This window comes from Candidatus Enterococcus willemsii (genome assembly GCF_009933335.1).
GTDB lineage: Bacteria > Bacillota > Bacilli > Lactobacillales > Enterococcaceae > Enterococcus_F > Enterococcus_F willemsii.
Genome location: NZ_MAEL01000031.1, coordinates 1 through 57671 on the forward strand (window position 1 = coordinate 1; position 57671 = coordinate 57671).

The window sequence follows — 57671 nt, forward strand, 5'->3', positions numbered from 1 at the left end:
AATGCCGCAATGACTTCTTTAGCGGTTTTCTTTCCAGAGACGGTAACACTGGCGCGATAAATTTCACGCCCCGCACCATCTTGTACAACAGTCGCAGTCAGTCCGTCAATGGCATTGACTTGATCGATGAACGGTGCTAAACGAGCCTTCATCGCCTCGCCATCTTCTGAGCCCTGTGCCAAATAATCTGCCACGGCTTGGGTAAAGCCTAAGATATTGTCTTTGCCTATTTTCATGGCGCGACCGATGCCTTTGCTTTGTAGGCGCACCCATTCAACATAGTTCTTCTTGCCAATGACCAAACCGGCACTGGGTCCTTCAATCGCTTTGGCTCCGGAATAAATCACGAGGTCGGCACCGTCGGTGATATATTTGAACAAATCTTCTTCGGCAGCCGCATCGACAATCAAGGGTACCCCCACTTTTTGGGCAACTTGTGCCGCTTCTGCGACCGTTAACATACTTTTTTGAACCGTGTGGTGACTTTTGATATACAAAATTGCGGCAGTTTGGGCCGTCACCATCATTTCGAGGTGTTCTGCGGTACACATATTGGCATAGCCGGCTTCAACCACTTGCCCGCCGCCTTGCGCCACCATCACTTCGACAGGGGTCCCGTAATCGACATTGTGTCCTTTGGGTAAAAGAATCTCACGTTTGGTGATCGTTGGATCATACGGATGATAGACATGATGCAGACTGCCTTGTCCAATGACCGCTGCCACCGATTGGGCAATCCCCGCGGAAGCCGAAGAGACGATTTGCGCGTCTTCGACGTGCAATAAGTTAGCCAAATACGCCCCTGTTTTTACAGCTAAATCGGCCATTTCAAAAAAGTGTTCGCCACCAAAGCGTTGTGCTTCTAAGACCCGTTCCGACACTTTGGAGACACCCAAAATCGTCATCCGCCCCGAGGCATTAATGACTTCTTTTAAACCAAAAGTCTCATAATTCATTGTCATAGATGGTTCCTCCAATCACCGTTTTTAACGGACGAATTTGTTCGGTGGCTGTCCGAGTAAAGCCATTGGAATCGACCAATTCTTTCTCGCCAGTGACCAATTCAAAAATCGTCAAATCCGCATCAAAGCCGACCGCTAGTTGGCCTTTATTGGCTAAATGGAAATTTTTGGCAGGGACAGCGGTCACTTTCTCTAAAATGTCGGACCAAGTATAGCCAACCACACGGAGTTTTTCCATCGTGGTTGCCAAGTCATAGACCGGACCATTGGTGCGATTGCGAATATAGATGTCGGTACTAATTGAAGTCGCATCCATCCCAGCTTGATGGGCCACTTCAGCTACATGGAAATTAAAGCTATCCGTGCCATGTCCAATATCAAAGATGACGCCGCGACGATACGCGTCCCACGCAATGTCTTTGATGTGATTATCGGCACCTAGAATCCCATTCGGTTTGCCGTTAAAGCAATGCGTCAAGACATCGCCCGCTTCCATCACAGCCAAAATTTCAGCAAGTTCTGGCGGTGCCGAGCCAACATGGACCATCAATGGTAAGTGATCATTTTCTGCTTGGATTTGTTTGGCTAATTCCAAAGGAGTAATGCCATTGTCGCCAATCACCGTTTTACTCATGCGGGCTTTGATGCCAACGATAAAATCTGGTAAATCCACTAATGCTTGTTTGACTAAGTCAGCTTTGACTTTTGATAAATCGGCCAATTCGTCTTGTTCGACAATCCCCCATTTGGAAATATTGACCAGTGCATAGACATTGGTTTTAGCTTGTTGGGTTAGTTCATAAAAGTCATGAATATTCTCTGCCCCAGTGGTCCCCGCATCAATCACGGTGGTAACACCTTTTTCGACCCCGATTTGATCCGGATAGTCGTAGTACAAATTCATTTTTTCAAAGCAATGCACATGGTCATCAATCCAACCAGCGGAGATATACATATCATCAGCTAACGTAAGTACTTCTTGTGTCTCTTCAGTTACGATAGGCGCAAGTTGTGTGATTTTCCCATCTTTTATGCCAATTTCAAAGACTTGTTTGTCAATTGTTCGGGCATTTTTAATTATTAAATCCAACATCCTACTTTTCCTACTTTCCTACTGTTCTACAAATTTAAATTTTGACCATGGGTGAATAAATGGAAGTAAAATATGCTCCGCTTCTACAATATGCCCCACTTTATTTTTTCGTGGATCACTATGCGGTTCTAAAACAACTTGTAACTCATTTTTATATTTTCCAAAGCTATCATTACCAATGACAATATCCCCTACTTGAAATTCTTGCGTATTGTCATGGGCTGGATTTGCTTCGTTTTTGTACACTTTGCGTACTTCTGTTGAACGAATCACTTGATGCGTGATATCACCACGACGATAATGTTGCGCATTTAAGACAATCGCTTTTTCGACTGGATTTGCCTCAGCTACAAATTCAATTGAAAATGCTGTTTGGTAACGATTGACCTTACTCAATGCCTCTAGTTCTTGTTCAGAAGCATAAGCATTTCCAATAATCACATCATCAATTAAATTCGTCGCAAATAGATGCTTGGCTGCTACTTCAACTGGCAAATGACGATGCATTTCTAATGTCGGCAAGCCATCATTGATATCCCAAGGACCAATATTTCCAGCTTGAGAAGTAATGAAAGCTGCTGTACGAATCCCTTTTTCTTTAAATCGTTTACTACATGATTCAAAGAAATCATAAGGTAAAGCAGTTCCTTCTTGTGGATAGAAATTATGACAGCCATATAAATAAGGTGTATTCGCTTGGTATGTCAAAATATTATCCAAATATGCGACATCATTACTCATATTTAATTCAATCGCTACACCAAAAGGATTATACGTGAGCATCGCTTCTTTATTTCCATCAAATCCTAAATCTAAGCGAATACCATCAGCGCCTAATTCGTGGAAAAATGTTAAATCATCATAGGAAATACCTAGTTCTTCGAAAATATTTGGAGCAACATCTAAAATTGTTTCAAATCCTAAATCTTTCGCAAAGAAAATTAGCTCTTTAAATTTTTGAGAGACCGCTTCTTTGCCCTCTGTTACTTCTAGCATACTCATAAAAATTCGACTAAATCCGTATTTATGCGCTAATGTCAAATATGCTTTATCTTGCTCAATATCACTGTGATCTGGATAGACCGAAACCCCTAATTGTCGTTTCATATTTTTCCTCGCTCCATTTCGTCATATTTTTGTTGAAAACGATACATAATAATTGAACTACATAGTACTGTCGCTGTTACAACGAAGAAACTACCTAAGCCAATTGCTTGCCCAATGACGGCTGCTAATAAAATAATCCCAACGGCCATCAGCAAAAAATAACGTAATTTAATATTTTTATACTTTTCTGGAATGTTCCCTTTTATAAGATAGATTTGACTTCCAAGAAAGAGCACTAATGCGTAAATAATTGTCATTTGTTCACCAAAGAGGATAGTTATTGGCTATCCTCTTGTCTCCTATTTTAATTATTTTCTTCCGCAAGTTCACGTTCTAATTGTTGTTTTTCAAAGACTTTAAAGAATGGGTAGTAAATCGCCAAAGCAATTAAGAAGTTGACAATAACTAATACTCCTGCGGCAATGCTCCAATTTGTACTCATCCATGCAGCAATTGGTGATGGAATTGTGAAACCTAATCGAACTGCCATCAATGGTACAATACCAGACGTTGTTAAGAAATAAGAGAGAGTTGTTGTTACTAAAGGTGCAACGATGAATGGAATCCCTAAAACGGGGTTCATGACAATCGGCGCGCCAAAGATCATTGGCTCATTGATATTAAAAATACCTGGTAAGAATGACAAACGACCTAATTGTTTTAAATATTTTGATTTCGAGAATAAGAACAATACAACTAATGATAACGTAGTACCAGCACCACCGATCCAAATAAACCATTGTAAGAATTGCTCCGTAAAAATATTTGGTAGTTCATGTGCATTCCCAGAAGCTGCAAAGGCATCAATATTTTCAGCAATTGAAATTTCCCAGAATGGACGGATAACTGGTCCCATGATTGCGGGTCCATGAATTCCCAGCACCCAGAAGAAACAAATTAAGAAGACTGTCAGTAAACCACCGAATAAACTGTTTCCTGCAAGTACATCTTTAAATGGCATTAAAATATTACTCAAGAATGCATTAATATCGAATCCAATTAAATGACGAACAACCCAGAAGAAAATCAAAATTGCGCCACCAGGAATCAGAGCCATAAATGAATTACTTACTTCAGGTGGGACACCATCAGGCATCTTAATCGTAATATTTTTAGCAATAAATAAATGATAAATTTCAACAGAAACAATAGCAGTAACAATCGCCCCAAATAACGAACCTGAACCTAAATGCGCGACATTAATAAAACGACCAGCCGTGATAACGCCTTCAACATCTTCAAAAACACGTAATGGTGGTGCAGCGGTAATCATAAATGCCATTGTTGCAAGAATTCCTGCAGTCAATGAGTCTAATTTATAATGCTTCGCTAGTGATGATGCAATCCCAAACGTTGAGTATAGCGCTAACAAACCAACCGTGTAACGAAAAGGAATATCTAAGACTTCACGATACGGTTCAATCATCGCAGCAATTGATGGAATTGGAAAGTTCAGCAAAATCGTAAAGAATGATCCCACAATAGTTAGTGGCAATGTGGCAATAATCCCTTTTCTAATCGCAACCATGTGTCGCTGCATACCAACCTTGTTGGCAACCGGCATCAATTTTTGTTCAATAAAATTAACAAACCCGTTCATTTCATAACCTCCATATTATATCATTATAATGTTTGCACTTAGAGAATAACATAGCTTGCACTTATTGTAAACGTTTTTCAATAAAATAATTTTCAACAATAGCCTTAAACTACTGTTGAAAATTATTACGCTTCATATTCAATATAATACGGATGTTTGGATGTGTTATAAATAGCTTCTGAATATTCAACAACTTTCCCGTTGCTGTCGACTGATTTTCGTGTACGTCGAATACCCAATTGTTCTGATGTTTGTAATTTTTCTTGTTGTTCGTTAGAAAGCAAAATGGCTTCAAAAGCATCTTCAAAAGAAGCTAAATCATATTCTTTTTGATTCATCAAACGATACAATGAAGTTCCTTTGAATTGCTCTTTTGAAATGTCTGCTAAATCTTCTGGCAAATAATGGACAAAATAAATATAGGGCTCATTGTCTAATAAATACAAACGTTCTAGACACACCGCTCGTCTGCCAATATACGGATACGCAGAATCTGACGGTTTTAACTCAACTTCTTTGACGTTCAACATAACCTTATCAACGTCAAAATTGGAATTTTTCAGAATTTGGGTAAAACTCACTGCCCGAGATAATTTATTGTAAGGCCGATTGCTTAAAACAGTCGTACCACGTCCGCTCTTCTTTTGAACATATTCATCTGCTGCTAGCAGTTCAATTGCTTTACGAACGGTAATTTTGCTCACACCAAATAATTCTTCTAATTCATTCTCAGTTGGAAGCATTGTTCCGACAGGATATTTTCCACTAAAAATATCCTTCTTAATTTTATCCGCTACTTCTAAGTACAACACCTTATTTCTTTTCATCGCGCCACCTTCATTATTCTTTATATTTCAAGAATACCATTCAGAGAAAAGGTTTGCAAAGCCTTTCTTACCGCCCTCGCTGAAAGAGTTGTAAAAATCGCTTCTGTAGCATTGTACAGGTAACGAGTAAAGCAATCATAATCGGATAAAATGTATTTAATTCCACGCTAACGATAAATATAATAACTAGACCAATGCAACTAATCAATAGTAATTTCCAAAAGGCAAATTGATGAAGTGTTTGATTATTTCTTAAGAAATAATGCGTACCAAAAATCAATAAAAAACTTAAAATAATGATAAACATCCCAATTCCTCCTATGCCTCTTCGACTTGTGCTTGTTCTTCTTGGGTTACTTGTATTTTCTCAAATGCTTTGAAGAACGGATAATAGATAGCTAGTGATACAAAGAAGCAGACAAAGACCATCACAAAAGCAACCCAATTCCAATTAGAGGTAATCAATGCTCCCAATGGTGCTGGAATTGAGAATGGTGGTTTCACCATCATTTTAGGAACCCAATTCAAAGCAGTCACAATATACACTAGAATAGTATTCGCAATCGGCACTAAAATAAACGGAATGGCTAAGAGTGGATTCATCACAATCGGTGTCCCAAAAATAATTGGTTCATTAATATTAAAAATACCTGGTAAGATAGATAAACGACCTAACTGTTTCAGATATTTTGATTTTGAAAACATAAAGAGTACCACTAATGCTAAAGTTGCTCCAGTCCCACCCATTTGGGCATACCATTGGTAAAATTGTTCGGTAAAGACATTTGGTAAGTCAAAGGCACTCATTCCACCTTGAAATAACTCAGCATTTTCTAAAATTGCCTGATCCCAAAATGGACGAATAATCGGACCTAACACCGCATGTCCATGAATCCCTAACACCCAAAAGACACAAATAACAAATTGAGTGATTACTCCACCTAATAAATTATTCCCCGTTAAAAATCCTTTTAGTGGTGAAATAGCAATTGTCAGTAGACCATTCAAATCAAATCCAAAGAAATGGCGTGGAATCCAAAAAAGTAAAATTACTAATAATGTTGGTAGCAACGCCCCAAAAGACTCCCCGACAACTGGTGGTACCCCATCAGGCATTTTAATTTCTAAATTTTTTGCCTTGGTAAAATGATAGAGTTCTACAGCAACCAAAGCCGCAATAATTGCACCAAACAATCCTTGAGATCCTAGAGAAGCAATCGGTAAATAGCGTCCGGCAGCAACTGCTTCACCCGATTGATTCACGCCTTCTGCCAAATTAATTGGCACCACCATTAACACAGTCGCTAACATTGCTAAAAAGCCACTTGTAATTTTATCTAACTTATAGCTTCCACCTAAATTAGCCCCTATCGTAAACGAAGCATATAAGGACATTAGTCCCACGGTAAAACGGAACGGAACATCTAAAGCAGCTAAATACGGCGCAACCCACTCAGAATAACCAGGTATCGGTAAATTTAAAACAATCGTGAAGAAAGAACCAACAATTGTTAAAGGTAAAATAGAAATTAATCCATTACGAATCGATTGTAAATGACGTTGATTCCCAATAGCATTGGCAATCGGCAATAATTTCATAGCAACTGTATCTAAAAAGCTCATTTTTTTCATCTCCTTATTCTATTTCAAACCCTTGATTTTCAACTAGTTGTTTAAACCATAAACCAGATTTTTTCACTGTTTTCTCGCCTGTTTCTAAATCCATTCGATAAAATCCATAGCGGTTTTTAAATGCGTTAATCCAAGACCAACAATCTACAAATGTCCACATGTGATAACCTAAGCAGTTACTACCTTCTGCAATTGCTTGATGTAACCAAGCAAGATGCTCCTGTAAAAATTCAATTCGGTAATCATCTTGTACCATACCGTTCTCAATAAACGCTTCTTCTCCTTGAATTCCGATACCATTTTCCGAGACAAACCAATCAATATTTCCATATTCATTTTGAATTTTTTTAGCAATATCATACAAGCCTTTGGGATAAATTTCGATCCCTCGTGACGTATTCATCCGTCGTCCGGGCATTTCATAATTGTCATAAAACCATTCTGGAGAAAATACACCTTCAGGATTAGGCACACTTTCCCTTGCCTTTACCCGACGTGGACGATAATAATTAATGCCTAACAAATCAATTTTTGTTTTTGCTAGTAGAAGCTTATCCGCTTCGGTCACTTCAGGTAATTGATTATATTTTTTTAATACATCAATAATCTCTTGTGGGTATTGTCCTTTCAAAATGACATCATTTAAACTTTTTGTATAAAACAAGTCTGCCATTTTTGCTGCATATAAATCTGCAGGATGCTCACTTCTTGGATACACAGGAATTACATCCATAATAATCCCGATTTTACCTAGGTAATTCCCTGCTCTAAATGATTCGATAGCTTCACAATGGCATAGCACAATGTGATGTAATACTTGAGCCGCTCGTTTAAAATCAACCACATATGGATAATGGCGATCGTGTAAATAACCGGCTTCCGCTGGAATCATCGGTTCGTTAAAAGTAAACCAATAGGCTACTTTGTCACCAAATAGCTCAAAACAAGTTTCCGCATATTTTTTATATGCTTGGATGACTTCTCGATTCTCAAAGCCACCAATCTCTTGTAATTTCATCGGCATATCAAAATGATACAAGTTAATGAATGGCTGAATCCCTTTTGCGTTCAATTCATCTAACATATTATTGTAAAATGTCACAGCTTCTGCATTCACTTCTCCTACACCATCTGGAATCAGTCGCGACCATGAAATAGATGTTCGAAACGAGTTAAATGAAATATCAGCCATTTTTTGAATATCTTGTTGATAGTCTTCATAAAATTTTGCTGTTGTTTCTGTCGTTACACCATCAAAAAAACGATGATTGTATTCTTTTGATGCATAGTCCCAAATATTTTCTCCCTTACAATCGCCAGGTACACGTCCTTCTGATTGGGTAGCACTGGATGCTGCTCCCCAGAAAAAATCACGCGCAAATGTGTACTTCATAGAATCCCTCCAATTTTAGTATCCGCTTTCAAAACTCAATGTGAGTATAGCATGATTTCAAATCAATATAATGATATAATTCATTTTAGTTCCTAGTAACAAGAAATGTTTCTTGTTACTACAATGTCACAACTCGTTACGGAGGTTCTTATTATGCTATTTTTAGATTATATTCCTGAGTTAACGCCACTAGAAATGGACATCTATCATTTTATTGCCCATCATTTAGAGCGTACCGCTACGATGAAAATCAAAGAATTAGCTATGCTTACCCACACCAGCCCAACTAGTATCACTCGTTTTTGCAAGAAATTTGAATGCGCTTCATTTTCGGAATTTAAAATTAAACTACGCATGTATACTGATTCCTTAAAAAAATCCAAAATTGCTGATGCGGATGAAACTTCTTATATTGACTTTTTACAAAGGGTTAATCAAGAGTTTTTAAAAAATAAAATTGAGCAAGCAGTTCATTTATTACAGCAAAAATCGCTAGTTTTGTTTCTTGGTTCCGGTTCTTCAGAAACAATTGCGGAATATGGCTCTCTGTATTTTTCTAATTTATCTAAAACTGCTCTAAAAATTTCTGATCCTTCTAATTACCCTATTGAATGGTTTCCTGAGGATATTGCTGCGAAAACTTGTGTCATTGTCCTGTCTATTTCTGGTGAAACGGAGGAAATGATTCGTTACCTGCAACGTTTGAATCAAAAAGATTGCACAATTATTGCCATTACCAATACTGAAAACTCTCCAATTAGTAAATTGTCCCATATAACCATTCCTTATTTTATTGAACGCGAGACTATTTATAAAACCAGTGGTAATCAGGATAAAACAATTGAATTGACCTCACAACTACCAGCATTATTTCTCATCGAAAAAATTGCTAAGCGCTTACGATTGTCACAAGAAATTCAATAACACAGTGTATCATCTCTGTCACAAGTGACGATTTCTCTGACCTGTGTCTGATTTACGACGAATCGCCAATCACGAGTTGATTTTCGATATACTGAAAATAATAAATGATTGGAGGTATTTTCATGGACAAAGGAATTAAAATCGTTACAATTGGTGGCGGCTCAAGTTACACACCTGAATTAATTGAGGGCTTCATTAAGCGACATCAACATTTACCAGTCAAAGAAATTTGGTTGGTTGACATTGAAGCCGGCAAAGAAAAACTTGAGATTGTCGGTGCCATGGCGCAACGGATGGTCAAAACTTCAGGTATTGATTGTACGGTACATTTAACTTTAGATCGTCGTAAAGCTTTGGAAAATGCTGATTTTGTGACAACACAATTGCGTGTAGGGTTGTTAGACGCTCGCATTTTAGATGAACGAATCCCTCTCAGTCATGGCATGATTGGCCAAGAAACGAATGGTGCTGGTGGTATTTTTAAAGCATTGCGTACGATTCCGGTTATTTTAGAGATTGTAGAAGAAATGAAAGAACTTTGTCCGAATGCTTGGTTAATTAATTTTACAAACCCTGCTGGGATGGTCACTGAAGCAGTCTTACGTTATGGTAAGTGGTCAAAAGTTGTTGGTTTGTGTAACATACCGGTTAATGCGATTTTTGAAGAAGCTGATCTGCTACAAGAAAAGCCCGAGAATTTATTTTTCCAATTTGCAGGAATCAATCATTTACACTGGCATACTGTCAAAGACTCTACTGGTAATGACCGGACAGCTGAATTAATTGAACAAATGTATGGCACCAGTGAAGCCAAAAGTATTGTTGCAAATATTGCTAATAATAATTTATTAATTGATCAAGTCCGAAACTTGGGTATGATTCCTTGCCCGTACCATCGCTACTATTACTTGACGGATGCCATGCTAGAAGAAGAACTAGCTGCTTTTCGAGAAAATGGCACACGTGCCGAAAAAGTCAAAAAAATTGAGAGTGAACTTTTTACACTCTATAAAGACCCTGAATTAGATTACAAACCTCAACAATTAGCAGAACGTGGTGGTGCACGTTATAGCGATGCTGCTTGCGAAATTATTCACGGTATTTATAATGATACCGGACAATTAATGACGGTCAGTACTAAAAATAATGGAACTATTGCTGATTTACCTGACGATTGCGCGGTTGAGGTAACTAGTCTCATCACCCGTCAAGGCCCTGTCCCACTCAATTTTGGACATTTTTCAGCCAAACAACGAGGATTATTACAAGTCATGAAAGCAATGGAAGAGTTAACCATTGAAGCGGCAGTTACTGGCAATTATGGGACTCTCCTCCAAGCTTTCACCATGAATCCCTTAATTCCTAGTGGACATCTTGCTAAATTAGTCATGGACGAACTACTAGTTGCACACAACACTTATTTACCAGCATTTCATTAAAAAATACAAATACGCCTTCATTGTTTAATCACAACGAAGGCGTATTTTTTAGTTTTTGAACTTCTTTAGCTAGGTATTCAATCGTATATAACGCAGGAACTTGCGAAGTAATATCGGTTGTGCCTTTGCGTTCTGTGGAGATATAGTAAGCTAAATTGATGTCTGATAATTTGGCAATTGTTGAATTTGCACTATTCGTAATCGAAATAATTGCACTTTTATGTGCAATAAAATGATTCAGATAATTTATGATGTCACTAGATTCCCCACCAACTGACAAGGCAATAATACACGCTTTTTCAGCAATCGCTGAACGAAAGAATTCAATCGGGTGGTTCGATGGGTCTTCAATATGAAAAGCCATCTGGAAGATAGAAGAAAAATACATCGCCCCATAAGAAGCAATAATATTTGATGAGCCTGCTCCAATAAATAGGACCATCTCTTTCTCTGCCAAAATTTTCGCTGCTTCATGCAAAGTATCTTGAAAGCGTTCCTCACTTGTTCGGTGAATAAAATTAATAAACGCACTTTCATCTACCGCACGTACTTTTTGCGATTGATTAATGGTTTCATTGTACATCTGCAATTTGATTTTAAATTCAGAGAATCCTTCGCACTCAAATTTCTTGCAAAAGCGGAGAATGCTCGCTGTACTGGTATGCGTTTTTTCTGCTAATTCACGGATTCTCATATATATCACTTGATCAATATGAGTCGCTATATACTTATAAATTTCCAAATCAATTTGACTTAATTCCGGCGTATAGTTTAAAAAAAGCATCCTGCCACTCCCTTATTCAACCCATTGCTCATACATTTTTTCGACTAGTTCAATGGTTTGTAGCGTTAAATCTTTCGTCATGATTGGACTTTCGGTTAAGCCTTTTGCTAAACATTCATTCACATGGTTGACTTCAAAGACAAATTCGCTTTGATGAGGAAGATGAATGTGCTCACTCTCGCCATTAATCGTGACCGTTGCTTCTTGGGTTTTCCAAAATTTTGGAATCACAACCTGTCCTTGATTTCCAAAAATCGTTAATTGACTATCACTACCAAAGTTGGTTGTCACAAACACATTGCCTTGAATATTGTTTGTTAGCAAGACACTTACGTCACATTGTGAGTCTGTTTTTCCGGGTTCGATTAATGCGGTTCCTGCAGCTTCTTCGATTTCTGTCCCTGTGACATACAGCATATATTGCAGGCCATAACTTCCTGAACCATGGAGTGCGCCTCCCCCGGCATCCAGTGAATCAAACCACGAAATATGATCAACATTAGGATAAGCTGTAAATGAACGTAAGTAGCGAACATCCCCCAGTTGTTTTTCTTGAATTAATTTTTTTACGTATTGTGTAATGGGTAGAAAAACAGCTTTTTGAGCTTCCATTAGAAAACAATTTTGTTGTTTTGCTAGTTCGAACAATTCATCTGCTTCATCCCACGACAAGGTAAAAGGTTTTTCTACGAGGACATGTTTGCCGGCTAGTAAGGCATTTTTTGCGGCTTCATAATGCCCTTTATTATAAGTTGCTACATACACAATATCGACATTGTCATCTTCATACAATTCTTGGTAACTGCCATATGCCGTTGGAATAGCTAATTCTTGTGCGACTTGTTGGGCTTTTTCTAAGTTTCTTGATGCAATGGCGGTAACAACGCCGTCTTCACTTTCATTTACTCCTGCAACAAAGCGTGGCACAATTTGCGCTGTACTAATAATTCCGTATCTAATTGACATCGTTTTCCCTCCTTAAACTGACTATAGTTATTGTACTACACTTCGTTCCTACTTTTGAAGAAAACAACAAAGGTACCAAAAAAGACCAGTGAAATTCACTGGTCACATCGCTATCTCAAAAAGCTCTCATAACTGATTTGTTCCTGTTGTACTGCATTTACAAGTACCTGAGGTTCCGCAATGATGCGATTCAACACATTCAATAGCATTTTTAATTTTTGACGGTCTTCTTTGATAGATACACCAATTTGTAAAGTAAAAACAGTTGGTGTCTCTTCAAAAATCGTAAATTCTTGCTTAGTTGCTGTTAATTTAAGATAGATTTTTAGTTGAATCTCTTTATCCACTACTAATACGTCATCGGTCTTTTTGATTAAACCATTCTTCTTACCGGATACTTTTTGAAAATCAATCGGAGGTAATTTACTTTCATAAGCAAAGGCACTGAAAAAAATAGTACGCAAGGAGTCAATGTATTCAAATTCTGACAACTCATCTTTTACATAGTAAATCGGTTGGTGCGTAATATTTAAGTTTTTACCGTACGTCGAACATAAATAATAATCGTATTCCTGCGTGTCTCCAGAGTTTAATTCATACAATACTTTGGTTTCAATCCGTTCAATATATTCTGAAAAATTATGCTGCAGATTAAACTTTAATTGCTGGGTTGAAAGACGTCCATCAATAGCAATAATCGCTAAACGCAGTTTACGATGTTCTAAGACGATTCGATTCAACATCCCACAAAACGTCAAGAAAATTAAATGAATTTCACGTTTGGAAAATTCGTACTGATACGTCATTGCGAACGTCTTTTTTATTTTCTTCATATACATTCGTAGCAACGGTTGGTCACCAGTATCATGAAAATCTTTGTAGCGTAAATCGACACTGTCAGAAACATTTAACATGATTTTCAAACTAATCGGTATCATAATTTTCAATAAGTCTTTCAAGCAAGTATAATCATCAAACGCATCAATTTGTAAATATTCGGATATCTCTCTTAATAAAAAGTTGCGCGTTTCTTCAGCTAGTTGAATTAAGTGATTATAATTTTCTTTGCTGCAATCCACGAAACGATACAAATCCGTACTGAAAATCGCAATGTAGGTTAAAAATTGAATGACTTCTATCGAAAAATCGAAACCTGTAAATTTGTTGCGTAATTTTTGTACTAACTCAACGACAAGCTCGTATTCATCCGTTGGCTTATAATCAAAGTTAATTTTAGGTAAATCTAAGAGCTCTTCCTCCCCATTAAGAACCTGATTTCGAAAATACAATAAGTAGATAATGAAACGCTCTGCATTAATATCTGAGAACACAATGCGCGAGTTGGTAATCGTTTTAAAAAAGGTGTTGTGTATTTTTTCTTTTTCTGCTCGGTCACAATAAAAAAATGCATTGTATTCTGGAATGCCAAAATCATTGCTCGTATTTTTATCAAAGTAGCGGTACATTCGAATCGTCAGCATGATTTTTTTGAATACCGGACCTTCAATAACCATTCCATGATGAGGACGAACATTTAAAGAGAGACCGTATTTTGCTAACATCTCTTTTACTTTCTGTAATTCTCTACTAATTGAATAATTAATAATTAATTCTTGCTGAATTTCTTCGACTTTCACTGGTTGATCTGCAGACAAGAAGCGTCGCAAAATATAGCGAACACGATGATCGAATTCACTATCCAGAGATAATGAGGAATACATTTGAAAAAACTCTCTGATAGCTGCTTCATCTTCTTGGTTTTCAATCATTAATTTGTATCCTAATGAACGTTTTGAAACAATTTGGATTTCTTTATTTGTTGCAACACTTTCTTTTAGCTGCTTCATATCTGATTTAACGGTCCGTGACGTCACATTCAATCGTTCACCAAGCTTTTCACTAGTTAAAAAGTCATCTGCACGAAAAAGAAGAAGAAATAGCGCTTTTAATCTAGGTTGACTATCTAAGAATTCTAATTTCTTGGATATCCCTAAAGCCATATCTCTTCACCTCTTTTTTTATTCTTCTAAATAAAGTTCTTTCATCGTATCAATTATTTCTTGTGAGATACCTAATTCTTGTTTGACATAATTCTCAATCGAATTATAGTTATCGATAATCGCATCAATCGACGCTTCAATAAACTCTGATTTTGTATCAATAAATGAATACAAATGGTCAAGTACACTTGGATCATCGGTCAATTTGCGATAACCTGCCATTTTTACAGCGTTTCTTTCTTCACGATTTTTTGCGGTCAACAAGTAATCTGCTAGTAACTCTTCTTTCGGTACTCCAAGAACACCTAAGACTAACATCGCCCCATAGCCAGTACGGTCTTTACCGCCACGGCAATGTTGCACAATGGCAGCTGCCTCGGGTTTAGCAACTTCACGTAGCATTTTTGCAAAAGCTTCTTTCGATTCTTTTTTATTTGCAAAGGTACGATATTGTTCTAACACAACATCTGCTTGATTCACAAGTGTACCGTTTTTTTGTTGCTCGATAATTTCATTGATTAAGTTCGCATCTTCGTTTTCTTTAGATGCTTGGAACTGAGCAGCAAGTTCAGCCGCATGCGCAGCAGGATCTACATGATACGTTACGACTTGGTCATTGATGGTTGGATTCGGATATTTTTCAATTTCAACATCACTACGATAATCAATAATCGTATGAATCCCTAATTTTTGCAAATATTCTAATCCCTTTGCTGTGGCATTATGAATATGATCCGAGCGATAAAGTTTCCCCCATTTTACATGTTTACCATCAACTGTTGGGTACCCACCCATATCGCGGAAATTATTCATGCCTTCTACCGGCAGTGTCCGTTCACCGATGACGTAGCTCTCTTCTTCTGTTTTTATCAAAAAATAGGGACGATAATCGACATCAATGGTGAGTGTAAAACTGGCTTCGTTTGTTTTAATTACTGATATGGGTTCTGTGTCGTTCATTGTCTTCATTAAGAACACTTCAACTTCTTGCTCCTGTTGTAAAGTTGGTTTCTGGAAAAGAAAACAATTTTTCTCTGGTTGACTGACTTCATATCTATTTGTCATACGCTTAACCTAATATACCTAACATTGTTAGAATAATTGAAAGAGCCATAATCGAAACAATTAAAACAGGAGCATGTTTTCCATTGGTTTTCTTCAAAATTTTGTAAACGACAAAAGTAGTTAAAATACTGAATAATCCAGGCATCACTTTGTCAAACATTTCTTGGAAGGCAATCACATTGTCACCTGCTGAAATTTCAGCGACGACATTGACCTGCACCACAGAAGCTATTAAGGCACCAATAACCATTAAACCAACGACGTTTGCCATGTTTGATAAACGTTGCAAAATATTGCCGCCAGCGCCTTCAATCATTTCCATTCCTTTAACATAACCTAAGTGAATCCCATAATATTTAATCGCTACGTTGACTGAATTATACAACAAGAACATCAAAATGGGGCCTAAGACACTACCGTTTAAAGCTAATGCTGCACCAATACTTCCACAAATTGGTAACCAAGTAAATTTTAAAATACTATCGCCAATCCCTGCTAAAGGACCCATCAACCCTGTTTTAATACCAGTTACGGTTTCTTTTTGATCTTCTTCCGTCGTTTCTTCAATCGCTGCTGTAATCCCCAAGATCAGTGCATCCGCATTCACGTGACTATTGAAGAATTCCAAATGACGTTTCATCGCTTTGACTTTTAACTCTTTTGGTTTATCACTGTATAAACGCTCCAATACGGGCGCAAAGCTTGATAAGAATCCAATCGCTTGCATGGATTGAAAGTTATTTGTAACATTTAATAGCTGCATCCGCCAAAAGACTTTATTTAAATCACTTTTCGTTACTTTATTTATTTGTTCACTCATAAATCAAAGTCCCCCTCATAATCTTCATCATCCTCGACATTTCCAGCAGAACTCTGAACAACGACTTTCTCTTGTGTTGCAATATCATAAATCAAGGCAATTGGTAGAGCGATTAAGGTGATTGGCAATACAGATAGGTCTAAATAAACCGCAAGTGTGAAGCCCGCAATCAAGAACGTCCATAATTCGCCTTTTTTCATCATCATTAACATCAATAAGCCAATACCTACGGCTGGAATAATTTTACCAGCGACAGTTAATCCATCCATAATACCTTCTGGAAGTGCTTCTACCACGACATCAATTGTACTAGAACCAAAATAAATCGCTAAAAAAGTTGGGACAGCACGGATTAAGAAAGCAATACACATCGGTACATAATTAATACGGAAAATTTTTGAAAAATCACCCGTATCTGCAATTTTATCCGCAATCGGGTTCAAATAAACAATACTTGAACGATATAAGACTAATAGTTGTTGTGCCAACAAGGAAGTTGGGACAGCTAGTGCTACTGCTGTTGCCGTTCCTCCTGATGCAATTCCTAAAGCTGTACCAATTGCCGTGCCCGAAATAATATCTGGTGCTGAATAAGCCCCGACATTTCCGACCCCCATCCACATAACCTCAAGTGTTGCACCAATATATAATGACGTTTCCAAATCTCCTAGAATTAATCCAATAACAGGGGCAATCAACAATGGTCGGCGAATCATTTGTGTACCAATATCATCAATCGCACAAATTCCCGCCCACGCTGCAATTAATAAGGCTGAAATCATGAAAGAACCTCCTTCAGATTCGTTTTCTCATCATTTGGCACCATTTGAATCGTCACATCGACTCCTTTAGCCAGTAAACTTTCAAAGGCAGCTCTTTCTGCAGGTGTTACAGCAACCGCTTTGGTTAAACGTTCACGTCCTTCTTGAAAACGCATGCCACCGACATTTAAGGCCTCAACTGGCACACCTGCTTCTACTGCACGCAAAACATCTTCACTTGTCGTGAACAATAACATCGTTCTTCTGGTAATTGGATTTCTCTTAATAATTTCACCAAATTTTTCTACTGGAAAAGCGCGTACATTAATTCCTTGCGGTGCAGCCATCGTCAGGATACTTTTTTGTGTTTTATCTCCTGCGACTTTATCATTTAATACGATAATTTGTTCTACATGATGCATATTCACCCATGTTGTTACTACTTGACCATGAATTAAACGGTCATCAATTCTACTAAAGACTATACTCATCTTCTTCGTCTCCTTCCAAATCTTCATTTGTTCTAATTGTTAATCCTTGATTGTAAGCCGCTTGTACAACTTCTGCTAACTCTTCAATTGTCCCCGTACGACTCATCAAAACTTCCAATAATACCGGTAAATTGACACCAGACGCCACAATGGTATTTTCTCTTTCTAACAAGTAGCTTGCTAGATTAATTGGTGTTCCTCCAACAATATCTGTCAGAACCAAAAGTCCTTTTGATGTATCTAATTTATCTGCTTTATCTAACATTTCTTGTTTTAAATCATCGACTTGATCGACAACAAAAACGCTCATCGTATCATAATTATCTTGCTTACCAACAATTAATTCTGCACTTTCAATGGCAGCCTTTCCAAAATCTCCGTGCGTCATAATTAAAACGCCAATTGTATTCCCCATTTCACTATGCCTCCTTAAAGTTCATATGTCCGTTATTGTAAGAACTTGCTTGTTCTTATGTTTTCATTATATATTGATGAAAATCGCTTTCAATAACACGTTTTTCACTAACGAAAGTGAAATGTACGAATAGAAATGAACATTGAAAATTGATAGCAAAAAAAAAGCCAACAGATTTCTCTGTTGGCTTCGACAGTACTATTGCTAGTAGATGAGTTTTTCTCCACAAAAAAATCATCCGACACCCTACAATCCGGTAGGCGAGTTTCCTCTATGTGCCTCTGTTTGAGTTGACTAGCATCCGCTAGCCGTCTCGGCTCATCGCATAAAACATACTGTATCATAAAAGGATGGTCTTGGCTAGTTTTTTCTTTCACCCGAAAGACTCTCACTTACATTCATTAAAAATAGATGACATTCACATCCAAAATCACACTCTTTAGGATAAAAATGTTTTTTTATGTCAAATAACTGTATAATAAAACCACATTAGAACGATTGATGTCAATCGTTCTAATATTTCTCATGTAATAGAGAACTATAAAAAATTGATTCGCATTTAGATAGCGCGGTAAATACCCGTTTATATTATAATTTCAGTATGCCTCTAGAATTTATAGTTACCTAGGGAATTAAAAACGAAAGAAGGTGCGATGGTGACGTATACATCACCTACTATTTTATGAAAAAGAAAAACTCATTTAAGAAAAAGATGAATAGATACATAATATAAAAACAAAAAATCATGATTTCACCCTAAATTTAGAAAGGAAGTTGTGCATGTCTATCGCTTTATACCTGGCATCCAATCATAAATTTACAGAACAAATCAATCATTCCCTATTTTCACTGAATGAAATGATTGATTTAGGTTATAGCTATACAGATTTGGAAAAATATTTTCAAAATTGATGGTTTGATTTAGCTGATATCAATCCCTATGAAAAAGTTTTTATTTAGAGGAAAAAATGAATTCACATTTGAAATTATACAAGATACTGATTCTCAAACAATTTCAAAATACACACACAAGAAATATTATTATGAAATAAGGATTACTAACCCCACTAGCTTTTATTCTGACTTGATTAGTTATTTAAATAATTACTCTGTTCCGTACGAAATTTGGCGTATTTGGGAAGGCGATTTTAATTCTGATAATTTAGAGGTATTTGATATATGTAACTTGTCTGAAAAAGATTTGGAGCATCTAATCGAAAGTAATACCTATTCACATCCAAAAGTCGGGAAAATTTGGTGTTAATTACACTAAATAACCGTGCAGGTAATTTTGATAAATTACCTGCACGGTTATTTGTTTACATAGAAAGAATTTTTTCCACTTTGGTATTAATCAAATCAATCGCTACATGATTTTCCCCGCCTTCAGGTACAATCACGTCTGCATAACGCTTAGTAGGTTCAATAAATTGATGATACATCGGTTTGACAACCGTTAAATATTGCTCAATAACTGAGTCTAACGTACGCCCGCGTTCTTCAATATCTCGTTTGATTCGGCGAATGATACGAATATCATCATCCGTATCCACATAAATTTTAATATCCATTAAATCACGTAGACGCTCATCTTCTAAGATTAAAATGCCCTCAAGAATAATCACTTCTCGTGGTTCTTGATGAACTGTTTCTTCACTTCTAGTATGGCGAACATAATCATAGACGGGTTTTTCAATCGCTTCATAATTGAGTAATTGCTGTAAATGGTCAATCATCAAATCTGTATCAAAAGCTAACGGGTGGTCGTAATTGGTTTTCAACCGTTCTTCAAATGCTAAATGGCTTTGATTTTTATAGTAAGAGTCATGTTCTAACATCATAATAGAATGGTCGGGGAAATGATTAAAAATAGCACGGCTTACGCTGGTTTTTCCACTGCCTGATCCCCCAGTAACCCCTATAATAATCGGTCTGTGTGTCGTCATCACTTTATCTCCTTTGGTATTTGTTTCAATTATAGCCGAAATAGCAAAAATTACTATCATAATTTAGTGATTAATTTGCTAAAATCTCATAAATTTCTTCTAACGTTTGAATTTGGAAGGTTGGTTGAATTGTCGGTTGCATATTTTTTTCTGGATGCAACCAAATCGTATCAATCCCTGCATTGATACCACCTTGAATATCCGAAGTTAAAGAATCACCAATAATAACGGTCTCTTGTTTAGTAAATTTAGGAATGCGTGCAAATGCGTAATCAAAAAATTCTGTCTTAGGTTTTTGATGTCCTGCTGTCTCGGAAACAAAAATATCTTTGAAATACGGCAATAAATTTGATTCTGTCAATCGTTGGAATTGCGTTTGGGCTACACCGTTTGTTACCACATACAAGTCTGCTTTTTGGGCTAAGTCTTGAACAATTTCCAAACTATTTCCTAAACGTTTATGTCCTTGATTCAAATAAGAACGGTAACGTCGTTCCATCGCTGGACTATCGACTTCTTTCCCAAAGTGTGCAAATAGCTCACCAAAACGCCCATTCACCACTTCTTCTGAGGTCATATTGCCTTTTTCGTATTCTTTCCAACGTCTTTGATTCAAGACTTTATACGTATGTTCAATTTCAGGTGTTAACTCAATTGCAACTTCTTGAAATAAATGGCGTAGTGCTTGGTTTTCAGCATCTTTAAAATCCAGTAATGTATCATCTACATCAAATAATAATGTATTATATTTCATTTTGATCTCCTTATCTAAAGTATGGTTTTAAGGACAGTAGCTCTGCTTGTGTCAATGCACGATAACTTCCTGTTGACAATGAACCAAGTTGTAAAGGGCCCATTGCTACTCGTTTTAAAAAAATAACTTTTTTCCCCGTTACTAAAAACATTTTCTTCACTTGGTGGAACTTTCCTTCACGAAGTGTTAAACGAACAGTGCTTTCTGTTGGCGTTGACGTTAAAATCTCCAATTTTGCCGGCTGACACTGCTCCCCACCATGAAAGATAATACCTTGCGCAAAAGCTTGCACATCATTAACGGTCACTTCGGCATTAATTTTAGCTTCGTATACCTTATCGACTTTCTTTTTTGGCTGTAATAAATCGTACCCTAATTGGCCGTTACTCGTCAACAATAGCAATCCTTCTGTATCACGATCCAGCCGTCCAACCGCTGCTAAATCTCCTCGCTGATCTTCTGGTGCCAATAAATCAAAAACGGTTGTTAATTTATCCCGATTGGCTGTCACTACACCTTGAGGTTTATTCAAAAGATAGTATGTATCTGTTGTTTTCAATCTTTGCCCATTGACTTCAATTTGATGAATCAAACTATCCACATTTTTATTCTCTTGATAAACAATTTTCCCATCCACTCGAACTTTCCCCATTAAAAAAAGACGTTTCATCTGTTTGCGTGACGTCTTCCATTCTGTTTCAATTAATTTATCTAAACGCATAACATCCCTTTCTTTCTTGGTTATTATAGCGCGTTTTGTCTAATTGATAAATAAATTAAGCTATTTTTGTATGTCAAACAAGGCGCATTAGATAATACTTGATTACCTCATGCACCTCGTTTGATTCATTTTGTAATGTTTTGTAATGTGCTTGGAAATGCCTCTACTAAATAAGTCACTAATTGTTCTAAATTTTGTTCTCTATTTAGTAATGCTTCGATAATTATTGGTAAATTAAATCCTGTTAATACATTTGTATTCGGATTTTTTCGTTGAATAATCATCGCGACATTCGAAGGTGTTCCACCTAGAATATCCGTAAGAATCAGAACACCATTCGATTTTTCAAGCATGTCAAACTGATTTCGAGCTTCTTCAACGATCATTTCTAAATCCATCTGTTCCTCAAGAGAGAATACACCGACATTTTCTTGTTTCCCTACAATCATTTCAGCACTCGCCAATGCTTCTTTAGCAAAATAACCATGACTTCCTAATAAAATTGATACCATCTTTCTCTCCTCACAGCTTTGATTTTTATCTTGGTTTTATATTTACATCTACTAACTCATTTTTCTCTTCTTTTGCAAGTTCCATGATAGTTGGATTCAAAAATGTCTCAACCACAGTCATACTCATTGCTTTTGCAGAGCGCTCTATTGCTTTGTGACTAATTGGTAAGTTGGCAAGTTTCTCGTATTCTGCTGTATGCAAAGACACCCGCGTTTTATTCAAACTAAAATAAGGATTGGTAGTCGGAATAAGTTGACTCACATTACCAAAATCGGTTGAACCGAAATCATCTGGAAAATCAGGTAAAACTGGTTCGCCTAATTCTTCTAACGCTTCTCTACAAATATTTCCTAACACACGGCTGAAAGTTCGTGCTCCGTAACCCTTCTCTTCTTCAATATTTACTTTACACCCCGTAGCAAGAGCGCCCGCTTGAATACAGTTTTTAACTTTTTCAACTAAATGAGGTAATTCATCTTCTTCCATGCAGCGAATGCTGTACTCAATTTTTGAATAATCTGGAATCATGCCTGTTGCCGTACCACCTTCTACTAAAATACCTGATAAGCGTGTATCTGATGTCACTTGTTGACGTAGCATCGCAACAGCATTGAAAAATAGATTAGCTGCATCTAACGCATTTACCCCTTTAAATGGTTGGCTAGCTGCATGCGCAGAATGTCCAAGATATTCAATAGTAAATTTATATGTTGCTGTACAGCGTCCCGCAATTCGCGTTGTTCCAGAAGTCGGATGAACCATTGTCGCAGCATCAATATCTTCGAATGCCCCTCTTTCAATTAATTTAATTTTCCCACCACCGCCTTCTTCTGCGGGTGTACCAATCAACGAGACTTTTCCTGAAATATCAAATATTTCCATTGCAGTTTTTGTCGCTAAAAATGCTCCTACAGCTGATGAAGCAATGATATTGTGTCCACAAGCATGTCCTAATTTGGGTAAGGCATCATACTCCGCTAATATAGCAAAGTGTATCTCTCCATCTCCTTGAGTATGTGTTGCTTTGAACGATGTTTCAAGACCGCAATAATTATTTTCTACTTCGATATTAGAATTGATTAGATAAGTAGTAATTTTTTCAACGGCTAAAAACTCCTCATAACCTAATTCTGGGTGACTATGGATATATTCACTTAGTTCTATCAGCTCTGGTTTTCGTTCCTCTACATTTTTTTCAATTTCTTTTTTTATTTCCTGTAACATTCAAAATTCCCCCAAACTAAAATAGACCTACAAGTGCTCCTACCAATGAGAACAATAAGACTCCCAGTAAAATATGTGTATATTTCACTTTACGATATCGGATTAAATAGTAGATAATAAAGACAGCTGTCACAGGCAACAATCCCGGTAAAATCTGATCAATATATGATTGAATACCTGTTGTTTCTCCGTTCACAACAATTTCCGGCTTTAATGAGAGTTTTACATATTGTGAAGATAAAATTCCCATCATGAACATTCCTAACACACTCGATGCCGTAATAAATTGATTGATTCTTCCATCTTTCAGCACTTGCAAAATACTTTTACGCCCTACTCGATATCCTAAATGCCATAAATAATAACTAATTGAAGTCGTCATCAAACTAACAACCACAAATGGTCCTAAACCTGCAATCCAACTTCCAGCAGAAGCCAGAGGTAAGAATAAACCAATGACAATCGGTCTAATTGTTCCCCAGTCAACCGTATCACCTATTCCTGCTAGCGGACCCATAAAACCTGTTTTTAACCCAGTAATCATTTCATCGGAAATATCTTCGCCTTTAGCTCTTTCCTCTTCCATAGCAATAACAATCCCGTGTATCAAACTTCCCCATATTCCTTCTGTATTAAAGAAAGTCATATGTCGATTCAAGGCATCCTTCAAGTCTGCATCTTCTTTATACAATTTTTTCAAAATAGGTGCTAAACATGCCGCAAAAGCAAGTGTTTGTAGCCGTTCAAAAGAATTAGATAACTCACATGTCCCAATCCAATACATCCACGAACGTCGAATATCTTTTTTGGTCAATAATTTTTTATTTTCTTCCATCGCTATACAGCCCCCACTTCTTCTGAATTCTTTTTAGTAAAGGTAATATGCAAGAATGCTAGGAACATTCCAAACAACGCAAATGCAATGGTGTTCACTTCAGATGCATATTGGAATAAGAAAAAGCCGAATAAGAAATAAGGAATAACATTTCCTTTTCCAATAACAGAAATAGTGATTGCAAACCCTAAAGCTGGCAAAATTCCTCCAGCCACTTGCAGCCCTGTCATAATCCAATCAGGAACAACCTCCATAAACGCATTGACTGCATTCGGTCCTAAATAAATGGCAATTGCTACAGGGATGATATAAATCCCTATTAGTGACAAGGTTGGATATAAAAAATGGGCGCGCATAATACCGGCTGTATTAGCTTTTTCAGCATACGTATCTGCCATGTGAACCCACGCAGCATTGACCGTTCGTCTAATATAGTCCAATAAAACACCTAATAACCCTACAGGCACTGCCAAAGTAACTGCTACTGCTGGTTCTAAATTAGATTGCAATGCAATCGGAACTGCAATAAAAGTTGCTAGAACCTGATCAGTCGGGATATTTCCACCCGGTTGAATCACGCCCATATAAATGGCTTGAATAGCTGCACCTATAATCATTGCTTGAGGAATATCACCTAAAACAATGCCAATTAACATCGCACCAAATAAAGGAATATTCTTTGGCCAAGTATATAAAATACCCATTCGACAAAAACAAAACAATATTCCTAAAATAATCGCTTGAATCACACTCATTGCATTTCCTCCTTAAAATTTATTGGCAATACTCGCTAAACTAACCTCTTTCTCTTCTGGCACAGTTTGTAAAAATATATGTTTTCCTTCATTTTCAAGAGTTTGTAATTGACTATATTCCTCATTCGTCAAGGTAATATTTTTAAATACTACGACGCGTCCCGCAGCACCACCAATTCCCCCAATTTGAATATCGGTAAATGGCAATTCATTTGCCAATCCCTCAAGTAAGGAAGGGATGTTTTTAAATAAGATAATTGATTTTGATAAATCTCTATTTTCCAAAAATTCTTTTGCTTCATTTTGTGATTTAACAATCAATTTAACCCCTGCTGGTGCTGCCATTTCAAAAACTTCAATCATAAATTCATCTTTTGCCAAAGCATCATCGATGATAATGACTTCTTTCGCTCCTACTTGACCAATCCATCTAGTTACCACTTGCCCATGTAATAAACGACTATCCACTCTCACTAAACCAACCTTAACCATATCACTGCCTCCATCTTTCGTTTATTTTTTCCGATTAACAATTAAAGCCTTTTCATTTTATGGTATACTTGATATCTAAAAATGAAATTTTTTCATTTTTTGTTAACCGCTTTCAAATTTATTTTATTATATCAAATTTTTTCGAAAAATAAATAATTAATTCGAAATTTTTTCAAAGGAGACTCACAATGAATGATTTAAAAAGCCTAATTCAACTTAATTATCTCTCGTTTACCAAAAAAGAAAAACTTATCGCTGACTACTTATTAGACCATGCGGATAAAGCTTCACAGATGACTATTTCTGAATTAGCTAGCACTTGTAATGTTGCAGAATCCACTATTTTTTTATTTGCAAAAAAAATAAAACTATCTGGATTTAAAGAATTGACAGTCATGCTTGCTAACAATCACAAAAATCTTTTGCAAGAAGATACGTCTGAGAATGATGACACACAAACAATTATAAAAAAAGTATTTAACTCAAATATCCGTGCACTAGAGAACACATCCAAACTAATTAATTTAGAAGATTTAAATAAAGCAGTTAAGTTATTTAACAACAGTAAAAAAATCGTTTTTTTTGGGTTAGGAGGTTCTACCCCTATCGCCCTAGATGCTTATCATAAATTTTTACGTTCCCCTTTAGATGTTGAATTTAATCTGGAATATCATATGCAGTTATTAAAAGCCGGGAAATTGGATCAACAATCCTGCGCATTTATTGTGTCTCATAGTGGAAAAAATCCTGATATTTTACGTTTAGCAGAGTTATTAAAAAAAAATAATGTGCCAATCATTTCTATCACAAGCTTTGACAACACGCCCTTAGTCGCCTTTTCGGATGTTGCTTTTTTAACACCTACCGAAGAATTGGATTACAAGAATGCAGGAATCTATACACGACGTGTATCACAATTAGTGCTAGTAGATTTGTTATTTACTTTAGTCATTTCTTCAAAAACAGAAGAAACAATTGCTTATCTTGAACAATTTCGCCATGCACTACATTATACAAAGTAAGTTTTTCAAAAAAATCACCCTTTATTCAAAATATTTGACTTCTGTATTAAAACAGCGTAGGGTAGAAGAGTAAAGTAAATTAAATTCTCACTACACACAGCGTTACAACCTGGTGGAGAAAGATTTGATCAACCTTTCTGGGTAGCTGTGTTTGCATGGCTACCCTTTTGCGTGTTCTCAATCACGTACCCCACTGAAAAATGTGCATGAGTAAACAACATTTGCTTAAAAACTACTGTTAAAACAGGAAATTTAGGAGGAATTGAGTTATGTCAGTATCATTGGAAGTAAGTAAGAGAGAAGTTCGCCCACGTTCTATTCGCAACAAATTGCGTCATGAAGGAAAAGTCCCAGCCGTCTTAAACGGATATAAAGTAGAAAGTACGCCAATCGCAGTGGATGCTGCAGATTTTGCCCGTGTTTTACGTGAAGAAGGGCTAAATACCGTTATTACAATGACGATTGATGGTAAAAAAGTCAATACTTTGATTCAACGTTATACATCTGATACATTCACAGGTCATGTGACTCATATTGAATTCTTATCAGTTAATATGAAAGAAGAAACTGAAGTAGAAGCAGAAGTAGCCTTAGTCGGTGAAGCTGCTGGTGTAAAAGCTGGCGGAGTTTTAGCACAAAACCTTTACACCGTTACTGTTTCAGCAACACCAGACAAATTGCCTGAAACGGTTGAAGTTGATGTATCAGCATTAGAAATCGGTGATTCAATTACAGTTGCTGATATTCCAGCAGCCAAAGAATATACAATTGTTACTGATCCAGAAGAACAAATCGCTTCTGTCACAGAACCACGCGTAGAGGAAGAAGAAACTCCTGGAGAAGAAGCACAACCAGAAGTCATTGGTGAAGAAGAATAAAGAAAAAGAGGAAAGCCTAGTGGCTTTCCTCTTATTTTTTATGTGTAGAAAATCCATTGGCAACAACCATTATTGCACCAAAGAGAATGCCTGCAATCGGCCAAATAATCCACGACCTTTCCCAATCATATCGTGTAAAGCTAAGAAAAAGATATAAAGCTGTCGTCAAAAGCCAATAAACCCAAGCGATAATTTCGACTACGTGCGATTTTTGTTTCTTCTCACGACTATAATCACCTTCTTCAAGTAATTGTTGCATAGCAGCCCACTTTGTCCCTACCAAAATAAAACAAAAAGTGCCGATACTAATCATAAAAATCAAACCAACCAACCCTGTCACTTGATAAATTGGTTTATTATAAAGATTACTTGCAAACAATGGAATTGAAGATAGAGTACACAATACTACACCAATGATATTATACCGAACATAAGTAGGACGAAATTGTTCTTTTCTTTGCTTTACCATACTATCAACACCGTACTCTAGTTCGAAAATTTCTTTTTCTAAATAGGCATACTGATTTAACTGTGAATCAATCATTAAAAAGATAGTTACCGCTACCGCCACTTGAACAAGTAACCAAATTAAACCCACAACTCCAGCAGTATTTGTGGTCATAGAAATGACATCATTACTTGCAGCTCCTCCCAACCAGATTAGGGGTATGGGTGATAGTATACATAGAAATGTAGCAAAAGCTACCCAAAAACGAGCTTTTTCCTTCAAACTCAAAAACTTATTGGCTTCCTCTAAGCTCACACGACGAACAATATAAGCTTTTTCTTCATTAGTGCTAGCTTCTTCTATTTCTAAATCATCTTTCAATAAATAATCGGTGGATACATCAAATAATTGTGACAATAGTAAAATTTTATCTAAATCGGGAATAGACTGGGCTTGTTCCCACTTTGAAACAGCTTGACGAGAGACATTCATTTGCATGGCTAACTCTTCTTGTGACCATCCTTGTTTTTTGCGAAGTTGAATTATTTTTTCAGATAAAATCATAACAATCACCTTTCTTTGCGAACTATTTACAAGTTCTTTTTCTATTCTTAGTATCCCTCATTCAGTAGTTGCACACCACCAATTATACTATTCAAATCGTCAACTACGAGTTGCTTTTACTGATATTATACTATTTCTAGGTGATTTTTCTTTTTTTTATACTAATTATTTGGCAAAGCTTCAATTCTTACCTAGGTAATTTACAACTTTCACTAAGTAAAAAAGAAGTAGAACAAATCCTGTCCTACTTCTTTTATCCTTCTATACTAAATCATCAAATTCCTCTACATTAACATCTTTTAAGCTGATAATCCAGGCATTCATTTCATCTTCATCATTTAACACATCGACATTTTGTTCTAATTTTTCATTCACAGAGGAAACCGTTCCTGTTAACGGACTTACGTACTCGTTCACAGCTTTTTCTGCTTCTAGTTCGATTAAGGTATCTCCTTTAGTAAATTCTTGACCTAACTTAGGTACCGAGGCAAATGTGATTGTCCCTAGGTCATCTTGAGCAGCTTTCGTCAAACCAATGACGTATTCTTCACCATTAAATAATACCCATAGATTATCTGTTTTCTTTAAGCATTTTTTCTTCATGATAGAACTCCTTTGTACACGTCTTCTTTAAAACCATTCGTTAAAAAATGACCGTCTTTAACTAGAATAGGACGTTTAATTAGCATACCATCAGTTGCTAATACTTGGCAAGCTTCTTCCAGTGTATACCCATCTATCTTATCTTTCAAGCCTAATTCACGATATTTCATGCCACTAGTATTGAAAAAGCGTCGAAGCGGTAATCCACTTTCTGTTATCCATTTTTCTAGTAGCTTTGCATCTGGTACTTGTTGAATCATATCGATTGTTTCAACGGTTTCACCATGTGATTCTAACCATTTTTTTGCATCTTTACAGGTACTGCATTTAGGGTACCAATATAATGTAACCATTTCTATTTCATCCTCTCAACGTTTTCGGGGCTGTTTCTGCATGATAACGCATAGATAACACCAACCCAATCCCCAACATGTTACTTAGTAATGCCGAACCACCTTGACTAATAAACGGTAATGGAATCCCTGTTAATGGTAGCAAGCCAATGTTTGCTCCAATGTTTTCAAATACATGGAATAAAATCATCATAATAATTCCCGTTGCAATATACGCATAAAATTCATTATTTGTATCAAAACAAATTCGAATCATCCGATAAATTAAAATAAAATACAGCAGAATAACAAAAGTGCTACCAACAAAGCCAAAATTTTCACCGATAACTGAGAAAATCATATCTGACTCACGAACAGGTACGTACACATCACTTACATTGAAGCCTTTCCCAAACATTCCACCTGAACCAATTGCCATAATCGCCTTTGCAATCTGGTTTTGTGGGTCTTCAAATGGATTACGCCATAAGTCAATCCGTTCAAACTGATGCGGCTTCACACCTACTTGGTATAATAATTCTCGGCCAGTATCCGTCAGTGCCACAAAGATAACTAAAGCACCTAGTAAAATAAACACTCCAATTGTTGGCACAACAATCTTCCATGAAATACCCGACATCAAGAAAATACCACCGAAAATAGCCAGAAAGACGAGCATTGTTCCAAAATCTTCTTGTAGTAAAACCAGGACTAAAACGGGAATCGTCACAGCGGCCATTTTAGCAATTAATAAGCCATCAGTTTTTAGTGTCCGTTCACGATTGTTGGCATTGTGTTGAGTCACAACAAGCGCCAACATTAAAATCATCGCAATTTTCATTAACTCGGCTGGTTGAACAGTAAATGAACCGATACTAAACCAGTTTTTAGATCCTGTCGATTCAAAAATCGCATGGTCATAAAATTTTAATAACAGCGTCATCACAATTAAGCCAGCACCATAAATATATGGCGTCAGTCGCCACAACCATTTCGATTGAATACGCATGATAATTGCTACCGCTATCACACCAACAATGTACCAACCACCTTGCTTCAATACACCTTTCAACGGTTCGGCCGCATTTGCTTGGTATAAGGCAACATAAAGTGACAATAATCCGATTAAACATAATAAAAATACAGGGAGTATAACCCCATAGTCGATTCGATTATCATTTTTAAAGACATTTTTATTTTTCATTGGCTCTCTCTTTCCATCAAAAATACTCTTTTCATTATAGAGGTATTCGCTTAGAAATGAAAGCATTCATAGTAGACATTCAAAAAAAATTTAGAAAGAGGCTGAAAAAAATTTATTTTTAAGCCAATTTTGGTAAAAAATGAACCTCATACTCTTTTTATGTCTTAGAAAAAAGTTGCTTAAACATTTGACAAAAACAAAAACCTTAGCACATACAACTTTTGTTGTATGTGCTAAGGTTTCACGATGCCAGCTGCAGGAATCGAACCTGTGACCTACGCGTTACGAGTGCGTTGCTCTACCTACTGAGCTAAGCTGGCAAAAATTCACCACGAAAATTATAGTAAAAAATTTTTTATTTGTAAAGTAAAAACTATAAAAATGATTATTTTCTTAAATTGTGATATACTGGTAGAAGGAAAGGGAGGTTTTTTGAATATGTCATTTGGTAAATTTGAAACAACTATTGTCCCATCAGAATTCGGTACGACATTTACTGTCGATACACCCGTTGCATTTAAGGTAAACGATCATTTAGAAACAGGTATTATTACAAAGCAACTAAAAAATTCCGCCGTTGTCGAACTAGATCATACAGCAGACAATAAGCAATTGATTAACCAAAGCAATGGTGTCGTGATTATTAACTATAAACGAATGAAAAAATTATAATTTCAAACTGTCTCTTGACAGTTTTTTTACAAAAAAGACTTAGAAACACAACTACTCGTGTCTCTAAGTCTTTTGATTATTTTGTTCCAAATAAACGGTCACCAGCATCGCCCAAACCAGGTACGATATAGCCATGTTCATTCAAATGATCATCTAATGCTGCAGTGTAAATGTCAACATCTGGATGTGCATCTTGTAATGCTTTGACCCCTTCAGGAGCGGCAACTAAGCAAACAAATTTAATATTTGATGCACCACGTTTTTTCAATGAATCAATTGCTAAGATAGCTGAACCCCCGGTGGCTAACATTGGATCCACTACTAATAATTGACGGCTATCAATGTCTTCTGGTAATTTTACAAAATATTCGTGTGGTTCTAATGTTTCTTCATCACGGTATAGGCCGACATGACCAACTTTTGCTGCTGGAATTAATTCTAACATACCGTCAACCATCCCAATACCTGCACGTAGAATTGGAATAATAGCAACTTTTTTTCCTGACAACATTTTTTGTGTTGTTTTGGTAATTGGGGTTTCTACAACCACATCTTCTACCGGCATATCACGAGAAATTTCGTATGCCATTAACATCGCAATTTCATCGACAACCTCACGAAATACTTTTGTTCCACAATTCTTGTCACGAATAATCGATACTTTATGTTGGATCAACGGATGATCAATTACTTGAAATTTTCCCATTGTACACTCTCCTTCAGCTTTTTCTTTATTGTAATTCAAAAAAATTTATACGACAACTTATCTTATACATATTTTGCGATTTTTTTATTTATTTGTACTGACGCACTTCTGGTGGTGTGTATTCAGCAATAAATTGTGCCATTTCCTCAACCGAATGCGCAAAAAGCACATTGCGCCGATCTGCAAGAGATAAAAATTCCTCATGAACCATCCAGTCAAAGAAATGTTGTAATTGTTCGTAATAGTCAGCAACATTATAAAAAATACATGGACAGTCATTTTGTCCAACTCTTGCCCAAGAGACAGCTTCAATAATCTCTTCTAGTGTCCCCGGACCCCCAGGTAAAGCAATACATGCATTACCTAACGCGAGCATTTTTTGTTTTCTTTCAGACATCGTCTCAACCACATGTAACTCAGTTAAATCTGCATGGGCAATTTCTCGTTCTTGTAAAAAAGTCGGAATCACTCCAATCACTTTACCACCTGCTTGTAAGACAGTATCTGCAATGACACCCATCAAACCAACTTTGCCTCCACCATAAACTAATGTATGGTTATTTTCAGCAATCCAAGTTCCCAATGTCACAGCCGCTTGTTTGTACTGTGCATTCACACCTAAACTAGCACCACAATAAACAACAATATTCAACAAGTATTCCTCCTTTACAACTTCTCTCAAGTATAGCATAGAACATTACAAGACAGGTCAGACAAAAAAAGCCCTAGCTAAAATTAGCGGGCAGTTTTAGGCAAGTAATTGGTTTATCGCTTGTTCAATACTAGAAAGATCTCCGTATGATAAAGAACGGTTGATGGTAATAATTGGTTGATTTCCTTGAATATTTTGTTGATTAATTGTTTCAGTTAGTAAAATCAGGTCTGCTTCAATCGCTTCTCGACAAAATTGAATATTATATTTCCCTGAAAAGCATCGTTGTACCTTTGAACGCATAACTAATTGATTACGTTTTGGATATTGAGAGTACATAAACAGCTTGACGGTTGGTAGTAATTGTTCCGTATTCATAAAATTATAGCAATTTAACAAACTTCTTGTTTTTAACAGTTCATCCCCTTCGGACCCTTGATCATATTCTTGCCAGAATTTCGTGAATTGTTGCCCTAGAAAAGAATGCTTCCAATCAATGGCTACTGACCATGGCTGGAAGATATCATAAACTTCTGCATGGTAAAATTGCAATTGTTTCACCCAACTCGTACGATAAAATTGTTGATGAATCTCGTCTTTTTCAGCAGGCGTCAATAATCGAAAATGAGCTTCAAACAATTGGATCCATCGCAGTCCATCTGCTGAAACAATCTGTTCGGAAGAAGAAATTTCTATTAATTCAAAATTCGTCAACATATCAACAAAAAATTTCCAATCCGCAGCCGACCAATTTTTTAATTCTGATGGGGCATTTCGAGTACCCTCTACTTCTAAATGGTAATTATTGTTAATTGCTAACTCGTTAATACAATACCAACTAGCTAATAAGTTCAGTGCATATTCATTTGGTTCTATTTTTAAACGCATAGCAAGCTGATTCGCAATTTGCCGATAGGTCACTGCATGATCCAAAGAAAAAATTAATTGTTGCGAAAAGCCAACATAGACTAAGAACAATAAAAAGAATCCACGAATATTTTTTTCTTGCCCAACAATTTTGACATTATGTGACACGCTGATGTGTAAATCGTATTTATGAATATCATCATTGATTCTTGACACCATTCGCCGTACTTTTGACAAACTCACTTGGTGCCTTTCGCAAAATTCAGTGACAGAGAATTGTCTCTGATAAATAAGTTGTGAAAATAAAGCATATGTCAATGTTTCGATTAATAAATCAGAAATTAATCGATCAAAATTAGTATTTTCACGCTGCAAACGAATGCCGTAACGCGTTGTCGTATCGATCCATAATTCTTTTTCAGGAAAGAGTTGTACACACTTTTCATTCAATTCTCGACAGTATTTCAGCACAGTTTGATTCTGAACGTTAATCTGCTCGGCAATTAAACGACTTTGGGTATACGATTCCTGCTCGTCTAAAAAATACAACATTTGTAACTTTCTGAGAATACTTTTTGGTAAACCAAACATCGTCCTCGCCTCCTTTTCTCTTATCCTATAAAAAAATACAATGGAATACTACGCCATTTTTCGTCTAGCTGTTATCCGTTTTTTGACGTTTTTATACAAAAATAGCAGGTATAAAAAAAGAGCCATGCAGCACATGCGCTGTATAGCTCTTTAGAAATATGAATTTGTACCTATTTATTGTAAAGTGGGTGAGCATCGGTCAGTTCTTTGACGGCCGTTTTTACTTCCGTCAAAACAGCTGCATCGTCTTTATTTTCTAACACCTTCACGATTAAGCGAGCAATCGTTGCCGCATCGTCTTCATCGAATCCACGACTAGTGATTGCAGGTGTTCCAATCCGAATGCCGCTTGTTTTAAATGGGCTTAAACTTTCAAATGGGATAGAGTTTTTATTAACCGTAATATTAACCGTATCTAGTAATTGCTCCGCATCTTTCCCTGTCATTTCAAAACCAGTGACATCAATTAACAATAAGTGATTATCCGTTGCTCCAGAAACCAATCGTGCTTTTGGTGCCTGATTAAATACTTTCGCCATAGCTTGCGCATTCTTAATCACTTGTTGTGCGTAGTCTTTGAAGCTTGGATCAAGCGCCTCTTTAAATGAAATAGCTTTTCCGGCAATCACATGCTCCAACGGTCCCCCTTGAATACCAGGAAAGACGTTGCTATTGATTTTTTTAGCTAGTTCTTCATTGTTTGTTAGTACTAAACCTCCACGTGGTCCACGTAGTGTTTTGTGTGTAGTAGAAGTTGTAATATCCGCATATGGAACTGGATTTGGATGCAGTCCAGCTGCCACTAGACCAGCAATATGCGCCATATCGACCATTAATTTAGCACCAACTTCATCAGCGATTTCTCTAAATTTCGCAAAATCAATCGTACGTGAATAAGCACTTGCACCTGCGACAATCAATTTTGGCTGATGTTTGCGTGCCAAAATACGTACGACTTCATAATCAATCACTTCAGTTGAAGGATCTACGCCATAGCTAACAAAGTTATATGTTTTTCCACTAAAGTTTACTGGAGAGCCATGCGTTAAATGTCCACCTGCTGAAAGGTCCATTCCTAAAATAGTATCGCCCGCTTCCACTAATGCAAGATATGCCGCTGTATTCGCTTGTGAACCAGAATGTGGTTGAACGTTAGCAAATTTTGCACCAAAAATTTCTTTCGCACGATTGATTGCTAGACTTTCTACCACATCAACAAATTCACAGCCACCATAATAACGACGACCTGGATAACCTTCAGCATATTTATTTGTTAAAATACTTCCTTGTGCAGCCATGACACCTTCTGAAACAATATTCTCAGAAGCAATCAATTCCAAGTTATTTTGTTGACGTTCTGCTTCATTCTCAATAGCTGTCCATAATTCTTTATCCAACGTTTTGTAATCCATTCTACACAAACACCCCTTTACTCTGATGATTGCATTGTATCATAAGAGCTTTGATAAATCTTTAAAATTCCTCTTTTTACGATTTATTTTCTAAAAAAAAGTTGAAATGTGCTTTAAATACGAACAATAAAAAAGCTACACTTTCAAAATGTTTGAAAGTGCGGCTTCTATTAATCAAAATATTGCTGAGCAGCAGCTTTTTTCAAGCGATTCATATAAGCTACGCCAAGTTTTTCTTCTGGGAAAGTAGCAACTAAAATCAAATCTAAGTCTAACAACGGTTCATCCAACGCACGTAAACCTGCAAATAAGCCTCTTGTTGCTGCCTCAACACTGTCATCTTGATACATAAAAACAGCCGCAGTATCCGCCCGTACTTTTTCTGCCACGCTCGGTCCTGCCATCACTCCAACTTTTAGTTGACGTTCTTTTGCATAAGTTACTGCTCTGTGCCAATCTTCTTCACGTACCATAAGGACATTAGTCTCTGGTGAATAATGTTTATACTTCATCCCTGGTGATTTTGGCGTATCATTTTCTTTGATCAAATAGCTGTCTAAAGCAATCTTGATTCCTAAATCTGTTTCTAATTGTTCTTTGGTAATAGCTCCTGGTCGTAAAATCATTGGAGGCTTTGTTGGATCACTAATATCTAATACCGTTGACTCGACACCAATTGATGTAGAACCATCATCCAAGATTCCTTCAATTTTTCCATTTAAATCATGATAGACATGTTCTGCGCTTGTTGGACTTGGTCTACCAGAAGTATTCGCACTCGGTCCTACCAAAGGCAGATTGGCTTCTCGTAACAACGCTAATGTTTTTGTATTATTTGGCATACGAAATGAAATAGTTTTTAATCCCGCTGAGACAACTGACGGAAAAATTCCCGCTTTTGGTTCCAAAATTAAGGTCAACGGACCTGGCCAGTACATATCCACTAATTTTTCTGTCAACGGATGAAAATTCGTGACATACTGTTTAACCTGTTCAAAATCTGCTACATGAACAATCAGAGGATTATCGCTTGGTCTTCCTTTCACGGCAAATACACGCTTCACTGCTGTCTCTGATAAAGCATTTGCGCCCAATCCATAAACTGTTTCTGTCGGAAAGGCAACGAGACCATCTGATTTCAATATTTCTATTGCCTCATTGATATTTGTGTCTATTTTCTTTGTTTCCACAGCTTATCCACACCTTTCCTATTATTTTTCAGCGAGTTATCAACACTTTTTAAAAGTTATGCACATTTTGTGGATAACCTCTCTATAAAATGGGGATAACCCTGTGAATAAATTAATTTTGTTTTAAATGCTTTTCTAGCACGTATTATCCGCTTTATTACTACTTATCAACAATTATTATCCACAAATCTGTGGATAACTAATACACAACAACCATTCGATCCTTCCCAGATAAGTCTTGATGGATTTCTACTATTTTTGTGGGAAACGCCTGTTGAAAAATCTCTTTTACTGCCTCACCTTGTTGAAAACCTATTTCTAGAAAAATCTTGCCTTGTGGACTTAATTTGCCTTGCGCTTCTTGAGCTAGTTTTTCATAAATAGCTAATCCATTATTTTCTGCAAACAAGGCTAATTTCGGCTCAAACAAGCGAACACTTTCATCCATGTATTCCCACTCTGATTCACTAATATAGGGGGGATTAGAAATCAAGACATCTATCGGTCCTTCAATCGGTGCCAAGGTATCACCTAGGTAAAAATCGACGGCTGCTTTTAAGGCTTCTTTATTTTCTTTAGCGACTAGTAATGCTTCTGGTGAAATATCTACTGCCGAGACTTGCCACTTTGGACGTTCTAATTTCAAGGTAATAGCAATCGCACCTGTGCCTGTTCCAACATCAACCACACGCAATGCTTCATTCGAACAATTCGTTAAACACAACTCCACTAATTCCTCTGTTTCTGGACGTGGAATCAATGTATGTTGATTCACTTTGAAACGTCGTCCATAAAATTCTTCCGTTCCTATTAAATACTGCGGAGGATGGTTTTGCATGAGTAAAGCAACGTCACGCTCAATTTGTTGTTCCTCTTCTTTTGAAATAGGCTGACGCATATTTAAGAGCCAGTCGGTTTTGCTCCAATTTTTTCGTGCCAAAAAAAGATACTGGATAGCATAACCTTCTTTGCCCTGCTCTTCTAAAAAAGAAGAAGCCCTTGAGAGGACTTCTTGATATGTTCTAGCCATTTTGTAGCTCTTCTAACTTCGATGTTTGTTCATACATAATTAATGCATCAACAATTTCATCTAATTTCCCAGCCAAAATTTGATCCAATTTTTGAATCGTCAAACCAATTCGATGGTCTGTGACACGGTTTTGTGGGAAATTATAGGTACGAATACGCTCAGAACGATCCCCTGTTCCGACTGCTGATTTACGGTTTGCATCGTACTCGCTTTGTGCTTCTTGTTGAATTTGATCATACACACGAGCACGTAAAACTTTCATCGCTTTTTCGCGGTTTTTTAATTGTGAACGTTCATCTTGCATGGCAACAACAATGCCAGTAGGTAAATGCGTCAAACGTACTGCAGAGGCTGTTTTATTGACGTGCTGTCCACCTGCACCAGATGCATGATAAATATCTGTCCGAATATCTTTGTCTGCAATATCAATTTCTACTTCTTCTGCTTCAGGCATCACAACAACTGTCGCTGTTGATGTATGAATGCGTCCTTGAGATTCTGTTGAAGGTACGCGTTGCACGCGGTGAGCGCCACTTTCATATTTTAGTTTAGAGAAGACATTGTCACCACTAATCATCATAATAACTTCTTTGTAACCACCAATTCCCGTAACGTTTGCTTCCAATACATCCGTCTTCCATCCTTGGCTTTCAGCATAGCGTTGATACATGTTAAACAAGTCACCCGCAAATAAGGCTGCCTCGTCACCACCTGCAGCACCACGAATTTCCATGATGATATTTTTATCATCATTTGGGTCTTTTGGTAATAATAAGATTTTAATTTCTTCTTCTAACGTATCTTTTTCTTTTTTCAAGTCAGATAATTCTTCTTTGGCTAATTCTGCCATTTCATCATCTAAGTTTTCACCTAACATTTCTTCTGCATCGGCAATCCCTTCAACGACTTCTTTATAGCGGCGGTAAACAGCAACCGTTTCGCGCGTATTCGCTTCTTCTTTTGATAGTTCCATAAAACGTTTTGTATCAGAAACGACAGCTGGATCACTTAATAATTCTCCTAGTTCTTCATAACGGTCTTCAATTGCTTGTAACTGATCGTACATACTTGGTTCTCCTTTTCCTCTGATAATGTAGTAAAATTTCTCATTTATCATTCATAGTTAAATTTCAGGATGAAAATAATGGTGTCGACAGACAGGGTAATATGCTTCATTCCCGCCAATTTGGACTTGAGCGCCTTCATAGACTGGCTTGCCATCAATATAATGTAAATTCATCGTCGCTTTTTTATGACAAAACCAACAAATTGTTTTCATCTCTTCAATTTTATCTGCATACAACAATAAATATTTCGAGCCTTCAAATAACTCATTTCGAAAGTCATTCTTTAAACCGAACGCCATGACAGGAATCCCTAATTCATCGACAACTCGCGTAAAGGCCAACACATGTTTTTTTGTTAAAAATTGTGATTCATCTACCAGTACACAAGACGGTTTAAATGCTAATTCTTGAATCACAGCAAACACATCTGTTTCAGTAAAAATAGGAATGGCTTTTTCTTCTAATCCAATACGACTCGAAACTTGACCGACTCCTGAACGTGTATCTAACCCACTTGTCATCAAAACTACAGGTTTGTTCTGCTCTTCATAATTGTGCGCTACTTTTAAAATCTCAATCGATTTTCCACTATTCATTGCGCCATATTTAAAAAATAATTGTGCCATCTCTTGCTCCTCCGTCTATTCCATTTGTTAGTATACTTGAAAATGGCACTTTTTTACAGTATTAAATTTGTTTCTATGTTGTTATTCAATAGATTTTCTTACTAGAAACAAAAATCACACGGTAATTCCCCTTACTATACCTAGGTAATCGCTCATTAATATTTAGTTATAGATGCTATATAACAACATTTCTTCGTATATTAATTTCCCTAGGTACAAAAAAAGCTAGGGTTTCCCCTAACTTAAAGTAGCAAGTAATGCAATCAAATATAAATGTAATGGATAGAATACATAAAATAAGCTTTTCATAGATGGATGATTATTGCCTGGCTTGCCATTATATAACCCTAGTATAGGTAGAATGGTTATAAATAGGAAATCTGAATTCATTCCTAACATGACCCATGTTGTGTGCCAATTGCCATAGTCTACATAGCTAGTAAAGAACAGTCCTAGAGCGAATACCACAAGTAGAATGTTGCGTAAGATAAATTTTTCTCGACAAAGATAGCAAATTATCATAAACGGTAACAAGACCATACCGCCTTCTGTAAAAACGCCTATTAACAACATGACAATCATTGCCACAGTGTATAAAGTTCTCTTCTGCCAACTCGTCGCTTGTATCATGTACTGGATAAAATACAGCACAGTAGTCCCCACAGCCAACGTTAAGAAAATATTATTATGCACAGCATATTCTTTAGCAAATATGAACTGATTAAGCAATAAATTCGCTCCTTGCATTAGCACTCCCGCTATCCACAAGCGCCCCAAATACTTTTCTTGATTTCTGGTATAACGTAACCCTTCAATACTCATGTATGCAAAAAATACACCCACGCAACGTGTAAGCATGTGGAAAATTGCTGCTGTTTCAGTCGAAATAAAAGGGCTGATATGATCTAAAACCATTAAAGCCATCATGAATAATTTCAATTGTGTACGGTTAAAAATGACAATCTCCTACTTTCTTTTTTCTTTACTATAGCAATCTCACATACACTTTCCCATAGAATAAGATAACAAAAAGCGAACAGTTTTGTCACATCAAAAAAGGTAGGAAAACCCTTCAATGAAAGACTTCCTACCTTCTATAAATTCGATTTGATTAACGATGAATATAAGTGTAACCAGATGCACTCATTGTTGCAGTGTTAGGTCCGCCAGGGCTAGAGAATCCCATACCGCCTTGAGAAATTGTAATTGTATTGCTTCCAGCATCATATGACTCTACGTAAGCTACGTGACCGTACGTACCATCAGCAGTCCATGTTCCACCTACAGATTGTCCTGGAGCAAATACGACAACTGATCCAGCAGCTGGTGTGCCATTTACTGTATAACCATCAGCAGCCGCTGATGCTCCCCATTGACCACCATTTCCCCAATACGTACCAACCCAAGGCGCACGGTTTTTAACAAACCAAGTACATTGACCCCAAGCATACATATTGCCAGAGTTAGAGTGATCTACACCACCGCCAGATGCACTATTTCCGAATGAGTTGTTGCTTTGGTTGTTGTTAGACGAAGAACTTGAACCTGAATTTGTATTTGATGATGAATTTGTATTGTTTGTTTCAACAACTGGTGTTTCTTTCACGACTGGTGCTTCTTTTTCAACAGTTGTAGCATTTGAATTTGAAGTTACTTCAGTTGTTTGACTAGTTGTTGTTTCATTAGTTGCTGATTTTTTTGTTGCTTGTGGCGCAGTTTGTGTTTGTGGTGCATCCACTACTGCAGCCGCTTGAGCTTCTTCAACTTTTGCTTGTTCGGCTGCTTTTTGTTGTTCAGCTAATACACGAGCTTTTTCTGCTTCAGCTTCTTCTTTTTTCTTTTGTAATTTTGCTTTATCGCCTTCAGCTGTTGCTTCTTGTGCAGCTAAATCAGCTTTTAAGACATTTAAACTTGCTTGTTTTTCAGCAATTGCATTTTTTTCTGCTTCTAATTGTTGTTGTGTTGCTGCAGCTTCTTGTACTTTACTCTCGTTTTCTTTAATACTTTCTTCCACTGCTTGTTGATCTTGTTTTTGTTGTTGAACCAATTCATTATTTGCATTAACGATTGTTGATACTGCTTGAACACGACCAATAGCATCTGACAATGATTCAGCTTCTAACACGGCATCCAGTACATTCATGCTATCGCCATTCACCTGTACGTCACGTGCTTGTTTTTCAATCATTTCTTCGCGTTGTGCAATACGTAGTTTTAAGTCAGCAATTTTAGCTTGTAATTTTTCAGCTTCTTTACCTAACTCAACTTGTTTCGCTTCTAATGCAGAAACCTTCTCGCTGACAGTAGCAATTTCCGTTGTCAATGCATCAATTTGTGATTGCGTGCTTGCTTGTTGCCCTTTTAACGCATTGATTGTTTGATTTTTTTGTTCGATTTGATCATCGATTGTATCAGCTACGACTGGTGTAACGATTGTTGTTAATAATAGTGAACTAACCATTAATGTTGCTAAGAATTGTTTCTTCAAGTTGTGTTCCTCCTGTTTACCCTGTTTTAATTATATTTATAAAAAGAATTTTCGTTCGTTCAATTTTTGCGACAGATAAATACTAACATAAGAATAATGCACTGAGGTAAAAATTATGTTACAAAATTGTTTCATTTTACAAGAAATGCGCTTTCATTTTAGAGGAAACCATCATTTTACAAATAAAAAAAACGAAAATTTTTTCATTTACAAAAATTTTCGTTTTTTTATTTACTTTTGTTGTAATAATTCTAAAAATTGTTTGCCATATTTATCTAGTTTATTTTGTCCAACACCTTTAATTTGTAAAAATTCTAATGACGTTTGTGGTTGCTTTTCAGCTAATTCTTGCAGAGTTTTATCTGAAAAGATAACGTATGGTGGTAGATTTTGTTCTTGCGCTAAAGATAAACGCAATGCTCGTAATTCTTCAAACAACTCATTGTCCATTACAAGTTGCTTGACAGTTGCTTGTTTGCGGAAGACCTTCTGTTTACCCAACAACACATCAATTCCTGCTGCTGAAATTGTTAAAACTGGATATTGTCCTTCTGAAGGCGTTAAGTATTGTTCAGCCGTTAAATAATCAATTAATTGAACCACATCTTTTTGCGTCCAATCTTTCATCAAACCATAGGTCGAAAGTTGATCAAAACGCCATTGGGTAATTTTCTGATCTTTCGAACCTGTTAACACCTTGCCAACTAAAGACTTTCCAAAGCGTTCCCCCATCCGTTTCACACAAGAAAGAATTTTTTGCGTATCCAACGTAATATCTACGGATTCACGGTCATCCAAGCAATTGCTACAACGTCCACACTCTTTCCCTTGTTCACCAAAATAACGTAAAATATAGCATTGCAAACACATTTGAGTATGCGCATACTGACTCATTTCTCGTAACTTTAAATACTCGTTTTGTTGGTAATCAATGCTTGATTCGGATTGTTCAATAAAAAATTGTTGGACTTGTAAATCTTGAGCCGCATACAATAAGACGGCTTCACTAGGCAAGCCATCACGACCTGCACGCCCCGCTTCTTGGTAATACGATTCCAAATTTCCAGGAATTTGCGCATGGATAACAAAACGAACATTACTTTTGTTAATCCCCATCCCAAAAGCGTTGGTCGCGACCATGACTTGTACCCTATCAAATAAGAAATCTTCTTGGTTGCGTGAACGTTCTTGCTCATTCAACCCACCATGATAAAGTCCTACGGCAATTTGTTTATGTTTCAATAAATGGTAAATTCGTTCTACTTCTTTTCTGGTACTTGCATAAATAATGCCGGATTGGCCTTGATTCATTTTCAAATACTCGAGCAGATAGATATCTTTTTGCTCTTTAACTACTTGGAATGCTAAATTTTCTCTAGCAAATCCCGTTTTTATCTGATTTTCAGCTGGAATAGATAATAAATGACAAATGTCTTCAGCAACTTGAGGGGTCGCAGTTGCGGTTAACGCAACAACAGTTGGACGTTGTGTAAACGAGCGAATGGTTTCCGCTAATTTTAAATAACTTGGTCGAAAATCATGTCCCCATTGCGAAATACAATGCGCTTCATCTACTGCAATTAAATCAATTTCTACATGTTGCAATAATTCTAGAAAATCTGCTGTTTCCAAACGTTCCGGAGCTATATACAGCATTTTCACATTACCTCTTGCTGCTTGCCCTAAACGTTGCTGAATTTCTGAAAAATGGAGGGTACTATTGATATACGTTGCCGAAATTCCCATCTCATTCAAGCTATCTACTTGATCTTTCATCAGAGAAATCAAGGGTGAGACAACTAATGTTAAGCCATCTAACATCAATGCTGGCAGTTGGTAACAAATCGATTTTCCGCCACCTGTGGGCATAATTCCCAAAACATCTTCTTGACGTAAAATTTTATCAATGATTTCTGCTTGGCCTTTACGAAATGTCTGATAGCCAAACTTTTCTTCCAATAACTGCATGACTTTACTCATTTAACACGACACCTTTCCCGTCCATTATACCGAAATCTACACAAAAATACGTCATTAATTGTCTTTTTTTCCTTTTGAACAATTAATGACGTATTTTATTTAGATAAATGAAACAGTTTCTTCCACTTGAATGGTTGGATCCAAACTTTGGATAACGGGACAGTTCGGTGAAACTAATTTGAGACAACGTTGGGCTTTTTCTTGAATTTCGGCATCAACTTTGACGTAAAAACGTAGTTGAATGGATTGAATTGGTTCTGCACGACGTGTCGTGTCACGTGTATAGTCTGCTTCGATTTTTTCAAACTGATACGGAATATGTGAATTATCTAGGACTGATTGATAGACATAGCCACCACAAGCTGCTACTGCACAAACAAGCATCTGTACAGGTGAATAACCTTGTTCTCTAGCTAACACCCAATTGCCAGTTTCATGAGGTAGCTCAATTTTTTCCTTCCCTTGGATCAGGGTAAATGTTTCAATTGTCATTTGTTCCTCCTTACGAAATGGTCTGGTCCCACTTCAAGCCATTCAAATGTATCTGACCATTCGATTTGCTGTTGAATTTCTTTTTTCATCATGGCTGCACGGGCCAATTTCGGATCAGCAATTGGTGCTGCAGCCAACAATTTTTTCGTATACGCATGTTGTGGATTATCAAATAATTGTTGCGTCGGAGCCAGTTCGACTAATTTACCTTGGTACATTACCGCAATCCGATCGGAAATATGACGAATGACCGATAAATCATGCGAAATAAACAAGTAGGATAACGCAAATTCTCGTTGCAATTTTAACAACAACTGAATAATCTGTGCTTGAATCGAAACATCTAAAGCCGATGTCGGTTCATCACATAAAATAAATTCCGGTTGATTTACGACTGCTCGAGCAATACCAATTCGTTGACGTTGTCCCCCACTAAAATCACGTGGTAATTTAGCCAATGCTTCACCAGAAATCCCCACAATTGCTAAAATTTCCTCGGCTTTTTTTCGGGCAGTTTTTTTATCTTCTGCCATCAATGGTTCCATAACCAATTCTAACGCAGTCATTCGTGGATTTAAAGCAGAATAAGGATCTTGAAAAATAATTTGCATTTTTTGATACATGGCTTTCTTCTCAGCAGTCGTTAGTTTACTCAAGTCTTTGCCTTCAAAGAAAACAGTTCCTTCAGTTAGACTTTCTAAGTTTAGCACACTTCGGCCTAATGTTGTTTTACCACTCCCGGATTCACCTACTAACCCAAGCGTCTCGCCCTTGTAAATCGTTAGGCTCACATCATCAACGGCTCGAACTTCTGACACTGCCCCACGCCAATTTTTGGATTGAAAGACCTTTGTTGCATGTTCGACACGAATTAATTCTTTCGTCATTCATTTCCCTCCTTCAACCAAACGTGATGTGTTGCGGATAATTCTTTTTTCACAACTTGCTCGTCAGCATAGCTATCAGCGTTGACCGTACGTAATGGTGCATCACGATCACCTAGATGAGCAGCTGCCAATAATTGTTTTGTATAAGGATGTTGGGCTTGATAGAAGATTTCCTCCACGGTACCTTTTTCAACAATGCGTCCTTGGTACATCACATTAACGAAATCACACATGCCTGCTACGACGCCAAAATCATGGGTCACTAAAATGACAGATAAAGATTCGCTCGTTTGCAATTCTTTCATCAAAGCTAAAATTTGCGCTTGAATAGTCACATCTAAAGCCGTTGTCGGTTCATCAGCAATCAATAATTGTGGTTGTGCTAATAATGCCATAGCAATCATTACGCGTTGACGCATACCACCAGATAACTCGTGTGGAAATTGTTTCATTCTTTTTTCAGGTAAAGGAATGCCGACTTTTTCTAATTCTTCAATCGCTCGTTGTTGTGCTTGTTTTTTCGATATTTTTTGGTGCCGCAAAATAACTTCCACCAAATGATAACCAATTGTCCGCAAGGGATTCAATGACGTCATCGGATCTTGAAAAATCATCGCAAGCGGGATTTTTTGCGCATCGGTCACTGCTTGCCCTGCAAACAAAAATTGATCAAATGTTGCATGGGCATTATCTGGTAAAATATCCATCAGACTTTTCATGGCAATACTTTTGCCACTACCAGATTCACCAACAATACCAACCACTTTTCCTTTTGGAATGTGCAAATCAATGCCTTTTATAATCGGTAATGCTGGATGTTTTTTCGCTTGAATAGTGACATGTAAATTCGTCATCGTCAAAATTTCTTCCGTCATTGTTTACACCTCCCTTTGGACAACTGCTTTAATCATATCACCAATATTGTTAAAGGAATAAATTGTTAACGCAACAAATAACCCTGGTAAAATTGCCATATATGGTGCACGTTGTAAACTATTTTGAGCATTCTGTAAGAGACTGCCCCATGAAGCCATTGGAGGTTGAATCCCTAGACCAAGAAAACTCAATGCTGATTCCGTCATAATTGCGCCCGAAATACTGGCAGACGCAGCCACTATTAACGTCGGTAATACCGAGGGAAAAATATGTTTACCTATGATTTTCCAAGGTGATTCCCCGATAAATTGCCCATATAACACATATTCACGCTCTTTCGCTGCCAAGGTTTCCCCTCGGATTAACCGAGCAATACTCATCCATGAAAAACAGCCAATCACAATAATAATCGTTCCTAAGCCGGGTTTCAAAAAAATACTTAATACAATTACTAAAACTAGCCATGGAATGGAAGAAAGAACATCCACCATCCGCATTAAAATATTGTCAATCCAACCACCAAAATAACCAGCAATCAAACCCACACTAGTCCCAATCGTTGTCGCAGTAATCATGGCAAGAACACCTACAATCAACGATACGCGACCACCATAAACAACACGGATAAAATAGTCACGTCCGACTTCGTCTGTTCCAAATAAATGAGTCAGGCTCGGTGGTTGAGACATTTGTGTCACATCTGTCGCATTCGGATCAATCGGAATCAATGGTGCTACTAAGGACAAAATAATCAATAACAAAATAAAGATTGTTGACAACAAATAAGTCGGGGAAGAAATGATTCCTTTGCCTAAATATTTCAAACGAGCCATTTTATTTCCCTCCTTTACGAATGCGTGGATCAACCACTGAATATAAAATATCTGATAATAAATTACCTAAAATCACTAACGTCGCTGAAAGCAACATGATTGCCATAATCACGGGATAATCTAAACTTCTCGTCGCGCTTGTTAAATATGGTCCGACGCCTGGCCAACCAAAAATTGTTTCCGAAATAATTGCACCTGTGACCAACATCGGTAGAGCTAAACCAATTTGTGTTACCACTGGAATCAAGACATTCCGACTGATATGACGACGAAAAATCTGCCCTTTTGTCGCATGAAATGCACGTTGGACAGTCACATAATCTTCCGATGTCTGCTGCATAGCCGATGAACGAATATAACGAGTTAACTCTGGGAAAAAAGCAACCGTTAATGTTAAATAAGGCATAATAAAATGCACTAGAAAATCTTGAAAGTCTCCCGTTGTTCCCACGGTATGCATGCCAATGATCGGAAGTAAATTAAAGCGATATCCTAGGAAGTAGATTAAAATCATCGCAAACCAAAAAGTCGGAATAGCGATTCCTAATGAAGCAATACCATCAATCAAACGATCTAACCATTTGCCTTTATTTGCAGCTGCTAATAAGCCCAGCGCAATTGCCAAGACAAGAGCTGTCAAATAAGCGGGAATAATCAATTTCATCGTGTTTGGAATCCGTACCCCTAATTCCCCAGCAATACTACGTTGAGAAACAAGCGAATACCCAAAATCTCCTTTAAAAATATTTCCCAACCAAGTCAAATACTGAACCAAAAACGGTTCATCTAAACCATATTTTTCTCGCAACAAAGCAACTTGATCAGGTGACATATTCGGCGTTTTTAATGAATCAATGACATCGTAGGGTGCCAAATGAATTAAAGAAAACACAATAAACGAGATAACGAATAATAGTGGAATTGCTTGTAAGATCCGTTTAATAATGTATCGTAACACGCGCAGTTCTTCCTTTCTTTTTACAGCAAAACAAGAAGCTGTGATAAAAGCCTTACCACAGCTTAATGCTTTACTTAATTGTTAACTTCGATAAATCTTCAAACGTATAAATTGGAATTAAACCCGCTTCTTCCACATTTCCTATACGATTGTTGACAGCTAAAATTTTCTTGTTATCAACGATTGGATAAATACGAGCATCTTCTGCAATGGCTTGTTGTAATTCAACATACAGTGCTTGACGTTTCTCTGGATTTAACTCAGTCGCAGCTTTCGCAAATAACTCATCGGTTACTTTATTTTCTGTTTGGAAATAGTTTGCACTACCTCCTGTTTCAAATAGTGCCCCATATAAATCTGGGTCATTTCCCATAATATAACCGCCTAAGAAGAGGTTATATTTCGTTGAACCATCTTTATCTAACTCTGCAAAGATAGCGGCACTATCACCACCTTCTAAATTCACCGTAATACCAGCTTTTTGTAATTGCTGTTGAATCAAGGTTGCTTGGACTGTTTGTACAGGGTCTGATGATGAAAAAGCTAGGTTTAAGGTTAAATCACTAACATTTGCTTCTTTTAATAGTTCTTTTGATTTTTCAACGTTTGTGTCATATTTTTCAACATCATCTGTTGCATATGGATTGTTTGGTGGTAAGAATGAATAAGGTTGCTCGTAATATTCTTTATCCAAATAGCCTGCTTGATTTAACTCATCTTTATTCAATGCAAACAAGACTGCTTGACGCACTTTAACATCTTGTAACGCTTCTGATTTTGTATTTAAGCCTAAATAACCGACACGATTTTCACTATATGGATAAGTTGTAATCTTTGAGTCATCCAAATCTTTCACATCCGCTGGTAAAACGACAGCTGCATCAACTTCGCCTTTTTGCAAAGCGACTTTAGTTGTATCAGCATTTTCAATAATACGTAGCGTCACATTTTTAATAGATGGCTCACCGCCATAATAATTTTCATTGGCTTCAAACGTTAAATATTCACCACGTTTATATTCAACTAGCTTATAAGGTCCAGTTCCCACCGCTTTTTCTGGTAATTCATTGACTGAGAAGTCTGGTACATCTTTAAAGACGTGTTCTGGGATAATGAATGTTTCAGTTGCGATATTATTAATTGCGGCCGCACTGGCTTGAGGGAATACAAATTTCACCGTATAATCATCGACTTTTTCAATGGCGATTGGTTCATCACCTACCCATAGTTGGTCGGCATTGCCATTTTCTTTTTTCACTTTTTGTTCATAGGTAAAGACAACATCATCTGCTGTAAAGTCTTCACCATCTGACCACTTAACATCTTTCTTCAAGTGAACAGTAACCGATAGCCCGTCTTCTGCTGGCTCAACAGATTCCGCTAACGCATTTTTCGTTGTCCCATCACCTTCAACAATCACTAAAGGTGAATAAATCATATTCGTAACTGTTAATCCCCAACGATCACTCGTATTAATCGGATTCGTTGATGTTGGATCCCCACTAATTGCATAGGTAAAAGTTGAATTGTCGGCTGGTTGCGAAGCACTAGATGATTTCTCTGTATTTCCACCCGAAGAGCAAGCAGCTAGCGTTAATCCTAATACAACTACACTGGCACGTAGTATTGTTTTTTTCCAATTTTTCATCATCTATTTTCCTCCTATTACCAAACTGGGACACTTGACCCTTTTGTTACGTCAGCGATAATATCTTTGACCTCATCTGTTTGGTAGTATTTCACAATTGTTTTGTAGATTTCTTTATCTTTATCTTCTTCACGAACAGCAATAACATTGTAATATGGTTTAGAAGAATCTGCGACAGGTTCGAGATAAATCGCTGTTTCAGTTGGAATAAACCCAGCATCAACGGCTACATTATTATTCACACAAGCAATGTCAACATCATCTAACGCACGAATCGTTTGGTTCGCATCTAACATTTCAAATTTTAGGCTTTTAGGATTCTCAGTAACATCATTGACTGTTGGTAACAAACCCGCTTCTTTATCTAATTTAATCAAACCAGCTGTCTGCAATAACAATAACGCACGGCTCTCATTTGACACATCATTGGGAAGCGCTACTGTGGCACCATCTTGTAATTCATCAATTGTTTCTATTTTATTTGAAAAAATACCCAATGGATTTAACGTGGTATAAGCGATTGTAGTATTTGAAAACCCACCTTCTTTATTGACTTCATCCATAAAAATTTCTGTTAAAGAAGAATGCAAATCAATTGAACCATCTTCTAAAGAAGTAATTGGTCCACGATAATCAGTAAATTTAACAATTTCTAAATCGATATTTTCTTTTTCTTTTAATTCTTTTTGAACATGTTCCCAAGCTTCGTTACTTTCACCAACAACGCCTAGCTTGACAGTCTGTGATTTCTCTGTTTCATTCGCCGCTTCTTTCTTTGCACCACAAGCTCCTAATAAGATAACAGCACTGACTGTTAAAACACTTGTAATTGCTTTTTTCCAACCTCTTTTCATGTTTGTTTCCCCTTTTCCATCTTACTTTTCATTCTGATAGTTATTGGCATCATACCTAGCTAGAATAAGGAAGTCAAACTACTAGTGATAGAAAAAAACTATCGAAAAAACAATCATCCATGTGTTTATTCCTTACCCTATCTTGCTTTCAATAAACGTGTAGCGTTTTAAGGAGATTGTTCTATTTCTTTATAAATATTTTTGGTTTACACACTGTAATGTCTATATCAAATATTTCTATCGCCACATCTTTTCTATTACACAAAAAAATACCTACCTCACTGCACGACACAGCGAAATAGGTATCTACTTAATTCAGCCACTCAATATCCTTTAATGGCCAATAACGAACAAAGACTTCCCCTTTAATCATCGATTCATCAACAAAACCGAAAATTCGGCTATCTTTTGAAATCAAGCGATTATCTCCTAAAACAAAATATTTTCCTTCCGGTACTTCATAGGAAAAATCATTGGTAAAGGTCAGTGCTCGGTCAGCTACTGCTTGGAAACTTTGATTATACTTATATTCTGTTTGTAACTTATCTTTTGCAAAAGCTTCTTTAAATTCTTTTAAGTAAGGTTCATCGACAACTTCACCATTGATACTTAAGACATCATCTTTCATTTCAACTTTATCACCAGGTATGCCAATCACACGCTTGACAGCAATTTTATCTAGTTCATCTGGCTCTTGTGTCGTAATGATGTCAAAACGGTCAATAGATGATAATTGGAAAGTCACTAATTTTTGCCCATCCGCTAATGTAGGATCCATCGAATGGCCTTTAACCGATACCGTGACAACGACAAACAAACGTAACACAACTAATAAGGCAACAGCGATAAGAAAAACGCCCCAATTTTTAAAAAATTCTTTCAACAGTCGATTCTCCCTTAGATACATTTGATTGATTCATTATACCACAGCTTGTAGTGAGAAGAAAAAGTTTCAGTTATCTCTTACAATCACTACTTCTGACCAGCCCATCTGATAACCCGCACGGATTGCTACATTTAATGAACGATTATGTGACCATGCTGTCGAATAAATCGGTAAAATCGTTGGCTCCATTTCTTGAATGCGAGTAGTGATTCCTTGAATCAATTTTGTCGCGACTCCTTTTGCGCGTAAATCATCAGATAAAATTTCTATTCCCAACTCCCAAGTATACGCACCATTTGTGTTCGCACCAGCAATGGCTTTCAATGTAGGATCAAAGTAACCATAGCCAATTTTATCCGGTTCTTCAGGCAAATATTCAAATGCATTCACGATACGTTTATCTTGTTTGAAAATAGGAATTTCTTGTTCAGATAAAAAGCGAAAGCGTGAATCAACTAGCGGTGTCCCAATCACTTTTGGGATGAAGAATGGTCGAATTTTAGCTATTTTCAATTGATATTTTGCCAACAAGTCTGTTAAATTTTGAATACTTTCAAATTCCAAAAACCATGCACCGCTAGTATCTTTGAAGGTTTTATGTAAAGCTTCTGTCACCGGCTCGCTTTCCGTTCGTACAAATAGTTGGTTATTGTAACAGACAATTGCTCCAAACTCTCGTGCATTGCGCCGACTAGCCATTGTTGCGTGATTCGTTGTAAAGAAATTCTTCTCTTTGGTAAATACCTCCTCCGAACAAGCAAAATCAATTGCAAATTGTTGATGTAGAATTGACATCTTCCCACTCCTTTCAGTCGATTATTTCTTTAGTATAACGTAGTCCGCATTTTTCTCAAAGAACCGCTAGACTTTTCTAGCATTCCTACTGTTCTTTCATTCTTTTTTTGCTATACTGGTACTACTACTATTAGACGGGGGATAATTTTATGAATTTTGGGCGCTTCACACGTCTGACATTACGCCGAGGAAAAACCTTCTTTGCAAGAAACATTTCGTCTATTCAAGTTATCGTCTCTTATTATATTTTGATGACTTTATTAGCTCTAATTTTATTTTATTTGCCTTTTTTTAGACAACCAGGTACACACGTTGCGTTTATTGATATGTTTTTTATGGCTATCAGCACTATCAGCGTCACAGGTCTAACCACATTTCCAATTGATGAAGTCTTTAATGAACGCGGGGTCGTACTATTGGAAGTCCTCTTTCAAATTGGTGGACTAGGTATTATGATGATTTCTACCTTCTTTTTTATCGTATCTCGACGAAAAATTTCATTAAAGCAACGTCAATTAATTATGACTGACATGAACCAACCACGACTTAGCGGAATTGTGCGAATGATTCGAACAACATTCACAATTATTTTAATGTTTCAAGCAATTGGTGGTAGCATCTTCGCCATTTACTTTAAAGCCATGGGCTATTACGACAATTGGCTAGATGCAATTTTTTATGGGTTCTATCAGGCAATTTCCGCCGTCACTAACTCTGGATTTGACGTGACTGGAGAGTCTATTTTACCTTTTGCCAATGATTATCTCTTTTTAATTAGTATCATGTTCCTGATTTTCGTTGGTGGTATTGGTTTTCCAGCGATTATGGACTTTCGAGAATGGGTGAAATTTCAATTTTTTAAAGAAAAGCGTCAGCTGCCTTTTCGTTTTACCCTCTTTTCTAAAATTGCGTTCTTAGCATTTATCGTCTTGTTTATCGGTGGAACCTTAACTATCTTTTTCTTAGAAAAAGGACATTTGTTCAAGGATATGACAGCGGTTGGTCAGTGGATTAACAGTATGTTTTACTCGATGACAACCAGAAATGCGGGCTTACAAATCCATGATTTAAATGAATTTCAAGTAACCACTTTAATTGTTTTTTCTTTATTAATGTTCATTGGTTGTAGTCCTAGTTCAGTCGGTGGTGGTGTTCGAACAACCACGGTTGCCATCATTGGATTATATCTCTTTTCTTTCTTAAAGAGTGAAAGTCATATCAATATTTTCGGACGGAAAATTGATGACGAAGATGTTCGTAAATCGGTTGTGGTCTTTATGTTATCTCTTTTGATGTGCTTTGCATGTGTCATCTTTTTAACAGCCACAGAAGATGTCTCGCTAATTGCAATTATTGTGGAAGTTGCTTCGGCTTTTGGAACAACGGGTTTGTCCCTAGGCATTACCGCAGGCCTCTCCGTGACAGGCAAATTAGTGATTGCCTTATTAATGTTTATTGGACGAATTGGCATGCTTTACACCTTACTTCTCTTTGTACCAAAAGAAACACGCGATTTAGGCTACGAATACCCAACTGAAAAAATTATTATTGGCTAAATAAAATCCACCTCTTTGACTGAAAGAGGTGGATTATTTTGCTTGCCGAATTTTGGCTGGTAAGTTTTTCCAAACGAGTTGATACGACAAATAAATCATTTGTTCAAATTCCTCATCTGTTAAAACAGTGCTTCGCAAGGCAATCGAATTCCAATGCTTCTTGTTCATATGATAGCCTGGTGTAATATCCTCATAAATTTCTCTTAGTTCTTCATTTTTTTCTGGTAACCCTTTTAACGTAATCATCGCTTGTTCTGTAGCTTGCGGACTCATCGTGCCAAACATTTTTCCGTGGACCTCGAAATAAATCGTTGCCCAATCTTCACGAAAATACACTTTAGCAAAGGGCAAAGACACCCCAAAGCGTTGCAAACGTTCCATTCGTTGTTTCATTTTTTCACCTTCTTTTTTAAATTATAACGGATTTAGCAGTTATTTTTCTTCTTTTTTTTAAGATTGGGGAAAGCCATTTAATCTTTTTTAAAAGTTGTGTTATGATTAGATGAATTTATTCGACTATCTCGTTTTACGATGGAGGTTTTTTATGGGAATCAGAAGTTATTTTGCCGCTTTTGTCGGTAAAACCTCGCAATGGGTATTAAAAAATTTTTTTAAGGGTGGTTCAAGTCTGCCAGGTAAACTGGCTTTGTCAATTGACCCTCATATTTTGGACTATCTAGCGAAAGATTATCAAGTAGTGGTTGTTACAGGGACAAACGGAAAAACGTTAACCACTGCGCTTACTGTGAATATTTTACGTCAGGAATTTGACAATGTGTTAACAAATCCAACTGGTGCAAACATGGTACAAGGCATTGTTTCCACTTTTCTTTCTGCCAAAAAAACGAATGGGAAAAAATTTGCCGTTTTGGAGATTGACGAGGCCAGCTTGAGCAAAGTAACGGAATACATCAAGCCAGAACTATTTGTCTTTACCAATATTTTCCGTGATCAAATGGATCGTTACGGCGAAATTTATACCACTTACCAATTAATCGTGGATGGTGCCGCAAAATCACCAACCGCAACGATTTTAACTAACGGCGATTCACCGATTTTCAATTCAATTGACACAGTAAATCCACGGAAATATTATGGCTTTAATCATCAAGAAGATGAGGAACAAATGGCTCATTACAATACAGATGGTGTCCTTTGTCCAAATTGCCAACATATCTTGCATTATAAAATGATTACTTATGCGAACCTTGGAAAATACTATTGTCCAAATTGCGATTTCCATCGCCCAGCATTGGATTATCAATTAACAAATCTAAAAAACATGACAAATACCTCTGCAGAATTTACGATTGACGGCAACGACTACAAATTAGAAGTTGGCGGAATGTACAACATTTACAATGCCTTAGCAGCAACAGCTGTCGCTGAGTACTATCATGTTGCTCCTGAAAAAATCCGCTTAGGACTAGGATACGATGAAAAAGTCTTTGGACGACAAGAAGTTATCACGATTGATGATAAGAAATGTACGCTCGTTTTAGTCAAAAATCCAGTTGGTTTAAACCAAGTCATTGATATGATTGGTCTATCTCCTTACCCCTTCTCATTGGTTTGCTTATTAAATGCTAATTATGCTGATGGAATTGACGTAAGTTGGATTTGGGACGGAGACCATGAAGCCTTTGCTGATATGGGTATCCCGAAAGTGATTGCAGGTGGCGATCGTCACAAAGACATGGCACTTCGCTTAAAAGTTGCCGGTATTCCAGAAGAAGACATTACTGAAATGCAAGATTTAGATGCTGTGATAAATGGTATCAAACAATTACCAACAGAAAATGTTTATATTTTAGCAACTTATACTGCTGTACTGCAATTGCGTAAAAAACTAGCAGAACAAGGACATATGCAAGGGGGCATGACACGTGGCTAAATACGAATTAACACTTGCCCATCTCTATGGAAATTTATTAAACACATACGGTGATAACGGCAATATTTTAATGCTAAAATACGTTGCGAAACAAATGGATATTGATTTAAAAATTGAAATTGTTAGTATCCACGAACCCTTTGAACCTGAAAAATATGACCTTGTCTTTTTTGGTGGCGGACAAGATTTCGAACAAAAAATTGTCTCCGATGATATTCAATCAAAGAAAGAGTCCTTAATATCCTTCATTGAAAACGACGGCGTCATCCTAGCTATCTGTGGTGGCTACCAATTGTTAGGCCATTATTACATTGGTGCACATGGTGAGAAGATTTATGGCATTAGCGCGTTGGATCATTATACGCTAAGCCAAGATAACAATCGCTTTATTGGTGACGTCAAAATATACAATGAAGAGTTTGGTGAAACTTATGTCGGATTTGAAAACCATAACGGTCGTACCTTCTTAGGAAAAGGCGAACGTCCTTTAGGAAAAGTCGTTGAAGGTTATGGAAACAACGGCGAAGATCAATCCGAAGGCGCAATTTATCGCAATGTCTATTGCTCTTACTTCCACGGACCGATTCTCGCTCGAAATGAAAACTTAGCACGACGATTGGTTCAATTAGCCTTCGATAAAAAATATAATGCTTAATTTAAACCGTCCTTTTATTAGGGCGGTTTTTTCGTGCGGGAAATTTCCCACAACTTGACACTTTAGTCCATTATTTTTACTTCTTCCCATAACATCTCCTATCTATTGTAAACGCTAACAAATATAGTTAAAGTAAGAATGTAATTTTAACTTAGGAAGGAGTTTTCTCATTATGATGGAAAAAGTGCAACGATTTGGAGGCGCGATGTTCACACCAGTCCTCCTCTTTTCGTTCTCAGGTTTAATGGTTTCATTAGCTATTATTTGTAAAAATCCAATGTTGGTCGGAAGTATCGCCACAGAAGGTACCGTTTGGTTTGGTATCTGGTCCATTATTGAAGATGGTGCCTGGACTGTTTTTAACCAAATGGAATTATTATTTGTCATTGGTCTGCCCATCGGGTTGGCAAAGAAAGCCAATGCTCGAGCAGTCATGGAAGCTTTCGTGGTCTATATCACCTTCCAATATTTTGTTAGTGGTATGTTGAAAAACTTTGGTAGCTTCTTCGGTGTTGACTTCGGTATGGAAGCTGGCGGTGTCAGTGGATTAAAAATGATTGCCAATATCAAAACATTAGATACAGGCATTGTCGGGGCAATCGTTATTTCTGCTATTGTCGTCTGGATTCATAATCGATATTTTGATGTAAAATTACCTGATTGGTTAGGAATCTTCCAAGGTTCATCTTTTGTAGTCATTATCGGTTTCTTCTTAATGTTACCAATCGCATTCTTAGTAGCATTAGTTTGGCCAAAAATCCAAGGTGGAATTAACTCAATGCAAGGTTTCTTAGCAAGTTCAGGAGTACTAGGTGTTTGGATTTATACTTTCTTGGAACGAATTTTAATTCCAACAGGTTTACACCATTTTATTTATTCACCGTTTGTCTTTGGTCCAGCCGTCACACCAGATGGCATTACCCGTGCTTGGATGGCGAATCTAAATGATTTTGCTGCATCAACTAAACCATTAAAACAACTGTTCCCTGAAGGTGGTTTTGCGATGCACGGTAACTCTAAAATGTTTGGTTCATTGGGGATTGCAACAGCTTTCTTCTTAACAGCAAAACCAGAAAACAAAAAGAAAGTGATTTCAATTTTAGTGCCTGTTACATTGACAGCCTTCTTAGCCGGAATTACTGAACCACTAGAGTTCACTTTCTTATTCATCTCTCCACCATTGTTTGCAATCCATGCTGTTTTAGCAGCAACCATGACAGCAACGATGTATGCATTTGGTGTTTCTGGAGATATGGGTGGCGGTTTCTTAGATTTATTAGCTAAAAACTGGATTCCAATGTTTGCGAATCACAAAACAGAAATCTTTACACAATTGATTATTGGTCTAGCATTTACTGCTTTATATGTCATCATTTTCCGCTTCCTCATTCTAAAATGGAACTTACCGACACCGGGTCGTGAAGCAGCAACAGATGATATTAAATTATTTACGAAAAAAGATTACAAAGCCAAAAAAGCTGGTGAA

Annotated in this window: 60 protein-coding genes and 1 tRNA gene (1 of these 61 running past the window's edge); 10 read left to right on the forward strand and 51 right to left on the reverse strand. The window is 36.9% G+C overall.

The window, feature by feature from the left end:
- The 9 genes from BAU17_RS04045 to BAU17_RS04085 form a co-directional block, all read right to left on the reverse strand.
- Positions 1–962, reverse strand: a 962-nt coding sequence (locus tag BAU17_RS04045; protein ID WP_161901541.1) for a DgaE family pyridoxal phosphate-dependent ammonia lyase, incomplete at its 3' end; no start/stop codon positions are given.
- The gene (locus BAU17_RS04050; protein WP_161901542.1) at positions 946–2055 is read right to left on the reverse strand and encodes an amidohydrolase/deacetylase family metallohydrolase; all 1110 of its coding nucleotides are present in this window, start codon (positions 2053–2055) and stop codon (positions 946–948) included. The genes BAU17_RS04050 and BAU17_RS04045, both read right to left, overlap by 17 nt.
- 18 nt (positions 2056–2073) lie before the next feature.
- Complete coding sequence (locus BAU17_RS04055; protein ID WP_161901543.1) at positions 2074–3162, reverse strand: DUF871 domain-containing protein; 1089 nt, start codon at positions 3160–3162, stop codon at positions 2074–2076.
- Positions 3159–3419 (reverse strand): hypothetical protein, encoded by a 261-nt coding sequence (locus tag BAU17_RS04060; protein ID WP_161901544.1) that lies wholly within the window; start codon positions 3417–3419, stop codon positions 3159–3161. The genes BAU17_RS04055 and BAU17_RS04060 overlap by 4 nt, the downstream gene beginning before the upstream one ends.
- A gap of 47 nt (positions 3420–3466) precedes the next feature.
- Positions 3467–4762, reverse strand: a complete 1296-nt coding sequence (locus BAU17_RS04065) for a PTS sugar transporter subunit IIC (RefSeq protein ID WP_161901545.1) — start codon at positions 4760–4762, stop codon at positions 3467–3469.
- Positions 4763–4887: 125 nt separating this feature from the next.
- Positions 4888–5589: a GntR family transcriptional regulator gene (locus BAU17_RS04070; protein WP_161901546.1), complete on the reverse strand. Its 702-nt coding sequence runs from the start codon at positions 5587–5589 to the stop codon at positions 4888–4890.
- 67 nt (positions 5590–5656) lie between these two features.
- On the reverse strand, positions 5657–5896 hold the full coding sequence (locus BAU17_RS04075) for a hypothetical protein (RefSeq protein ID WP_161901547.1): 240 nt from the start codon (positions 5894–5896) through the stop codon (positions 5657–5659).
- Positions 5897–5907: 11 nt separating this feature from the next.
- Entirely contained in the window at positions 5908–7212 is a 1305-nt protein-coding gene (locus BAU17_RS04080) for a PTS sugar transporter subunit IIC (protein WP_161901548.1), read from the reverse strand.
- A 13-nt stretch (positions 7213–7225) separates the two neighbouring features.
- Complete coding sequence (locus tag BAU17_RS04085; protein ID WP_161901549.1) at positions 7226–8614, reverse strand: glycoside hydrolase family 1 protein; 1389 nt, start codon at positions 8612–8614, stop codon at positions 7226–7228.
- 153 nt (positions 8615–8767) lie between these two features.
- Between BAU17_RS04085 and BAU17_RS04090 the strand changes: the two genes are divergently transcribed.
- Entirely contained in the window at positions 8768–9538 is a 771-nt protein-coding gene (locus BAU17_RS04090; RefSeq protein WP_161901550.1) for a MurR/RpiR family transcriptional regulator, read from the forward strand.
- Positions 9539–9660: 122 nt separating this feature from the next.
- Positions 9661–10977, forward strand: a complete 1317-nt coding sequence (locus BAU17_RS04095; RefSeq protein WP_161901551.1) for a 6-phospho-beta-glucosidase — start codon at positions 9661–9663, stop codon at positions 10975–10977.
- A 28-nt stretch (positions 10978–11005) separates the two neighbouring features.
- Here the strand turns inward: BAU17_RS04095 and BAU17_RS04100 are convergent, their stop codons facing one another.
- From BAU17_RS04100 to BAU17_RS04135, 8 genes are all read right to left on the reverse strand, one after another.
- On the reverse strand, positions 11006–11761 hold the full coding sequence (locus tag BAU17_RS04100) for a MurR/RpiR family transcriptional regulator (RefSeq protein WP_161901552.1): 756 nt from the start codon (positions 11759–11761) through the stop codon (positions 11006–11008).
- A 12-nt stretch (positions 11762–11773) separates the two neighbouring features.
- A complete protein-coding gene (locus BAU17_RS04105; RefSeq protein WP_161901553.1) occupies positions 11774–12727 on the reverse strand; it encodes a Gfo/Idh/MocA family protein in 954 nt (317 codons plus the stop codon).
- Between the two features lie 110 nt (positions 12728–12837).
- The gene (locus tag BAU17_RS04110) at positions 12838–14727 is read right to left on the reverse strand and encodes a BglG family transcription antiterminator (RefSeq protein ID WP_161901554.1); all 1890 of its coding nucleotides are present in this window, start codon (positions 14725–14727) and stop codon (positions 12838–12840) included.
- Positions 14728–14745: 18 nt separating this feature from the next.
- Entirely contained in the window at positions 14746–15792 is a 1047-nt protein-coding gene (locus tag BAU17_RS04115) for a tyrosine-protein phosphatase (protein ID WP_161901555.1), read from the reverse strand.
- Positions 15793–15796: 4 nt separating this feature from the next.
- The gene (locus tag BAU17_RS04120) at positions 15797–16612 is read right to left on the reverse strand and encodes a PTS system mannose/fructose/sorbose family transporter subunit IID (RefSeq protein ID WP_161901556.1); all 816 of its coding nucleotides are present in this window, start codon (positions 16610–16612) and stop codon (positions 15797–15799) included.
- The gene (locus BAU17_RS04125) at positions 16609–17394 is read right to left on the reverse strand and encodes a PTS mannose/fructose/sorbose/N-acetylgalactosamine transporter subunit IIC (protein WP_161901557.1); all 786 of its coding nucleotides are present in this window, start codon (positions 17392–17394) and stop codon (positions 16609–16611) included. The genes BAU17_RS04120 and BAU17_RS04125 overlap by 4 nt, the downstream gene beginning before the upstream one ends.
- Positions 17391–17864, reverse strand: a complete 474-nt coding sequence (locus BAU17_RS04130) for a PTS sugar transporter subunit IIB (protein ID WP_161901558.1) — start codon at positions 17862–17864, stop codon at positions 17391–17393. Before BAU17_RS04130 ends, BAU17_RS04125 begins: the two co-directional genes overlap by 4 nt.
- Positions 17848–18279 carry a PTS sugar transporter subunit IIA gene (locus BAU17_RS04135; RefSeq protein ID WP_161901559.1) on the reverse strand — a complete coding sequence of 144 codons (432 nt, stop codon included), beginning with the start codon at positions 18277–18279 and terminating at the stop codon, positions 17848–17850. Before BAU17_RS04135 ends, BAU17_RS04130 begins: the two co-directional genes overlap by 17 nt.
- Before the next feature lie 780 nt (positions 18280–19059).
- On the opposite strand from BAU17_RS04135, the gene BAU17_RS14280 reads away from it, so the two are divergent.
- Entirely contained in the window at positions 19060–19191 is a 132-nt protein-coding gene (locus tag BAU17_RS14280) for a hypothetical protein (protein ID WP_272927942.1), read from the forward strand.
- 407 nt (positions 19192–19598) lie between these two features.
- Here BAU17_RS14280 and udk read toward each other — a convergent pair whose 3' ends face one another.
- From udk to BAU17_RS04175, 8 genes are all read right to left on the reverse strand, one after another.
- The gene (gene udk / locus BAU17_RS04140; protein ID WP_161901560.1) at positions 19599–20225 is read right to left on the reverse strand and encodes a uridine kinase; all 627 of its coding nucleotides are present in this window, start codon (positions 20223–20225) and stop codon (positions 19599–19601) included.
- A gap of 70 nt (positions 20226–20295) precedes the next feature.
- Entirely contained in the window at positions 20296–20979 is a 684-nt protein-coding gene (locus BAU17_RS04145; protein ID WP_161901561.1) for a YjjG family noncanonical pyrimidine nucleotidase, read from the reverse strand.
- Between the two features lie 10 nt (positions 20980–20989).
- The gene (locus BAU17_RS04150) at positions 20990–21700 is read right to left on the reverse strand and encodes a 16S rRNA pseudouridine(516) synthase (protein WP_161901562.1); all 711 of its coding nucleotides are present in this window, start codon (positions 21698–21700) and stop codon (positions 20990–20992) included.
- Positions 21701–21825: 125 nt separating this feature from the next.
- Entirely contained in the window at positions 21826–22212 is a 387-nt protein-coding gene (locus BAU17_RS04155) for a PTS sugar transporter subunit IIA (protein WP_161901563.1), read from the reverse strand.
- A gap of 25 nt (positions 22213–22237) precedes the next feature.
- Positions 22238–23437, reverse strand: coding sequence for a M20 family metallopeptidase (locus tag BAU17_RS04160; protein ID WP_161901564.1), 1200 nt, complete (start codon positions 23435–23437; stop codon positions 22238–22240).
- 16 nt (positions 23438–23453) lie between these two features.
- Positions 23454–24272: a PTS system mannose/fructose/sorbose family transporter subunit IID gene (locus BAU17_RS04165; RefSeq protein WP_161901565.1), complete on the reverse strand. Its 819-nt coding sequence runs from the start codon at positions 24270–24272 to the stop codon at positions 23454–23456.
- Positions 24273–24274: 2 nt separating this feature from the next.
- Complete coding sequence (locus BAU17_RS04170) at positions 24275–25027, reverse strand: PTS mannose/fructose/sorbose/N-acetylgalactosamine transporter subunit IIC (RefSeq protein WP_161901566.1); 753 nt, start codon at positions 25025–25027, stop codon at positions 24275–24277.
- 12 nt (positions 25028–25039) lie between these two features.
- Positions 25040–25519: a PTS sugar transporter subunit IIB gene (locus tag BAU17_RS04175; RefSeq protein ID WP_161901567.1), complete on the reverse strand. Its 480-nt coding sequence runs from the start codon at positions 25517–25519 to the stop codon at positions 25040–25042.
- A 188-nt stretch (positions 25520–25707) separates the two neighbouring features.
- Here BAU17_RS04175 and BAU17_RS04180 point away from each other — a divergent pair, with 188 nt between their 5' ends.
- Together BAU17_RS04180 and BAU17_RS04185 are read left to right on the forward strand one after the other, a co-directional pair.
- A complete protein-coding gene (locus tag BAU17_RS04180) occupies positions 25708–26541 on the forward strand; it encodes a MurR/RpiR family transcriptional regulator (protein ID WP_161901568.1) in 834 nt (277 codons plus the stop codon).
- 269 nt (positions 26542–26810) lie between these two features.
- On the forward strand, positions 26811–27419 hold the full coding sequence (locus tag BAU17_RS04185; RefSeq protein WP_161901569.1) for a 50S ribosomal protein L25/general stress protein Ctc: 609 nt from the start codon (positions 26811–26813) through the stop codon (positions 27417–27419).
- Positions 27420–27450: 31 nt separating this feature from the next.
- On the opposite strand, the gene BAU17_RS04190 is transcribed toward BAU17_RS04185, so the two are convergent.
- The 5 genes from BAU17_RS04190 to BAU17_RS04210 form a co-directional block, all read right to left on the reverse strand.
- Complete coding sequence (locus BAU17_RS04190) at positions 27451–28431, reverse strand: helix-turn-helix domain-containing protein (protein ID WP_161901570.1); 981 nt, start codon at positions 28429–28431, stop codon at positions 27451–27453.
- Between the two features lie 261 nt (positions 28432–28692).
- Positions 28693–29034, reverse strand: a complete 342-nt coding sequence (locus BAU17_RS04195; RefSeq protein WP_161901571.1) for a glycine cleavage system H family protein — start codon at positions 29032–29034, stop codon at positions 28693–28695.
- The gene (locus BAU17_RS04200) at positions 29031–29387 is read right to left on the reverse strand and encodes an arsenate reductase family protein (RefSeq protein ID WP_161901572.1); all 357 of its coding nucleotides are present in this window, start codon (positions 29385–29387) and stop codon (positions 29031–29033) included. The genes BAU17_RS04195 and BAU17_RS04200 overlap by 4 nt, the downstream gene beginning before the upstream one ends.
- A gap of 7 nt (positions 29388–29394) precedes the next feature.
- Positions 29395–30570 (reverse strand): FtsW/RodA/SpoVE family cell cycle protein, encoded by a 1176-nt coding sequence (locus BAU17_RS04205; RefSeq protein ID WP_161901573.1) that lies wholly within the window; start codon positions 30568–30570, stop codon positions 29395–29397.
- Positions 30571–30817: 247 nt separating this feature from the next.
- A tRNA-Thr gene (locus BAU17_RS04210) sits at positions 30818–30890 on the reverse strand.
- 118 nt (positions 30891–31008) lie between these two features.
- Here BAU17_RS04210 and BAU17_RS04215 point away from each other — a divergent pair.
- Positions 31009–31242, forward strand: coding sequence for a hypothetical protein (locus BAU17_RS04215; RefSeq protein WP_161901574.1), 234 nt, complete (start codon positions 31009–31011; stop codon positions 31240–31242).
- 76 nt (positions 31243–31318) lie between these two features.
- On the opposite strand, the gene upp is transcribed toward BAU17_RS04215, so the two are convergent.
- The 20 genes from upp to BAU17_RS04315 form a co-directional block, all read right to left on the reverse strand.
- Positions 31319–31948 carry a uracil phosphoribosyltransferase gene (upp, locus tag BAU17_RS04220; protein WP_161901575.1) on the reverse strand — a complete coding sequence of 210 codons (630 nt, stop codon included), beginning with the start codon at positions 31946–31948 and terminating at the stop codon, positions 31319–31321.
- Positions 31949–32036: 88 nt separating this feature from the next.
- Complete coding sequence (locus BAU17_RS04225) at positions 32037–32600, reverse strand: LOG family protein (RefSeq protein WP_161901576.1); 564 nt, start codon at positions 32598–32600, stop codon at positions 32037–32039.
- Between the two features lie 96 nt (positions 32601–32696).
- A complete protein-coding gene (locus tag BAU17_RS04230; protein ID WP_161901577.1) occupies positions 32697–34058 on the reverse strand; it encodes a helix-turn-helix domain-containing protein in 1362 nt (453 codons plus the stop codon).
- A 170-nt stretch (positions 34059–34228) separates the two neighbouring features.
- A complete protein-coding gene (gene glyA, locus BAU17_RS04235; RefSeq protein ID WP_161901578.1) occupies positions 34229–35470 on the reverse strand; it encodes a serine hydroxymethyltransferase in 1242 nt (413 codons plus the stop codon).
- A gap of 170 nt (positions 35471–35640) precedes the next feature.
- Positions 35641–36660: an L-threonylcarbamoyladenylate synthase gene (locus tag BAU17_RS04240; protein WP_161901579.1), complete on the reverse strand. Its 1020-nt coding sequence runs from the start codon at positions 36658–36660 to the stop codon at positions 35641–35643.
- 199 nt (positions 36661–36859) lie between these two features.
- Positions 36860–37690, reverse strand: a complete 831-nt coding sequence (prmC, locus tag BAU17_RS04245) for a peptide chain release factor N(5)-glutamine methyltransferase (RefSeq protein WP_161901580.1) — start codon at positions 37688–37690, stop codon at positions 36860–36862.
- A complete protein-coding gene (gene prfA / locus BAU17_RS04250; protein ID WP_161901581.1) occupies positions 37683–38756 on the reverse strand; it encodes a peptide chain release factor 1 in 1074 nt (357 codons plus the stop codon). The genes prmC and prfA overlap by 8 nt, the downstream gene beginning before the upstream one ends.
- A 57-nt stretch (positions 38757–38813) precedes the next feature.
- On the reverse strand, positions 38814–39383 hold the full coding sequence (locus tag BAU17_RS04255) for a thymidine kinase (protein ID WP_161901582.1): 570 nt from the start codon (positions 39381–39383) through the stop codon (positions 38814–38816).
- A gap of 237 nt (positions 39384–39620) precedes the next feature.
- Positions 39621–40322, reverse strand: a complete 702-nt coding sequence (locus BAU17_RS04260; protein ID WP_267913755.1) for a TraX family protein — start codon at positions 40320–40322, stop codon at positions 39621–39623.
- Between the two features lie 172 nt (positions 40323–40494).
- The gene (locus BAU17_RS04265; RefSeq protein ID WP_161901583.1) at positions 40495–41871 is read right to left on the reverse strand and encodes a CHAP domain-containing protein; all 1377 of its coding nucleotides are present in this window, start codon (positions 41869–41871) and stop codon (positions 40495–40497) included.
- 231 nt (positions 41872–42102) lie between these two features.
- Complete coding sequence (gene recQ / locus BAU17_RS04270) at positions 42103–43851, reverse strand: DNA helicase RecQ (protein WP_161901584.1); 1749 nt, start codon at positions 43849–43851, stop codon at positions 42103–42105.
- A gap of 99 nt (positions 43852–43950) precedes the next feature.
- Entirely contained in the window at positions 43951–44343 is a 393-nt protein-coding gene (locus BAU17_RS04275) for an OsmC family protein (RefSeq protein ID WP_161901585.1), read from the reverse strand.
- On the reverse strand, positions 44340–45230 hold the full coding sequence (locus BAU17_RS04280; RefSeq protein WP_161901586.1) for an ATP-binding cassette domain-containing protein: 891 nt from the start codon (positions 45228–45230) through the stop codon (positions 44340–44342). The genes BAU17_RS04275 and BAU17_RS04280 overlap by 4 nt, the downstream gene beginning before the upstream one ends.
- Entirely contained in the window at positions 45227–46105 is an 879-nt protein-coding gene (locus tag BAU17_RS04285) for an ABC transporter ATP-binding protein (RefSeq protein ID WP_161901587.1), read from the reverse strand. The genes BAU17_RS04280 and BAU17_RS04285 overlap by 4 nt, the downstream gene beginning before the upstream one ends.
- 3 nt (positions 46106–46108) lie before the next feature.
- Complete coding sequence (locus BAU17_RS04290; protein WP_161901588.1) at positions 46109–46939, reverse strand: ABC transporter permease; 831 nt, start codon at positions 46937–46939, stop codon at positions 46109–46111.
- 1 nt (position 46940) lies between these two features.
- Complete coding sequence (locus tag BAU17_RS04295) at positions 46941–47897, reverse strand: ABC transporter permease (protein WP_161901589.1); 957 nt, start codon at positions 47895–47897, stop codon at positions 46941–46943.
- 70 nt (positions 47898–47967) lie between these two features.
- The gene (locus BAU17_RS04300; protein ID WP_161901688.1) at positions 47968–49545 is read right to left on the reverse strand and encodes an ABC transporter substrate-binding protein; all 1578 of its coding nucleotides are present in this window, start codon (positions 49543–49545) and stop codon (positions 47968–47970) included.
- 17 nt (positions 49546–49562) lie between these two features.
- A complete protein-coding gene (locus BAU17_RS04305) occupies positions 49563–50399 on the reverse strand; it encodes a MetQ/NlpA family ABC transporter substrate-binding protein (RefSeq protein WP_161901590.1) in 837 nt (278 codons plus the stop codon).
- A gap of 310 nt (positions 50400–50709) precedes the next feature.
- A complete protein-coding gene (gene lepB, locus BAU17_RS04310; protein ID WP_161901591.1) occupies positions 50710–51282 on the reverse strand; it encodes a signal peptidase I in 573 nt (190 codons plus the stop codon).
- A 69-nt stretch (positions 51283–51351) separates the two neighbouring features.
- On the reverse strand, positions 51352–52080 hold the full coding sequence (locus BAU17_RS04315; RefSeq protein ID WP_161901592.1) for a hypothetical protein: 729 nt from the start codon (positions 52078–52080) through the stop codon (positions 51352–51354).
- A 149-nt stretch (positions 52081–52229) separates the two neighbouring features.
- On the opposite strand from BAU17_RS04315, the gene BAU17_RS04320 reads away from it, so the two are divergent.
- Positions 52230–53636 (forward strand): TrkH family potassium uptake protein, encoded by a 1407-nt coding sequence (locus BAU17_RS04320; protein ID WP_161901593.1) that lies wholly within the window; start codon positions 52230–52232, stop codon positions 53634–53636.
- 33 nt (positions 53637–53669) lie between these two features.
- On the opposite strand, the gene BAU17_RS04325 is transcribed toward BAU17_RS04320, so the two are convergent.
- The gene (locus tag BAU17_RS04325; RefSeq protein WP_161901594.1) at positions 53670–54029 is read right to left on the reverse strand and encodes an MmcQ/YjbR family DNA-binding protein; all 360 of its coding nucleotides are present in this window, start codon (positions 54027–54029) and stop codon (positions 53670–53672) included.
- 151 nt (positions 54030–54180) lie between these two features.
- On the opposite strand from BAU17_RS04325, the gene BAU17_RS04330 reads away from it, so the two are divergent.
- From BAU17_RS04330 to BAU17_RS04340, 3 genes are all read left to right on the forward strand, one after another.
- Positions 54181–55530: a Mur ligase family protein gene (locus BAU17_RS04330; protein WP_161901595.1), complete on the forward strand. Its 1350-nt coding sequence runs from the start codon at positions 54181–54183 to the stop codon at positions 55528–55530.
- On the forward strand, positions 55523–56185 hold the full coding sequence (locus BAU17_RS04335; protein WP_161901596.1) for a type 1 glutamine amidotransferase: 663 nt from the start codon (positions 55523–55525) through the stop codon (positions 56183–56185). The genes BAU17_RS04330 and BAU17_RS04335 overlap by 8 nt, the downstream gene beginning before the upstream one ends.
- A 172-nt stretch (positions 56186–56357) precedes the next feature.
- Positions 56358–57671: the 5' portion of an alpha-glucoside-specific PTS transporter subunit IIBC gene (locus tag BAU17_RS04340; RefSeq protein ID WP_161901597.1), read on the forward strand. The gene runs 279 nt beyond the window's last position; 1314 of the gene's 1593 nt are visible here — the first part of the coding sequence; its start codon is at positions 56358–56360; its stop codon lies off the right edge, out of view.

Coding starts and splice junctions, on each gene's coding strand:
- BAU17_RS04135 (WP_161901559.1), bottom strand. CDS start 18,279: ATGGGGAATACAATTGGCGTTTTAATTATGACGCACGGAGATTTTGGA.
- BAU17_RS04145 (WP_161901561.1), bottom strand. CDS start 20,979: ATGAAATATAATACATTATTATTTGATGTAGATGATACATTACTGGAT.
- BAU17_RS04320 (WP_161901593.1), top strand. CDS start 52,230: ATGAATTTTGGGCGCTTCACACGTCTGACATTACGCCGAGGAAAAACC.
- BAU17_RS04290 (WP_161901588.1), bottom strand. CDS start 46,939: ATGGCTCGTTTGAAATATTTAGGCAAAGGAATCATTTCTTCCCCGACT.
- BAU17_RS04120 (WP_161901556.1), bottom strand. CDS start 16,612: ATGAGTGAACAAATAAATAAAGTAACGAAAAGTGATTTAAATAAAGTC.
- BAU17_RS04105 (WP_161901553.1), bottom strand. CDS start 12,727: ATGTCAATTAGATACGGAATTATTAGTACAGCGCAAATTGTGCCACGC.
- BAU17_RS04215 (WP_161901574.1), top strand. CDS start 31,009: ATGTCATTTGGTAAATTTGAAACAACTATTGTCCCATCAGAATTCGGT.
- BAU17_RS04285 (WP_161901587.1), bottom strand. CDS start 46,105: ATGACGGAAGAAATTTTGACGATGACGAATTTACATGTCACTATTCAA.
- BAU17_RS04055 (WP_161901543.1), bottom strand. CDS start 3,162: ATGAAACGACAATTAGGGGTTTCGGTCTATCCAGATCACAGTGATATT.
- BAU17_RS04115 (WP_161901555.1), bottom strand. CDS start 15,792: ATGACAAATAGATATGAAGTCAGTCAACCAGAGAAAAATTGTTTTCTT.
- BAU17_RS04070 (WP_161901546.1), bottom strand. CDS start 5,589: ATGAAAAGAAATAAGGTGTTGTACTTAGAAGTAGCGGATAAAATTAAG.
- BAU17_RS04150 (WP_161901562.1), bottom strand. CDS start 21,700: ATGCGTTTAGATAAATTAATTGAAACAGAATGGAAGACGTCACGCAAA.
- BAU17_RS04125 (WP_161901557.1), bottom strand. CDS start 17,394: ATGATTTCAGCCTTATTAATTGCAGCGTGGGCGGGAATTTGTGCGATT.
- BAU17_RS04165 (WP_161901565.1), bottom strand. CDS start 24,272: ATGGAAGAAAATAAAAAATTATTGACCAAAAAAGATATTCGACGTTCG.
- BAU17_RS04050 (WP_161901542.1), bottom strand. CDS start 2,055: ATGTTGGATTTAATAATTAAAAATGCCCGAACAATTGACAAACAAGTC.
- BAU17_RS04280 (WP_161901586.1), bottom strand. CDS start 45,230: ATGACGAAAGAATTAATTCGTGTCGAACATGCAACAAAGGTCTTTCAA.
- BAU17_RS04090 (WP_161901550.1), top strand. CDS start 8,768: ATGCTATTTTTAGATTATATTCCTGAGTTAACGCCACTAGAAATGGAC.
- BAU17_RS04330 (WP_161901595.1), top strand. CDS start 54,181: ATGGGAATCAGAAGTTATTTTGCCGCTTTTGTCGGTAAAACCTCGCAA.
- BAU17_RS04085 (WP_161901549.1), bottom strand. CDS start 8,614: ATGAAGTACACATTTGCGCGTGATTTTTTCTGGGGAGCAGCATCCAGT.
- upp (WP_161901575.1), bottom strand. CDS start 31,948: ATGGGAAAATTTCAAGTAATTGATCATCCGTTGATCCAACATAAAGTA.
- BAU17_RS04305 (WP_161901590.1), bottom strand. CDS start 50,399: ATGAAAAGAGGTTGGAAAAAAGCAATTACAAGTGTTTTAACAGTCAGT.
- BAU17_RS04060 (WP_161901544.1), bottom strand. CDS start 3,419: ATGACAATTATTTACGCATTAGTGCTCTTTCTTGGAAGTCAAATCTAT.
- BAU17_RS04075 (WP_161901547.1), bottom strand. CDS start 5,896: ATGTTTATCATTATTTTAAGTTTTTTATTGATTTTTGGTACGCATTAT.
- BAU17_RS04205 (WP_161901573.1), bottom strand. CDS start 30,570: ATGAAAAATAAAAATGTCTTTAAAAATGATAATCGAATCGACTATGGG.
- BAU17_RS04100 (WP_161901552.1), bottom strand. CDS start 11,761: ATGCTTTTTTTAAACTATACGCCGGAATTAAGTCAAATTGATTTGGAA.
- BAU17_RS04200 (WP_161901572.1), bottom strand. CDS start 29,387: ATGGTTACATTATATTGGTACCCTAAATGCAGTACCTGTAAAGATGCA.
- BAU17_RS04160 (WP_161901564.1), bottom strand. CDS start 23,437: ATGTTACAGGAAATAAAAAAAGAAATTGAAAAAAATGTAGAGGAACGA.
- BAU17_RS04315 (WP_161901592.1), bottom strand. CDS start 52,080: ATGTCAATTCTACATCAACAATTTGCAATTGATTTTGCTTGTTCGGAG.
- BAU17_RS04275 (WP_161901585.1), bottom strand. CDS start 44,343: ATGACAATTGAAACATTTACCCTGATCCAAGGGAAGGAAAAAATTGAG.
- BAU17_RS04180 (WP_161901568.1), top strand. CDS start 25,708: ATGAATGATTTAAAAAGCCTAATTCAACTTAATTATCTCTCGTTTACC.
- prfA (WP_161901581.1), bottom strand. CDS start 38,756: ATGTACGATCAGTTACAAGCAATTGAAGACCGTTATGAAGAACTAGGA.
- BAU17_RS04255 (WP_161901582.1), bottom strand. CDS start 39,383: ATGGCACAATTATTTTTTAAATATGGCGCAATGAATAGTGGAAAATCG.
- BAU17_RS04185 (WP_161901569.1), top strand. CDS start 26,811: ATGTCAGTATCATTGGAAGTAAGTAAGAGAGAAGTTCGCCCACGTTCT.
- BAU17_RS04195 (WP_161901571.1), bottom strand. CDS start 29,034: ATGAAGAAAAAATGCTTAAAGAAAACAGATAATCTATGGGTATTATTT.
- glyA (WP_161901578.1), bottom strand. CDS start 35,470: ATGGATTACAAAACGTTGGATAAAGAATTATGGACAGCTATTGAGAAT.
- BAU17_RS04190 (WP_161901570.1), bottom strand. CDS start 28,431: ATGATTTTATCTGAAAAAATAATTCAACTTCGCAAAAAACAAGGATGG.
- BAU17_RS04230 (WP_161901577.1), bottom strand. CDS start 34,058: ATGTTTGGTTTACCAAAAAGTATTCTCAGAAAGTTACAAATGTTGTAT.
- udk (WP_161901560.1), bottom strand. CDS start 20,225: ATGACGACACACAGACCGATTATTATAGGGGTTACTGGGGGATCAGGC.
- BAU17_RS04170 (WP_161901566.1), bottom strand. CDS start 25,027: ATGAGTGTGATTCAAGCGATTATTTTAGGAATATTGTTTTGTTTTTGT.
- BAU17_RS04080 (WP_161901548.1), bottom strand. CDS start 7,212: ATGAGCTTTTTAGATACAGTTGCTATGAAATTATTGCCGATTGCCAAT.
- BAU17_RS04175 (WP_161901567.1), bottom strand. CDS start 25,519: ATGGTTAAGGTTGGTTTAGTGAGAGTGGATAGTCGTTTATTACATGGG.
- BAU17_RS04095 (WP_161901551.1), top strand. CDS start 9,661: ATGGACAAAGGAATTAAAATCGTTACAATTGGTGGCGGCTCAAGTTAC.
- BAU17_RS04130 (WP_161901558.1), bottom strand. CDS start 17,864: ATGAGTATAGTCTTTAGTAGAATTGATGACCGTTTAATTCATGGTCAA.
- BAU17_RS04155 (WP_161901563.1), bottom strand. CDS start 22,212: ATGGTATCAATTTTATTAGGAAGTCATGGTTATTTTGCTAAAGAAGCA.
- recQ (WP_161901584.1), bottom strand. CDS start 43,851: ATGAGTAAAGTCATGCAGTTATTGGAAGAAAAGTTTGGCTATCAGACA.
- BAU17_RS04325 (WP_161901594.1), bottom strand. CDS start 54,029: ATGAAACAACGAATGGAACGTTTGCAACGCTTTGGGGTGTCTTTGCCC.
- BAU17_RS04110 (WP_161901554.1), bottom strand. CDS start 14,727: ATGGCTTTAGGGATATCCAAGAAATTAGAATTCTTAGATAGTCAACCT.
- BAU17_RS14280 (WP_272927942.1), top strand. CDS start 19,060: ATGTCTATCGCTTTATACCTGGCATCCAATCATAAATTTACAGAACAA.
- BAU17_RS04065 (WP_161901545.1), bottom strand. CDS start 4,762: ATGAACGGGTTTGTTAATTTTATTGAACAAAAATTGATGCCGGTTGCC.
- BAU17_RS04300 (WP_161901688.1), bottom strand. CDS start 49,545: ATGAAAAATTGGAAAAAAACAATACTACGTGCCAGTGTAGTTGTATTA.
- prmC (WP_161901580.1), bottom strand. CDS start 37,690: ATGGCTAGAACATATCAAGAAGTCCTCTCAAGGGCTTCTTCTTTTTTA.